This is a genomic window from Marisediminitalea lipolytica (assembly GCF_001758465.1).
GTDB lineage: Bacteria > Pseudomonadota > Gammaproteobacteria > Enterobacterales > Alteromonadaceae > Alteromonas > Alteromonas lipolytica.
Genome location: NZ_MJIC01000015.1, coordinates 634,386 through 692,056, shown reverse-complemented (window position 1 = coordinate 692,056; position 57,671 = coordinate 634,386). Strand labels below are relative to the sequence as shown.

Genomic DNA, 57,671 nt, shown 5'->3' with positions numbered 1-57,671 from the left:
CGGTGCACTTTGCACGCTCTGCGCTTTGCGCTGGGCGGTAACCGTAATATTTTCGATTGCGAGTTCGTCCTCTTCCGTTGCCTGAGCATGCGAAGTTAACGGCATCAGGCCAAGTAGGGAGGTAGAAATCAGAAAAGCTAGCCTGGTTTGTTTCATGGTCTTGTTTCCTCAGTAAGTCAACGCGTTATCGCTGTCTTTGCATGAACCGAACGACTTTTGAGGCTTTATACTGCGTGCCAGCTACGACACTAAAAGCAACGTTTATTATTTGAATTGGGGTTCGGTGCGGTGCCGTTTTGACATCCGTTAAACAGACATTAAGGGCTGAGACAGAGGATTGACCATGACAAATGTCAAGAGATTCTAAGGCGGGGAACAGACACAAAAAGAGGCCTGAACGGTTGACAAAACGCATCAACCGCGCAGACCTCTTTAAACACTAAAGGCTATTCAGCTACGGCTAAATACTGCTGAATGCCGCCTCTATGAGTGCCAAAACTGACGTTGCAACCACAACGCTATACGCATTTTGATCCCGGCATAAGGATTTTAGCCATTTGCAAAACGCCACCGATTTCCCGGCTCTTAACATCATCACCATATCATTCTCCACAAACTGTATTTATTTATCTTTTTTATTGTTGATAAGAGTGGTCCTTAACCCACGGATTATCTCCACTGGCTGGCACTCTCATAATCCATCATAGAAATCACCAAAGGACTCATCCTTGATAATTATCAATGCGATTAAAAATTGGCCTATCTACTCTGATTAGCACAGGCTCACAGTGAAATTCGCCCCGGCGAGGCATTTCCGGTCTGCAACGAATAACTGATTAATAACAAAAATAATCAACGTATTGATTGAAAACACAAGTGAACGAAAGTTCGGAGGAAGCATTATGTCTGGCAAAAGTTTAAAAACTGTTTTGCTCGCAACAGGTGTAGCATTTGCACTGTCTCCTATTGCTGCGTCAGTAGCCGCAGAGGTGAATAAAAACAATGATTTCGAAAAAATTACGGTTAAAGCCCGTAAGCGTGACGAAAGCATTATCGAAGTACCACTGTCGGTTAAAGCGTTTACCGCAGACGATTTGGAAGAAGCCGGACTGGCCGAACTTGAGTCACTGGCCGACTTTACCCCTAACCTTGATTTCCAGAACATGGGTAACTCCCAGCCAGGCCGTTTAAACTCTGTTATTCGTTTCCGTGGTATGGATATGACTATCAGTACTCCGGCTAACCAAACCGGTGGCTTTTTTGTTGATGCAGTAAACATTCTGGGTGGTGCAAGCTCAGTGTCTTTTACTGACATTGCCCAGGTAGAAGTTATTCGTGGTCCGCAGCCAGTTTACTTTGGTCGTGGTACTTTTGGTGGTGCAATCAACTACACCACTGTTACACCACAAGACGAATTTTCCGGTCAGATTTCTGCATCGTACAGCCCGACTTTCGGTAGCAACGACATGAACGTGTACGTTGAAGGTGCACTGACTGATTCAATCAATGCCCGTTTAACCGCATTCACCCGCACTCAGGGTGCACCATTTACCGCTAACGATGGCGGCGCTTTAGGTGAAGAAACCACTGATGGTCTGTCGTTAATCCTGGCGATTAACCCGAATGACAAACTGTCTATTAAAACCCGTTTAGCCTACTCTGAAGACGACGACGGCGCGCCTTCTGCTATGGCGCTTTCTTACGCCAATATCGGTAACGTGCCAGTAGGTTCAGCCATTACACTGCCTACCAATGCCGGCGATTTTACTACTGCATTCAGCCACGCCTGGTTGCAGGGTGACGTGCCTTACTTCAGCCCAAGCACCAACACTGGCTTTTACGATATCAGCATTGCTAATGCCTATTTCTTTGAAGATCAATCAGCAAACGGTATTGGCGATGGCACTTATCACCTGAGCGATTTACTGGCTGAACGCCCGGAGTCTGGTGATACCCCGTCGCTAAACCGCATTGGTCTGCGTTCTGATTTGTTAGCATTTTCAACGGATGTAACTTACTACATTAGCGACGACCTGACTTTCAGTGGCCTGCTGGGTTACAACAAAAAAGACTCTACGCAAATTCGTGACGCTGACCAAACTGATATCCAGGCCTGGACACTGTCTACTTACCTGGAGCTTGAATCATGGTCTGCCGAAGCGCGTTTAAACTTTGATAACGCGGGTCCGTTACGCTGGATGATCGGCGCCAACTTCTCTGAAATCGATCAGATGGGTGACGTTGACGGTGGTTGGAACGTTTGGGATGGCCTGTACAGTGCCTATGCACCATTCTACGGTGCCGATCAAACCTTCCTGCTGGGTTACGGTTTATCAACCGGCGGTAATGGTCTGGATGTGACCAACGTGAAAACAGCCGCGGTATTCGGCTCGGTAGAATACGACATTACTGACATGGTTACCGTGGTTGCGGAAGGCCGTTATCAGCGTGATGAATCCTACTCTCAACAGGGTGCAACCACTTCTACACTGGGTGAAAAAGTTGAGCTTAGCTACAACGACTTCCTGCCTCGTGTAAGCGTAATTGTAAGCCCGGATGACAACACTAATGTATTCCTGTCATACTCAGAAGCCGTACTGCCTGGTTTCTTCAACGATACCCTGGCAAGCCTTGACGCTGCTGACTTAGCTTACGCACAAAGCCTGTATCCAGAACTTGAAGTTGAAGTGGATCAGGAAAAACTGAAAGCCTACGAATTAGGCTTTAAGCAATCAGCACTGGACGGCGCTCTGTGGTACTCAGTTGTTGCTTTTTATCAGGAATGGGATAACCAGAAATCTTCGGGTCAGTTCCCGCAGTTTACTAACCCTGAAACAGGTTATACTTCACCAATCTTCCTGATAGCCACTACCACAGGTTCGAGCACCCAGACCGGTATCGAAACTGAAGGCCGCTGGATGATCACCGATAACCTGAACGTGCAGTTTGCCTATGGTTATGTTGAAAGTGAATACGACAACTACACCTCTAATGCCCTGCGCAGCGCATTAGGTTTACCTCGCGGTACCTTCCTGCTGGCTAACGGTAACACGCTGCCTCGTTCACCTAAGCACAGTGCAGCAATTGGTCTGACTTACTCTGATGACCTGACTGCTGAGTGGGGTTACTCTGCGCGTCTGGATACCACTTACCGCAGCGAAACTTTCGCCGATGAGCTGAACCTGACTACCATTGAAGGTTACACGCTGACTAACTTCCGTCTGAGCTTTGAAAACAACGACGGTTTAGCCTTAGAAGTGTTCTGCACTAACTGTCTGGACAAAGATGGCTGGGCGACGGGTCGTCGTTCTACCGACTTTACTCACCCTCTGTTTGCAGCGACCGCAGCAGTTGTTGACCCAATTACACCACGTGAAGTTGGTGTGCGCTTCCGTTACGATTTCTAATTCGTCAACGTAAGTAAAAAAACTTAAAAGCGGCTTATCCTTTGGATAATGCCGCTTTTTGCTTTATTTTATTAGCGTCAGGGAGTTTCCCTGACGTTCACCCTACAAGGAGCGTTTTATGATTAAATCTCTTATTCGTTCAGTTTCGCTATTTTCACTGTTAGCGTGCAGTACTGCGTCGATGGCAGCTATTGAAGTAAGCAGTAAAGCAGCCCCGGATGGCAGCGTGTTAACTCAGTCACAGGTGTTTGCCGGTTTTGGCTGTAGTGGTCAGAACATCTCACCGGATCTTAGCTGGTCAGCCGGGCCGCAAGGCACCAAAAGTTATGCTGTTACCATGTACGACCCCGACGCACCAACCGGTTCCGGATGGTGGCATTGGGTAGTATATAACTTGCCGGCCTCAACGTTGTCGTTGCCAGTGGGTGCTGGTACGCCTGATGGCGCTAAGCTGCCCGCTGGGGCCGTACAGGGTAAAACAGACTTTGGTGGCCCAGGGTTTGGTGGCGCTTGTCCACCACCAGGAGATAAACCCCATCGTTATATCGTAACGGTGTATGCACTGGGCACAGAAAAAATCGAAGTGGCGGCCGACTCAACCGGCGCTATGGTAGGCTTTATGATCCACGCCAATATGCTGGATAAAGGCAGCATTACCACTACCTATTCCCGCTAACGGAAAACCTATGGCTGGTGGTGTATCTTCTTATACACACCACTGGCCGCAACAATAAGCTTGTCATCAGCCAGCACTTCACCACGCACAAACAGTAAATCCCGAGTTTCGCGCAGCACACTGGCCTTGCCGGTAAGGGTATCGCCCGCTCTGGCAGCCGCCAGATACTGCAATTGTAGATCGATAGTCGGACAAACTGCGTTGTCAGGCAGTTGCGCAAGCGCACTGACATAAAACACATAATCGACAAACGCGCTAAGTAGCCCGCCATGCACAAAACCCTCAGGGTTAGTATGCCGCTCATCAACAAACAAATAGCAGTCAGTCCCACTACTAAACACCGGCCCAAACAGAGCCGTAAATCCTTGTTGGGCAGGGCCAGCTTTTAGCCCCTGTTTAGCGGCGCGATCATGTGCCGCAGCTATCAGTACGTCGAAATCGAAGTCGCTCATACCATATCCAGATTAAGGGTAGACAGTTCCTTGCGCGTTTGATCCCGCAAAATCTCCATGGTTTTACCATGGGGAACCGGGCGGCGTGTTGCCGGGTCTACCTGAACAAAGACAATATCATCGGCCAGACAAATCGTGGTTTTGGTGGCCTTGTTACGCACCAGACAGCTCACTGTAATGGATGTTCTGCCTACCGCTTTGGTGGTTAAACCAAATTCCACCACATCCCCTTGCAAAGCAGGACTTTCAAATGCAATGGCGCCCATGTGCTTGGTTACCAGGCTGTTAGTTTCAAGCTGACAAGAAGCATAGATCGCTGCCTCTTCGTCAATCCATTCTAACGCACGGCCACCAAATAACGCATTGGCATAATTTAAATCATTGGGCATGACTAATCGGCGAGTTAAAAACCGCATAATTAAAACTCCTATTTTGTTTAATTGTTATAACTATATATCATATTAGATTAAATAGGGTATGCAACGGTTTTTTTCTTGTCTAAGCACAAGTATAAATCATGAACGGAAAGTGCACTCCATTAAAACATCCGCTGCTCCAATGTGGGGCAAACGCCCCAAATAAATACATTGACATATCATTATAACTTTAACATTATAATAACAAACCATTGTGAAGAAGGCGGTTTATCTGGATCGGCGCAAAAGATCTGGATCTGGCGCAAATATTGCTATTTTATTCTTGAGTAAACTGTAGCAGGCCTGGTAGTAAGGGTTGCCACAAAACAGAGGTAATACGGCTATGTCGACTATTTTTATCCCTAAACATATTCGCCCGATGCATGGACGCCTCGCGTATAACGACTGTGCACTCTTTCACGATATGACCAACGTTGAGTTGGATACCCTGGAGAGCTGTGCGGACCAAACTAAATGTAATGCCGGTGATTACCTGTTCCGCCAAAATGCGCCTTCTGATCACGTCTACAATGTGATTAGCGGTACTGTCGCCATTGAGCGCGTTTCTAACAATGGCCGCCGTCAGGTTCTGGGCTTTTTATTTCCTGGTGACTTTTTAGGTATCACCAACTCAGCCCACTACGACTACGCCGTGCGTAGCCTGACCAAAACAGAGCTGTACAAATTTAACCGCAAACGCCTGTACACGCTGGCCGATGAATTACCGCACCTGAAAACCAATATTGCCGAGATTAGCTCGCGTATTTTTAACCGGATCCTCGACCAACTGTATATTCTTGGACAAAAGAAAGCACACGAGCGTTTATGCTTTTTGTTTATGCAGTTATTAGAACGTTTACCCGGTGCCCGCCCGGATCGGGTCGAGTTATATATGACCCGTCAGGATATGGCTGATTACCTGGGCCTGACCATTGAAACAGTAAGCCGCTCTCTGGCCAAGTTAAAAGCCGATGGATTAATCGCTTTTCCTCAGCTTAACGTGCTGCAAATACTTGATATCGCAAAAGTCAGTGAACTTGCTGATACCTGATGGTCTAATTATTTAACAGCCAAAAAGGAGTCTGCGTGACTCCTTTTTCGTTCCATCTTAGCTAACTTGACAATAATCAATGCTGCACCGATTTCATGCCCATAGGATGCAGTAATGGGAATTCTGGCGCTAAGCCGCCACAGCAAAGAGATGCCTGCATTATGAGCAAATCGAACCAATTTAACCGACGTCAGTTTTTACAAGCCAGTGGCGCAATTTTAGGGGCCAGCATGCTGTCGCCCATGAGCTGGGCCGCAGCTAAAACCGACGTCATTGTAATCGGCGCGGGCCTGTCTGGCTTGTATGCTGCCGACCTGCTCGAGCAAGCAGGCTTATCGGTAAAAGTCCTGGAAGGACGCGATCGCATTGGTGGTCGTTTGCATACCCTTAACGAAGTCCCCGGCGCGCCCGAAGCGGGCGGCCAAACTATTGGGCCAAACTATGGCCGCATGATTTACGTTGCCGCCAAAAACGGCGTGCCGCTGCATAACGTTAACTTTATGCTGGGCAATGAGCCGGTTCGCCAGATTATTCATGCTGGTGGCCAGCGTATTCTGCCAACCGAATGGGCTACAGCGCCACAAAACCCGTTTCCTGAAGCCTACAAATCAGTTTTACCAGACCGCCTGCTGAACACCGTTATGGGTATGCCGCCCTTCGATGCCAGCAACGCCTGGTTAAATCCTGAATTTGCCAAGCTCGACTACCCGGTTGCCGACTTGTTTAAAGCCAAAGGCATTAATCAGGCGTCTATCGACATTGCCGGCATCAGCAATAACTACGGCCCCAGGCTGGAAGAAGCCTCGTTACTGTTTTTACACCGTAATAATGCCATTGTGATGCAATCTATGCGCACACCAGGCGGACTTAAAATGGCTAATGGCGGTAACCAGCGCGTGCCCGAAGCCATGGCCAGAAACTTAAAAGGTGATGTTCGCTTAAACTCAGTCGTCAGCAAAATTGCTAAAGCCGGCGCAAACTATACCGTGACCTGCGCCGATGGCAGTGAACATTCAGCCAAATATGTAATTGCAGCGGTACCTTTTGCAACTTTACGCAATGTGGATATTCAGGTACCCCTGCCTGCAATCCAGCAAGAAGCTATCCAGCAGCTGGCCTATGGCAAGGTATATCAGGCTCACTTTGCAGTTGAAACACCGTTCTGGGAAGGAAAAGGATTCTTGCCAAATGTGTGGTCTGACTCGGTAATCGAGCGCGTATTTGCCAGCGACCCAAGTAACGTTGGCCGCATAACCAACCTCACTGTCTGGATAAATGGTAAAGGTGCCGACATGATTGCTCAGCTTTCACAAAAAGAAGCCGAGGCAAAAATCATTAAATCGTTCTACGAAGCACTGCCAGAAGCCAAAGGCGCTGTGCGCTTCGTTAAAACCTATACCTGGACCAATCAGGCCATGTCAAAAGGCAGCTTTGCAGTATGGCACCCGGGCCAGTTAGCGCGCTATGCGAATACCATGGCTCTGCCAGCCGATAACCTGCATTTTGCCGGCGAACATACGGCACAATGGGGCTCTGGTATGGAGGGTGCACTGGAGTCGGGTGAACGCGCTGCCAACGAAATAATAGCTAAAATTAGTGCTTAAGCACTAGAGACTGTCTATTTGAGAAAATTGTACGATACTAATTGTGCAGCGTAATGTTTTGGAGTGAATATGAAAATAGTAAAAATAACTGCTCTGGCCGCCTTCCTGGGGCTGTCACTGGGTACTGCTAATGCAGCAGATATCGAAAAAGGTAAAGCGTTGTCTGGTCAGTGTGCCGCTTGTCACGGTGCCGAAGGTATCAGCCATAGTCCAATGTGGCCAAACCTTGCGGGTCAGAAAGCCGCATACCTGGAAAAGCAACTTAAAGATTTTCGCGGCGATGTACGCAAAGATCCCATGATGAGCATGATGGCTAAGCCATTGTCTGACGAAGATATTGCCAACCTGGCTGCCTATTTCTCGTCTTTATAATTATTTTACGGGTCCGGCCAGCCATGGCCGGACTTTCTCAAACGCTGCCTTTATGTTTAATCTGATTTCTTTGATTTTTGTTAAGGCTATTGCCACTACTCACTTCTAAGCTGACAGGACGCTATTACAACGCTTGCTAAATTCAGGCGTACCATGGAGTCCATCATGTTGGTAACATCCTTTTTTCGGGCACAGTGCCTGACCCGTATTTGCACACTCACCGCATCACTTGTGTTGTGCCAGTCAGCTCTGGCTGCATCCCTCGAACAGGAACCTTTCTGGCAAGCTTCCGTAGGCTACTGGTCCAGCGAAAACACCTATATGGACGGTCAGTACAAGCCGAAGATCCCCCATTATCAAACCCTGAACGCCATTGCTACCGAAGGCGACACAGTAACTTCGGAAGAACGCAAGTTCTATCCGCCGGGGGCGTTCGCCGCTAAAGCGCTGGGGCTGGATATCCCTGAGGATAAGGGCGTCCAGTTAGTCCAGGTAACCCGGGGCGTTGCTAAAGAAGATGCCTCGCATGTGGAATTTGCGCCATTAAATCGCTACAGCCATAACCAGCGTACCTGGCTTGACTCGGTCTCTGAGGACTCGGCTATGATGACCGTCGCTTACAAAGACAGCGGCGAAATCGCCTATAAGATGCTTATCACCGTGCCAACAGCAAATTCCAGGATTACCGCCAGTCTGGGGATTAATGGCCATTATGCCGCCAAAGCAGAAGAAACACCGCTACGCGGCGTGTCAGTATTTTCGGCAACCCGAATCACGCAACAGGATTTTGAAGAACTGACTCAGCAACTCCAACAGCAATATCAGGTTGGCAGCATCGTCACCATTGATGAACAAGGTAACTATCAGGCCTCGCCGATAAAGTAATTTCGGGCAGTAACATACTGCCGTGATAAACAGCACCAGCCTGTAAGCCTGACGTGTTTACTTATGTTCCTTTGTTGGTTAGTCTTGCCGCTCTTTTAAAGCACTAAAGTTCATCAGAAACAAGGAATTATATGAGATATTTACAAGGCGCAATGCTGTTGTCGACCTGCGCCCTTGCCAACGCCAGCGAACCAGCCCCACAACCTTTGGATTTCTACATTGGCAGTGATTTGCAAAGGGTTAACCTGAAAATAAATGGGGCAGACGACGATGCTGGCCTGATTAACCTGTCCCTGCGTGGCGGAATTTTTTTATTTGAGGGAATTGCGCTGGAAATACAAACCGGGGTAACTGATAGCGACGATGATTTAGCAGGGGTACCTGTAGAACTAGGCGCGAATCAGGCAGTATTTGTCAGACTTCAAACCCCTCGCCGAGAAGGCTTTCTGTTTGATCTAGGCCTTGGTTTTGCGCATACAGAACTGGAAGCAACCGATCCCATTACAGGCATCACCGAAACTCAAAAAGAAGACGGCTTTGCCTGGTCGGCTCGCGTTGACTACCGTGTGAATTCAAACTGGCATGTGAATTTCGATTATACCGACCGCACCAACAGCAACGAGATAACTTTAAACAGTTATGGCCTTGGGGTCAGTTACCTCTTTTAACCCCCGGTCTGTTTAGCAGGTCTGGCACATTCAGATCTGCTCGCTTTAAGCTTCAAACCAAAGCGGCTATAGTCCTTTCCCACCCAAATGAGAAATATTCGCTTTTATGCCCCAAACATGACAATTCTCAAAGACTGTCTTATTTGTAACGGTCTAAGCTGAGTCTGCATTACACTTATTATTAAATTGAAAAAATCTAGGATGTGGCAATGAATAATTTTTTAACACGGTTCATCCCGCAAAGTGCTAGCCGTAAGACGCTGGCAACAGCGCTGGTTGCAGCGTTTCTAACGACAGCCTGTACTGCGTCAGCCGAAAAACCGACTGCACCACAGGTCAGCGTAAGTAAGGAAACGCCCAGCTTTCTGACCACCATCGATTTTAAAAATCCGGAATGGAACCGTGATACTTATGCCCGCCTGGATGGCGATTTAGACCCAACCAAAGAAAAAGTGGGTTGGTTAAAAGGTAAAGTATTTGGTGTTCGCCCTAACGAACCCGTCCGCGAACTGTTCATTATGGAAGGCTTCAGCTTTACCCGTACGAAAAAATTAGCCGATGGCAGCATTCGTCGTATGCTGCGCGAAGTGGTGTTTTACAAAGATCCAAAAACTGGTGAAATCCTGGAAACCTGGGATAACCCTTATACTGGTGAAACTGTACGCGTAGTGCCTATCGCAAACGACCCGTATAACTTTACCATTAGTGCTTATAAGCAACAGGCTAACGCTTATGCTGGCACCAATATGGGTAAACCAGAAAAAGAGCCTTTCTTACTGGATTGGGAAGAAGGCCCGAACGATACCATTATCCTGAACACCGGTATTAACCTGTTCTACCCTAACCGTTTACAGCCTGCAAAATGGGTTCGTGAGTCAGCGGGTACCTTTAACCGTGTATCAGAACAGTTTATCTATGTATTCAAGAAAGAAGACGTAGAAAACCCGAACATGACACACATTCCGGCAATTGGCTCATGGTCTCGTATTACCCCATGGCTGCCGTGGATGCTAATGGGTCAGGCTGAAGGTCACATCAGCTACTTCAGCACCTTCACTACTCTGCCCGGCGGTCTGGATGAACTGCCAGCTGATATTCGTGAAGCGGCCCGTGCTATCGATCCTAAATTCCTGGCGGCACCGCTGGAAGATTACGGCCCGAACGAGTCAAGCCTGGAAGCTTACGCAACCGAACAAACCCCGGCACCAGTGCCAGAGGGTTGGGAGCCACCGAAAGCGCCGGAAGCGCCGGTATGGCCACCAAAACGCTAAGTTTATTTTACTAAGACCAACGCCGCTTTTTAGCGGCGTTGTTATTTGTACCGCTTAAGGAAAGTTATGGTAATCAAGCGTACGTTTATTGACGGTGACTACGGCCAGATTCATTTGCGAATAGCTGGCCCGGACAGTCATAAAATTCAACAACCTCCGTTGTTATGTCTGCATATGAGTCCCAAGTCCGGCCGGATTTTCGCCCGGTTTATGCAACAGATGGCGGTAGATCGTCTGGTAGTAGCGCCGGATTACCCCGGTTATGGAGAATCAGATTGCCCTCCCGCCTCACCCGCTGTCAGTATCGAAGACTACGCCCGCGGCATGTGGCAGGTAGTCAGCGCGTTAAAGCTTAGCCGGGTAGATATTCTGGGTTATCACACCGGCTCCCTGGTGGCCGCAGAAATGGTTCATCAGTCACCGGATAGTGTTAACCGCATTATTATGATTGGCGCTCCGGTTTTCTCCGCCGAGGTGTTAGCACAGGTAAAAAGCTATTTTCAGCCGGTACCGCTGGATACCGCAGGCACCCGCTTTATCACTATGTGGCAGAGGGTGTTAGAGCATGGGGGTAAAGGAAATACCCTGGAACTCGCAGCCGAATCTTTTGCTGAGAACCTACGCGCCGGAGAAAACTACGAATGGGGGCATCACGCCGCTTTTGCTTATGCACCGGTATTCCCGCAGAGAGTCAGCGAAATTACGCAGCGTATTGATGTGATTAACCCGGATGACGATTTAAAACTGCCTACCCGGGCTATCGAAGGCTGGCTGCAACAAGGTGAAATTCACGAACGCCCTGCATGGGGGCATGGGTTTCTGGACTACGATACGGACAACGCAGTTAAGGATATCAGGGAGTTACTGCTATTACAGTAACCCCCTGGCGTTCAGGCTGTTTTCGAACGGCTAAACCACAATACCAGACCCGCCAGCAAAAATGGGATGGTGCGCTCGGCAATATCGCCGGGCGCATTAGGTAATGCATTAAAGACGATGGCCGCGACAAATCCGCTCAGCATGCCAGCAAATATGCCCGACCCCGTTAAGCGCCAGCCAAGTAGTTTGGCGATTAACAGCGGTCCAAAGGCCGCACCAATGGCTGTCCAGGCAAAGAGAACACGTGAAAAAATGCTGGCAGGCAGAGCAATAGCCAGGGCGATAGCGGCAACAGACACCGTTAGCATAGCAAGGCGTGAAATAAGTAATTCACGGCCTTTAACAAACTTCTCTACCCCTAAATCGTGAGCCACGCAGGCCGCCGCCACCAGCAACATACTGTCTGCGGTAGACATAATGGCCGATAGCACTGCCGCCACCATCACTGCACCAAATACCGATGGAAACAACGACGTAGTTATCTCAAAAAACAGTGTTTCTGGATTGTCCAGCGAGGGCAATAAGGCTCGCCCGGCAATTCCTAAAAAGCACATGCCAAAAAACACCAGGGCAAACCAAGCTGTCGCCATCCAGCGAGCCTGGTTAAGCGCTTTCGTATCGCGCAATGCCATAAACCGGCTCACCAGATGCGGCTGGCCAAACGTACCCAGGCCAACTGCCAGTCCACCAACCACCACACCAACAGCAGTCAGGCCTGCTGCGGTGCCACTGTAGGAAAGTAGCGCCGGTTCGCCCGCTGCGTGAAGCGCTGCGCTGATCCCCTGCCAGCCATCGGCGGCATGCCAGGCACTTAAGGGCAACAGCACGGCAGCAATCAGCATCAGTATGCCTTGTAAGGTATCGGTCACACTAACCGCCCAAAACCCGCCGAGCAGGGTGTAAATCAGAATAATAGTGCCGCCAAGAATAATGCTTTCGCTGGCATCCATATCAAAAGTACTGGCAAAGGTGTTACCCGCCCCCTGAAACTGCGACGATATGTACAACACAAAGCAAAACAGGATCATGCCACTGGCCAGCACTTTTATCCGCTGGGCCTGAGTGGAGGTGGTATTTTCGGTAATAAACTCGGTGAGTGTCAGTTGGCCACCGGCATGACTTCGTTGTAACAAGCGCGGTGCAATCCAGAACCAGGCAAAAATCGCTCCGGCTACTGCACCGCCTGCCATCCAGAACGCCACCAGTCCGTAACTGTAGGCCATGCCTGACATGCCCAGTAACGTCCATGCCGATGCTGAGCTGGCTCCATAGCTAATGGAGGCGACCACGGGGCCAAGCTGCCGACCACCCAAAAAGTAGTCGGCCGTGTCGCTGGTGCGTCGCTGAGCCCAAAAGCCCACGGCCAGTAACAGCAGCTTATAAACAATCAGTGTGTAAAGGATGGTCGTTGTCATGCTGCTACCTGCTACATGTTAGGGTAATTCGGACCACCCGCGCCTTCAGGGGTTACCCACTGAATATTCTGGCTGGGATCTTTAATATCACAGGTTTTACAGTGCACACAGTTCTGACTGTTAATCTGAAAATGCTGATGCTCCCCTTGCGTCACCACTTCATACACACCCGCCGGACAGTACCGTTGGGCCGGTTCATCAAACCGTGTCAGATTCACTTTAACTGGGATTTCTGGATCGGCTAAACGCAAATGACAGGGCTGGTCTTCCTCATGATTGGTATTAGACAGATATACCGATGACAGCTTGTCGAAACTCAGCACGCCATCCGGCTTGGGATACTCAATTTTTTTCGCGTCTCTTGCCAGAGTCAGTGTGGCGTAATCGGCAACCGGGTCAGACAGTGTCCAGGGTAGCTTGCCATTAAAAATATTGATGTCGATAAAAGCATAGGCCGAGCCGACAATATTGCCCCATTTATGCTGGGCCGGACCGAAGTTACGCTGCATCCACAACTCCTGATAAGCCCAGCTTTGCTGGTACGCCTGGTTGTAGTCCACCGCAATCGCTTTATCGGCGCTGCTGTCGAGGGCTTTCGCCACGCATTCAGCTGCTACCATGCCAGATTTCATGGCAGTGTGACTGCCTTTTATTTTGGCGAAGTTCAATGTCCCCGCATCATCACCAATTAGCAGACCACCGGGAAATTCCATATTTGGCTGAGCCTGAATGCCGCCTTTAGTAATTGCTCGTGCGCCGTAAACCAACCGCGTCCCGCCCTGCAAATGTCTGGCAATTTGCGGGTGATGTTTATATCGCTGAAATTCATCAAACGGGCTGAGGAAAGGATTGCTGTAAGACAAATCGGTGATCAATCCACACACCACCTGATTATCTTCAATGTGATACAGGAAACCACCGCCAGCAGCACCGTTCTCGCTTAATGGCCAGCCTGCGGTGTGCACTACCAGTCCCGGCTGATGCTGTTCGGGCGGCACACTCCAAATTTCTTTAATGCCCAGGCCATAATGTTGTGATTCTTTGCCTTCATCCAGTTTGAACCGGGTGATCAGTTCTTTGCCCAGATGCCCCCGGCAACCTTCGGCAAACAGGGTATAAGTAGCCCGTAACTCCATGCCTGGCATGTAGCTGTCCTTGGGATTGCCCTGGCTGTCAACGCCCATGTCGCCGGTAATCACACCGCCAACACTGCCATCTTCATTAAACAGGGTTTCAGCGCCACTAAAACCGGGGTAAATTTCTACGCCAAGGGCTTCTGCCTGTTCTGCCAGCCAACGGCACACATTGGCCAGGCTCACGATATAATTGCCCTCGTTATGCATGGTTTTGGGTACCAGCATGCCGGGAATTTTACGCGCACCCTGAGCGTCTTTCAGAATGTAAATCTCATCCCGCTGCACTGCTACACTGACCGGTGCCCCTTCGCTTTGCCACTGAGGAAACAGTTCGTCCAGCGCGCGGGTTTCAAATACCGCACCAGAAACGATGTGTGCGCCAACTTCACTGCCTTTTTCCACTACGCAGACGCTGCTGTCCGGGCGGATCTGCTTTAACCGACAGGCCGCCGACAGACCGGCAGGGCCGGCACCAACGATGACCACATCGTAATTCATGAATTCGCGTTCCATAGTGCCTTCCTTTTGTACGCATGTATCTTCGCCAGACAAGCGAAAACAGCCCGCCTGAAAAATTAATCAAAAAAACCACATTGCACTATATGATATATTGTTATAGCATTTATTCAATATCTAATTATTTGTACATTTTTGCTGCGCATTCCTACAGCAAAAATCAGTCAGGCAATTGACTTGGAGCTAACATGAAAATTCTCGTCGCTATAAAACGCGTTGTTGATTACAACGTCAAAGTGCGCCCCACGTCGGATGGCAAGGGTGTGGATATTGCTAACGCAAAAAAATCAATTAACCCTTTTTGTGAGATTGCGGTAGAAGAAGCCGTGCGCTTAAAAGAAGCTAAGCAAGCCGATGAAGTGATTGTCGTGTCTGTGGGTGCTGATGCTGTTCAGGAACAGCTGCGCACAGCAATGGCGCTGGGCGCTGATCGCGCTATTCAGGTAAAAACAGACGCCGAGCTGGAGCCGCTGGCAATAGCTAAAGCCCTGGCGGCAATTGTTGAACAAGAGCAACCTGGCCTGGTGATTCTGGGTAAACAGTCCATCGATGGCGACAATAATCAGACCGGCCAGATGCTGGCCGCCCTGACTAACCGCCCACAAGGCACCTTTGCTTCTGAGCTGGTAGTGAATGACAACGACGTTCAGGTTACCCGCGAAGTGGATGGCGGCTTGCAGACCCTGTCATTAAGCCTGCCGGCCATTATCACTACCGATCTGCGTCTGAACGAGCCGCGCTATGCCTCACTGCCTAACATTATGAAAGCCAAACGCAAACCGCTGGCGGTCACTGAGCTGAGTGAGCTGGGTATTGATGCCGAACCCAAAGTGGTTATTACTGCGGTTGAAGCGCCGGCTCAACGTAAAGCCGGTATTAAAGTAGAGAGCGTTGCAGAACTGGTCGACAAATTAAAAAATGAAGCAAAGGTGATCGCATGAGTGTATTAGTTATAGCCGAACACGACAACAAGTCGCTCAAAGGCGCAACCCTTAATACCATTACCGCTGCCACCCAATTGAGTGAGCAGGTAGACGTGCTGGTAGCGGGCACACAATGTGCCGATGTAGCCGCCGCGGTAGCTAAGGTTGCTGGTGTCAGCAATGTACTGGTATTTGATAGCCCGGCTTACGAACACCAGCTGGCCGAGAGCCTTGCCCCGCTGCTGAAAGAAATCGCCTCTGATTATAAGTATGTGCTGGCCCCGGCCACCACCTTTGGTAAAAACCTGTTACCACGCGCTGCTGCGCTGCTGGATTGCCAGCCCATTTCTGACATTATCGAAGTGGTGGACGGTACTACATTTAAACGCCCGATTTACGCGGGCAATGCCATAGCAACCGTTACGTCTCAGCAAAGTAAGTTATTACTTACTGTTCGTAGTACTGCTTTTGATCCTGCACCTTCACAGGATAGTTCGGCCCCAATTCAAAATCAGGATATCGCTATCACTAACGAACTGAGTCACTTTGTAGGTGAGCAGGTTGCCGAAAGCGACCGTCCGGAATTAACCGCAGCTAACATCGTGATCTCCGGCGGCCGTGGTATGCAAAACGGCGACAACTTCTCATTGCTGTACGGCATTGCAGACAAACTGGGCGCGGCCGTTGGCGCGTCCCGTGCAGCCGTCGACTCTGGCTTTGTGCCTAACGACATGCAGGTTGGCCAAACCGGTAAAATTGTTGCACCAGACCTCTACATTGCCGTTGGTATTTCCGGTGCTATCCAGCACCTTGCCGGTATGAAAGACAGTAAGGTCATTGTGGCTATTAACAAAGATGAAGACGCGCCTATTTTCCAGGTTGCCGATTATGGCCTGGTGGCGGATCTCTTTACTGCACTGCCTGAATTAAACGAATTACTTTAAAACGTCTGGCGTTTAGCCGGTTGAGGATGAATACGCCCTGAAATGTCATATTGATATTTCATTATTCATCAAGAAAGAATACTGATTGAAGGATAGACCTATGCAAACTAGCGCAACCAAACCGTTGCAGGACCTCAAGGTAATCGAGTTTACCCACATGGTAATGGGACCCACCGCGGGTGTCATTCTTGCCGATCTGGGGGCTACCGTCACTAAGGTTGAGCCACTTGATGGTGATAAGACCCGCCGTCTGAAAGGTTCTGGTGCTGGCTATTTCCCTATGTATAACCGCAACAAGCGCAGTTTGTGTATTGATCTGAAATCAGACGAAGGTAAGGAAATTGCCCTCAAGCTGATTGCGGATGCGGATATCCTGATCGAAAACTTTCGTCCCGGCGCCATGGAAAAACTGGGCTTTGGTTACGAAGCGCTGAGCAAACTCAACCCCGGGTTAGTGTATTGCTCGTTAAAAGGCTTTTTAACCGGCCCGTACGAAAACCGCACCGCGCTGGACGAAGTAACCCAAATGATGGGCGGCCTCGCCTACATGACCGGTTTACCAGACCGTCCAATGCGCGCCGGCTCATCGGTTATTGATATTACCGGCGGTATGTTTGGCGTAATCGGTATTCTGTCGGCCGTTCACGAACGCCAGCAAACCGGTAAAGGCCGTCATATCACCAGTTCGCTGTTTGAAACCACCGCTTATATGGTTGGTCAGCACATGGCCCAGGAAACCGTGCTGGGAGAAGCGCCACCGCCAATGTCTGTGCGTCGCAGTGCCTGGTCTATTTACGATATCTTCCACTGCCAGGATGACGAACGTGTATTTGTTGGTGTGGTAAGTGACACCCTGTGGAAAAAGTTCTGCGCCGAATTTGAGCTAACCGACTTCCTTAACGATGAGAGTCTGGCGGCTAATAACGACCGCGTCCTTCAACGTGACCGTCTGATCCCTGCCATTAACGAATTGTTTGCCACCATGGACAAGCAAACCCTGATGGACCGATTAGAACGCGCCGGTATTCCGTTTGCGCCAATTAACACGCCTTCTGATTTGTTTAACGATCCGCACCTGAACGCGGGCGGTTTAATTGAAGTCACCACACCACAGGGTAAAGCTAAATTACCTTCACTACCTATCGAAATTGATGGTGAGCGCACGACCTTATTCCATGATTTGCCCCTTGAAGGCGAAGACAGCGATATCGTGCTTAAAGACATTGGTTACAGTGATGAACAAGTAGCCGCGCTGTCAGCGCGTTCGGTTATCCGTAAAAGTGTTGCCACAAACTGATTCCTACCCTGGAAACAGTATCACACAACAGTTTTTTGTTGTGTTCTCCGTTGGGGCTCAAATTTGAGCCCCGTTTTTTATCTCTGATTTTAGGCCGTTGAACGCTTTTTCGACGCCTTTGCCGACAGGCATAATTGCCTGATTCTACGACATCTATCGCCGGGCTAACGGCGAAGTAGCAATACATACGCGAATAGTGGTTAAAAGCATGGCAATCACCTGTTTGGTTTAAGCCAGCCAACTTACTGATTTAATCGTCTAAATTACCCTATTGCATCCATATTAAATACGCTTTAATGTGGAGACTCCGTATACTTTATATATTGAAGACAGAGTGACCTGACCTATGAAATCTGATATCCAAAACATTCCTCCAGTGGATTCATCCCGCCGTAAATGGTTGAAAGCAGTTGGACTTGGCGCCGGCGCAACCGCCTTAGCCGCCTGTGTAGATTCCGGGGTTAATGAGCTTAGCGCGGCAGGAATGAAAACAGACCATTTCCCGTCTGCCACGCCAAATCTGAATGACGGATTAATCAGATTATCGTCGAATGAAAATGCATTCGGCCCATCCGCAAAAGCGGTAGAAGCCATGAAAGGCGAATTATTTAACCTGTGTCGTTATGCCGATCCGACTACCTCAGTACTGAAAAAGAAAATTGCTGAGCAGGAAGGCGTTTCTGAAGACCAGATCGTAGTGACCAACGGCTCGTCCCCCATCCTGTTTGGTTATGCAGACTGGATCACTAAAAATGGCAACAAGCTGGTGACCTCTATGGCCACTTACGAAGGCGTTCCTCGTGGCGCTGAGTTTATGGGTGCCGACGTAACTTATGTGCCACTGGATGCCAACATGGACTTCGACCTGGACGCCATTGAAGCTGCCGTTACCGAAGAAACCACCGCGGTTTATATTTGTAACCCTAACAACCCGGTTGGTCGTGCACTGGATCCAGCTAAGCTGAATGCCTTTGCCAAACGCGTTTCGCAAAAAACCCAGGTATTTATCGACGAAGCTTATATCGAAATGTCTGACGGCTATCCAGGCAACGTGCAATCCAGCCTGGCTGCCGAAGGTTACAACGTGGTTATTTGCCGTACCTTCTCTAAAATTCACGCCATGGCGGGACAACGCCTTGGTTACGCCATTATGCCAGCTGCACAAGCCAAGGAAATTGGCGGTAAGTTACGCATGGGCGGTGTGAACTACCTAGGTCTGGTAGCCGGTATGGCCAGTATGGACGACCACGCCAACCTGAATAAAATGCGCGACATGGTTAAGGTAGAACGGTCTAAGTTAACCGCTGCGGCTGAAGAGCTTGGCCGTCCTTATGCTAAAAACCCACAAGGTAACTTTATCTACATGGATACCGGCATGCCACACGACCAGTTTGCTGAGAAGATGCGTGCGCAGGGCATTAAGGTAGTAGGCAGAACCTGGCCTGGTTACGACTCATGGTCACGTATCAGTGTAGGTACGCCAGAAGAAACAGATGCCTGTGTTAAGGCACTGAAAACCGTTCTGGCCTAAAACGCTAGTCATCGGCACTGCACACCGGCAGTGCCGTATTCCCCCGCCGATAAAATCCCCGCGAACACATTTCAGTTGTTGCATTATGCTTTTCTCATGCCTACTATTTGAACAACCTGTTTTTTATCCAGCGCTCGTTGCTGTATCGTTGTAAAAGCCTCGCAGCTCACACGAAACCGCGATAAACGCCTCTTTACTTTCTGACATTGCTGACCCAAAAGGATTTGATCTTATGGAAAAGAGATTCGCGTTTCTCCTTTGTTCTTTGTTAAGCACCCCGGCTTTCGCCAAAATGGAAATCGCACCAACAGAGCAAACCAAACCCGGCGAAGTGTCGCAATACGGTTCGTTTGTTATTCAGGCCATCCTCGACGATATGGGCTTAAGCCTGAGCGACGAAGAAAAAGAAGCGGTGGTCAACGACGATAAAAAAACGGTCCCCAAAAAAGAAGATGCCGCGCCAGAGCCGAAAAAGAAAGGCTACGCCAACGACATGTATTCGGGCATGAACTCCATGATGAAGAACTTCAAAAAGGAGTATCGCGCCACCGTAGATACCTGGACGGAAGAATACAATAATGTGCTGGCCCAGTGGGCCATTGCCAAAAAACAATACAAAAAAGAAGAGCAGGCTCTGTCTGATGCCACCTTTGATATGGATGAAGTGGTGGAAGAGCCCCAGGTGCCCCCCGCTAAACCCATTACCTTTGCCGAAGACCCGCTGGCCAGCATGAAACCCGGCGACTTTTATGTGATCCCCAACGCCATGGATGTGGAAATTCGCAATCAGAAAATGCGCGGCACCTGCGCCGCATTTACCGGCATTCGTGCGGTAGAAACCGTGCTGGCGCAGCACCCGCAGTTTGGCCCGTTACAGCTGGATTTATCTGAGCAGCATTTTTACTGGCTGAGTAAGCCCGACTGTTTCGATAAGCAATGCAATGCCAGTGAACACTCGGAAGGCTCATACTTTGACACCGGCTTTATTAACTCCAATAAACTGAATACTGCCGGACCACTGCGGCAGGAACAGTACTGCCCTTACGTGCCCTTTCCGAATAAAAAGAACCTGACCTACAGCCCTCTGGCCAATCAATGCATGAACGACTCTGTGGGCCTGTTCCAGGTTAGTGAGTTTAACCCGGTACTGCCCTTCGATTCGATTGTAAGTGAGTTAGCCCAAAACCGCCCCATCGCGGCCGGTTTTACCCTGACCAACAGCTATAAGAAAACCACCGGCGTGGTGCGAGCGAATGATCCGCTTAACGCTACCGAAGCTAAAGGCGAACACGTAGCCGGGCATGCCATGTTACTCATTGGCTTTATTAAACTACCAGAATCCATGCAAGCCGAGGAAGGCCGTTATTGCGCCATTATGGCTAATAGCTGGGGGGCCGGTTACGGTGTGGGCGGCTACGCTTGCCTTACCGAAAGCTGGATGGAGCAAAACCGCTTTAAATTTCAGAAAGACCCGTCGCGCAGCCTGATGTCATCCGTCAGTAAGGTCACATTATTAAAGGGCTAACAAGCAAAACCCGTTGCTAATAAAAGGAAGTACTATGCATAACGTTTTAAGTGGCGCCCGACATTTCCTGCTGGCCTGCCTGCTACTCGCAATACCGGCCCTGGCACAAGCGGAGCCCCTCAAAAATGGGGGCTATGTTGAAGGCAAAATTGCCACTGCCGGTGAAAGCGCGATTTGGACGTTTGAGGCAAAGGCTGGCGATATTATCAATATCAACGTAGCCGACATCGACGACCGGGACCTCGCCCCGCAACTGGTTATTTACGCGCCTGATGGCTCTGTGCTGATTGATTACACAGAGAATGATGTCATTCTGGTACATAATGTCCTGATTAATATACCAGGCACCTACACGGTTGAAGTTAAGGACGGACATACCGGCAACAGCCGGGGCAACAATCAAACCGGCAATTACCGGATTTATTATTTAAATCAAAAAATAGCAGAACATGGTGAGCTAAAAGAGAAAGGCTTTGTCAGCGAGACCATCGAACGGGGCGATATCGACTCCTGGCAGTTTAACGTTACCGCTGGTGAGTTTTTCTCAATTAACCTTACTGATACCGATGACAAGGATCTGGCAGTTCAAGGCACGATATTCAATCCCGATGGTACGGTGCTAGAAGACAGCGTTAATAACGACGTACAGATCTTCCACAACCTTCAGGCCAGGCAAACGGGCACCTACACGCTGATAGTAAAAGATGGGCATACTGGTAACAGCCGAGGACATGCACAAACCGGTAATTATCAGGTGTTTTTTAACAAACCCGGTAACGCTGAACATGGCCAGCTTACGCCCAACGGCTATGTTGAGGAAACCATAACCAGAGGCGATATCGACTCCTGGTCATTTACCGCCCAATCCGGTGAGTTGTTTATGCTTTCGCTGGTTGATGTCGCGAACAAAGATCTGGCTGTGCATGGCACCATTTTTAATCCGGATGGCTCAATTTTAGTGGATGATGGTCGCAATGATGTGATGGTTTACTACAACGTACAGGCAAAACAATCCGGTACATATACGTTTGTGGTAAAGGATGGTCATACCGGCAACAGCCGCGGTAACGCACAAACCGGCCCTTACCGGATATATCTTAACCAACAAACCGAGAGCGAACATGGCCCGCTGAAAAACACCGGCATGGTGGAGGAAACCATTGAATTTGGCGACCTGGACAGCTGGCATTTTGATGCAGTGGAAGGGCAAACCTTATCACTCACCTTTACCGACGTAGCTGGCAAAGACCTGGCTTTAAGCGCGTTAGTCTATGCACCGGATGGCTCGACCTTTTTAGAAGGGACAGACAATAACGTCCTTAGATTTAATACGGTAAAAATCAAACAGTCGGGCCGTTATTACGTTCAGCTTTTTGATGGCAATACCGGCAACAGCAGGGGAAACGGGCAAACAGGCACCTATCAAATCCGTATGACACTTATTCCGATATTAAAGCCCGAGACAAAACCATTAGTGCAAATTGAAGGGCCGGCCAGCGGCAAGCTTAATCAGGAAATGGTGTTGGCCGCCAAAACAACTAACCTCACCGAGTCGGCCACCTATAGCTGGAAGCTACTTTCGTCGGATGCAGCGATGCAAAACCCGCTTATTCTGATGTATAAAAAAACGGCCCCAGTGGTGATTTTTACGCCGCCAGCCCTGGGTACCCATGATCTGGAAGTTACGGTAACGACAGCAAATACAAGCTATACAGCTAAACATACGATTACTGTAGTAAATCACAAACCGGTAATCTCTTTGGCGGCAAAAAAGGATGAAAATGACCCCAATGCTGTTTTGATAAAAGCGACGGTGAGCGACGAAGATAAACAAGAGCTGACAGCGTCATGGGGGCTGGTTGGCAGACCGGCCGACAGTAGTGCCGAGCTGAGTAGGGCGGGAGAACTCCTGATCCGCTTTATTCCTGACAAGAGCGGGGTGTACAGTGTTACTTTAAGCGTATCAGACTCAGTAGTTAAAGTATCTGAAAGGATAGACATTACGATAGCGTTAGATGAGCCTGCTCCACCAGCCCCGGAACCTGAGCCGACGCCTACTCCTCAGCCAGAACCCGAGCCAACGGAGCCTAAATCCTGCGATATCAACAACGATTACTTTGTTGATAAGTACGATATTGAGCAAATACAAAAAGCGCTAAACAGTAACGCAACCGCTGCCAGTAACAAGCTGGATATTAATAATGACAAAACCATCGACGCGGCAGATGTCGCCTACTGCGAAAAGGAATGTACTTACGAAGGCTGTAACTCAGCGCTGTTTCAATAACAGCGCAAAGACGTACTTAATAAGAAGTTATATATGACGCACGCCGCCCGCAAAACATTTACATTAGCGGCTGGATCGTAATTAAATTAAGTGAAGTGTTTTTCGACTGAAAATAAGCAACTATTGTTTGCTTCTGCCACCTGAACAGCGGTATCCCATAGCCAATCGTTTCTTTTCTCACAAAAAAGCCTGCACGATGCAGGCTTTTGGTTATCAGTTTAAACGACTATTGTTTCTCGTCGTTTAATTCCATGCTCATCTGGTACTGGAAGATAGCCGGGTTATAACGGCAATGCAGCATATCCACCAGCTTTCCGTCGGTGTCGAATGAACGACGAGCCAGTACCAATAACGGCGAATTTTCGCGCAAATTCAACTCTCTGGCTACTTCTGCCGAGGCGGGTTCGGCGCTGATAAGCTGGTCGATACGAGAAAGCACAATACCATTGCGGCGTAAAAGCTCGACACGCGTATTGTCTGCTAACGCTTCTTCGCTAAAGGTACTGATTGGCGTTAACGTCCAGCTAAAATAGTACGCAAACGGGATTTGTTCGTCTTCGGTTAACCGTACCCGCACTAATCGGCATGCAGTTTCGCCATCGGCTAAGCCCAGCTCTTCACGGATCTCAGCCGGAGGGATGGCTTCAGCAATGTCCAGAATGCGGGTATGCGTATGTCGCCCCATGGTTTCAATGCTCTCAAGCATGCCCACTAGCGGCGCTTTAACCGGCTTAGGTTTGTACTTATAAGTCACCGTCGTGCCGCGGCCCCGGCGACGCTCTACCAGATTTTCAGCAGAGAGCTCATCCATAGCACGCTTAACAGTAATACGAGACAAACCAAAAGTTTCGCCCAGCTCTTGCTCGGTTGGCAACTGCGAACCATAACTGATAGTACCATCAATAATTTGTTCTTTTAGCAGGCTGTACAACTGGTGATATAACGGTGTTGGACCATCCCAGGTCAAGCCGTTTTGACTCCCATATTGTTTAAGCGTGGCGATGATGGACGATTTAGTCAAAACGTTCTCCTATACGACTGCTCGTTTTACTTATTATTTACTACACCAGGACACAGGCGATGACACTCATTGCTACATTAATAGGTGATTATACCTTTTATCCTGATAATCACCTAATTTTGCGCATAAATACCGTGTATTAGTCGGCTAACGGCGCACAACCTTCAGGCGGATTGCTGTTCAGTTTCATAAAAAACTGTTTTGCCGCAGCCACGGTTTCGTACGGGCGTTCAAGGTTAATGTAGTGACCGCCATCATTAAATGTTACCAGTTCCTTACTGCAGGCATGGGTTAATGCATTCATAAAGGCGGTTGCGGTTTCGGTATCCAGCGCCTGATTAGCAGTGCCCCACATAATCAGGCTTGGCGCTTTAACATGGGCCAGCACCCGTTGTGGATTACCCGCTTCATAAAACCCATAAGATATTTTGGCCAGCTTATCGCGGTTTTCAATATTCAGTAGATCCAGTTTACGCTGTATAAGTGCCGGAGTGCGACGCTCAGGGTCATTAATGTAACCGTTGTAAAACGCTTCAACGTCTTCACGCAGTACAACCGGATCGGTAAACATGTTCTTGCGCGGTTTTGCCGGTTTGTTGGTTGGTTTCTTCAGGTTTTTCGCCGCTTTACCGCGTTGAATTCCAGCAGAATTAATTAGCACCATGGCAGTAACCCTGTCAGTACGGGTAGCCGCATAGCGAAACATCAGCATGCCGCCATAAGAAATCCCCACCACCGCAAATTTATCCGCACCCAGATGATCCATAAGGCCATCAATTAACACGTGGGAGCGGGAAGCAGAATAATTGCCATTAGGAATATCACCGGTAAGGCCAAATCCGGGTAAATCAAAACGTACCACACGGAAGTTTTCTTTTAGTACTTCGGCCCATTCATCCCAGTCAGATAAGTCACCCAGGGTGCCATGCATAAGCAGAATGACCGGCCCCTTGCCTTCATCCCGGTAATGCACATTAATGCCTTCGATATCAGCAAACTGTGACGTTGGCCCCGCGTATTTTGCTCTGGCCTGTTCCAGCGTCAGCGTGCGGGTAGTTTCTTCTGCATTGGCAACACTGGCCAATCCCATCGTACAAACCACCCATAAGGCTGCTGTAATTAATTGTTTTTTCATTTTTTACTACCTTTTAGCTATTTGTTTGTGGCGCGGTCTGGCTACCTTTGGCCGGAAAAACCCATTTGGCGATAAGCGCGAAAATAAAATACACCAGCATCGACACCAATAATCCATATAATGACGGGAAAAGCGCTGCGGCTCCAGGCAGTTCAACGCCCGCACCGGCGGCATAGGCGCTTATTGCGCCAACCAGATAAGCCACAATGGCCAGCGCATTCCAGCCGGGCAGGTGTGCCAGGGTATCCGGGTTATAACGCTTTTTATTCACTATGTAATAATCCACGATAACCGGGCCTATAATAGGTGGCACTAACGCCGCCAGCAGGTTAATCCAGTCAAGGAAATACTCATAAACACCAAGGCCCAGAATTGTTCCTGCAATACCGCAAATCAGCGTAGTTACTCGTTTGGGCTTACGGAATACACTGGCGGTTTGCACAGCGGGTAAATATAAATTGGTATCACCGGTGGTCCATAACGCCAGACTCATGGCAATTACACCAAGAAAACCAATCACCGCCCCCTGCTCCAGCATGTAGGTGGTGAATTCATAGGTGCCCGATACGATACCGCCCATGGAACCGATAATTTGCAGGAACCACTGAGAAATAATCAGTACCACAAACGGGATAGCAATGGCTACCCAGGCTTTTTTGGCAAAACGGGTGTAATCGGCCATAACAATGGCACCCACAATCCATGAGCCCACGACCATATTAATGGCTTCACGCATGCTGATTGGCGAAGCCGCCGCCTGCTTGGCAGACATATCAAAAAAGGCGTCCCAACCGCCAACAGTATCAATATTTAACCAGGTGGCGTAGATTCCCACTGCCACCAGCATCAGTACCGATGGCATACTGACTTTCTCCAGCGCGTCAACGCCAAGATAGGTCGTAGCAGTAAACAGCACACCAGCGCCAATAGCGACAATGTAGAACGTGGTGGAGTCAAAAGACTGCGCCCAGGCGTAACCAAATGCCCCGACTGTAATACCCTGCCAGCCAATGGTTAGCAACGCGACAAACAGTACTGGTATATAGGCCCCGATGTTGCCGTAGGTAAAGCGATACAATAAACCGCTGTTACACGCTGTTTTGTAGCCAATGTAACCCACCAGCGCACCGATAATAAAATTCATACCGTTGCCTAAAAATGAAGCCGTCAGCAAGTCCGGCATAAAGGGCAGGCCTTTACCCAACGCGCCACCGGTAAGTAGCCCGGTAACCAAAAATCCCCAGCCAAATGCCAGGGCGAGTAACGGCAAGGCGTTACGGCGTTGAGACTCGGTTAATGGCGAGAGCGGATTATCTGCACTTTCTGCTTCTTCTGCCGCATCAAGCGTCCACCACTGTTTTATTTTATTCAGCATATGAAGCTCCTTCTGTCTGTCTTAAACCCAAACACCAAAGGTTGAACATAGGAAAGGGGCCCCGGCAAGGCATTAACAAATGTCAATAAAATTGAAATTCGCCTGATTAGGCATCAGTCACATCATGACGATACGACCAACCCACAAAGGGAATTGATAAAAGTCATAGGACCGCCGTCATATCCCGGTAAGATGTCAGTTAAAGCCAGACAAGCAGTAAAAATAACTGGCATCGACACAGGAGATAAGCAGTGCGAACTTTAGCAATTCTAACCAAGGCAGTGTGGCTGCGTTTGGCAAGTATAACCCTGACCTTGTTTATGCTGGGCTGTTCCCATGCCAGCGAGCTGACAGTGGAACAACTCACCGTGGCTGACCGTCAGGTTAAAGTCTGGCACTGGCAGCCCGATGGCAAGCCTGCCGCAACATTAATTTTTTCGCACGGCGCCGCCTCTGCACCACTTAAATATACCGCTCTGATTGAACCCTGGGTTGCCGCAGGCTACGAGGTGGTAGCGCCACTCCACGTGGATTCTACGGACCATCCGGATATGGAAAAATACCAAGGCATGGCTTCGTGGACAGCCCGGTTGCAGGATATGCAACTGCTCGCCGACACCTATGGTAAAAACGGCTATGTCGCTGCTGGCCACAGTTACGGCGCACTGATAGCGTTAGTTAAAGGCGGTGCCACCGGGATTGTTCCACCGGGGCTTGCTGCACCACTTAGCGATTCCAGAGTTTCCGCCGTGCTGGCGTTTTCGCCTCCGGGAGCCATTCCCGGCTTTGTCTCTAAAGACAACTACGCGACACTGGCAGTCCCTGCTTTAATTCAGACTGGCACTAAAGATGTCCCCCCGGGCACCAACCTGAGCTGGGAAGGCCATCTTGATGCTTACTCGGCTGTGGCTTCCGGCGGCGACCGTTATGCGCTTATCCTGGATGATGTGGACCATTACTTTGGCGGTGCCATTTGTCGTCTGGATTTACCGGGCCCAAAACAGCAAGCACAGCTAGACCAGGCAATAGAATATTCCCTGCTGATGCTTCAGGCCTACGCCAACAAAGAGACCAGCGCTAAACAACAGTTAACTCAAAAACTGGGGAAAACCAAGTTTGCTGATTTACAGTACAAATAACGAGACACCTTTTTTTTCGTCTTAAATACAACAGGGACACCTACTATGACACTGAATGATATCGACATTTTTAAACAAGCCTGCCTCGTTAACGGAGAGTGGGTGACGACATCGGACAGTCTGGATGTCACCAACCCGGCGACAGGTGAAGTTATTGCAAGTATCCCGCAACTGGATGCTGACGCGGTAAATCAGGCCGTTGATGCGGCCAACGAAGCATTTAAAAGCTGGCGTAAAAAGACCCCGTCAGAACGCGGCGAACTAGTGCGTAAATGGTATGACCTAATGGTGGAGAATACCGATAAACTGGCCACCATTATGACCACTGAACAAGGCAAACCGCTGGCCGAAGCCAAAGGCGAAATCGCCTATGCGGCCAGCTATGTAAAATGGTTTGCCGAAGAAGCCATGCGTATTAATGGCGAGATTTTGCCAGCCGCCACAGCGGATACCCACATTCGCGTGTCCCGCGATCCGGTTGGCGTTTGCGCCGCTATCACGCCGTGGAATTTCCCGGCGGCTATGATCACCCGCAAAGTTGCGCCAGCTTTAGCGGCAGGCTGCACCATCATTGTTAAGCCAGCAAGCCAAACACCACTTACTGCTTTAGCTTTAGGTGAACTGGCTATTCAGGCAGGCATCCCTAAAGGCGTGATACAAGTGATTACCGGTAAAGCCAGCGTGATTGGTGATACCCTGTGCGCCAACAGTACTGTGCGTAAGCTCACATTTACCGGCTCTACTGAGATTGGCTCACAGCTGATGGCCAAATGTGCCCCGGATGTGAAAAAGCTGTCGCTGGAATTAGGCGGCAACGCACCGCTTATCGTGTTTGACGATGCTGACATCGACCTCGCCGTTGAAGGCGTAATGAAAGCCAAGTTCCGTAACGCTGGGCAAACCTGCATCTCGCCTAACCGTGTCTATGTTCACAAGGCAGTTCAGGAAGAGTTCCAAAGCAAGCTGGTAGCAAAAGTTGAAGCCCTCAAGGTAGGTAACGGACTGGAAGACGGCATCGAAATTGGTCCGCTGATTGACACTGCGGGTGCCGATAAGGTAGCAGAGCACGTTGACAACGCCATCAGCAATGGCGCAACGTTGCTAACCGGCGGCAAACGCCTGGATAAGGGTGATAACTGGTATGCTCCAACGGTATTAACCAATGTTCCTTCAACAGCGCAATGTGCCAAAGAAGAAACTTTCGGTCCATTAGTGCCGATTATTGCTTTTGATACCGAAGAAGAAGTGATTGAGTATGCCAATGACACACCATTTGGACTGGCTGCGTATTTCTTTACCGATAACCTGCACCGCGCACAGCGTGTAGTTGACGCCATTGAGTCAGGCATGGTGGGCATCAATACCGGCGCTATTTCTGCTGCCAACGCTCCGTTTGGTGGCGTGAAAGCAAGCGGCATCGGTCGCGAAGGCGCCCACGCTGGTATCGAAGAATACCTGGAAATGAAATACCAGTGTTATGCGATAAAACAAGCCTAAGCTTTTTTATCGTCCCGGAAAGTTCGAAGAACTTATCCGGGACCTCCATAACAGTCTGACCGACTAAATTCAGGCCTAAGCCTGTTTAATTGTCCCGGAAAGTTCGAAGGACTTATCCGGGACCTCCATAACAGTCTGACTGACCAAAAAATTCCCCGTCGTCCCGGAATTGCATCGCAATATTCGGGACCTCCATAACTCCCTGATTACCTAAATACATCCCGGATATCCCGGAAAGTCTGAAGGACTTATCCGGGAACTTTGTAACTCCTGATTATGCAAATACCAAGCTTTAGAACATATACCTATAACATGATTTATAGTATCCCGACCAGTTTCGGCAGTTTCTTTAAGGTGTACTATATAGTTAATTTATAGTTTAAATCAGACGCTTCATCGCCGGTCATACCGCGGAAGCCCCACTGGTAAGCCTCCTGTTCTTTGATGGTAATCTCGATATCAACAGGTGCGATAGCTAAATGGGCGCTAATATCAGCAAATAAGGCTTTGATTAATGCCTTTTGAGTCTCGGGCTTACGGCCTTTCATCATGTTAATTTCTATTACTGTGTAAGCATCAGATCTGCCATCTGGGTAATAAAAATTTTGCTTTGCCAAGGGCACAAAGCGATGGGCTCTCTTGTCCTCGGGCATCCCCAAAACTGATTGCATACATGCATGAATCACATCAGATAGCTGCCCTTTGATAGGGTTAAGATGTGTATCTATTCCATAGATGACGATCACAGGCCTCTCCTTTTGCGATACCACCTTAAGTTTAAACGCTCACAATAACACGCGCAGCGACCACGATTCAAAATTCGCTGTGTTATCTTTGTGTGTTTACAACGCTGGGGTCAGCGCTCTGGTCTATCGCTATGCAGATAACGTAGATCTGATCTTATGGCCGACCTGGGCGTAGCAATTAATATCACAATCAATTGCTGTGAGACGTCGCTGACAGCAACAAAAAAGGTATTAATTGTATGGCCAATACCCGTATTGAATCAGATAGCATGGGCGAACTTGAAGTCCCCTCTGATGCTCTGTATGGAGCTCAAACACAGCGCGCTATCAACAATTTCTCCGTTAGTGGTCAGCAAATGCCAGGGGCATTTATTCATGCTTTGCTAAGGGTTAAAAAAGCGGCTGCGACCGCCAATGCCAACCTGGGCAAACTAGAGAAACACATCGCTGATGCGATTATCTCGGCATGTGATTCCCTGCTTGCCGATAGCAAATTAATGCAGCATTTTCCGGTAGACGTATACCAAACGGGCTCAGGCACCAGCACCAACATGAATGCCAACGAAGTTATTGCAAATGTGGCCAGCCGGGATTCAGCTTGTGACATTCATCCCAACGATCATGTCAATTTCGGGCAAAGCAGCAACGATATCATTCCAACCACCATTCATGTCAGTGCTGCGATTGCCCTGGAGAAAAAACTATTACCAGCACTTGTACATCTGACAGACACCATTGGTGAGAAGGCCGAATCGGTCAGTAAATTCTGTAAAACCGGTCGCACTCACCTGATGGATGCCATGCCAGTACGAATGGACCAAAGTTTATCTGGCTGGCAAGCACAAATTATACAACAAACTAACACGTTAGAAGGCTTGCAGCCGGCACTTCAAACTCTTGCTCTAGGCGGCACGGCGGTAGGCACCGGCATCAATGCAGACCCGGCCTTCGCAGATGAGTTTAACAAGGTATTATCAAACCAGCTAGGCATTAGCTTTCATCCCGGCGCTAACTTTTTTGCCCTCATCGCATCCCAGGATACAGCGGTTACCTTATCTGGTGCACTAAAGTCGGTAGCGGTGAGTCTGATGAAAATCGCTAATGATCTGCGCTGGATGAATTCCGGCCCACTTGCCGGTCTTGGGGAAATTGCACTACCGGAATTACAGCCAGGCTCGTCCATTATGCCGGGTAAAGTTAACCCGGTTATTCCAGAAGCCGTAGCTATGGCTGCGGCACAGGTAATCGGCAACGACACTGCGATCACAGTTGGAGGTCAGTCAGGTAATTTTGAATTAAATGTGATGCTACCGCTTATCGCCCACAACTTACTAAGCAGTTTGCATTTACTGACTAACAGTGCGCAGTTGTTAGCCGACAAAGCCATAAGGGGGTTCAGTGTAAATCAGGAAAACCTGCAAAAGGCCCTACACAAAAATCCTATTCTGGTAACCGCTCTCAATCCGGTAATTGGCTATAGCAAGGCAGCTGAAATCGCTAAGCGGGCATATAAAGAACAGCGTCCCGTGATTGATGTAGCAGAGGAGATGACACAGTTAAGCCGGGAAGAACTGCAAGAGTTACTCGACCCGATTAAGCTAACCCGCTAGGCGAAAGAATAAATGTAGTTCGTCGAATTTGCTCAGGCTCAATTGCAACGACATATGGACAAGTACTTATCTTTAAGCTGCAGATTTTCTGCGCCCACTGTAACCAGTCCTTGATTAAAGTAGGTTTATCACTCTATCAGACACAGTTAGCAACACTCTCAGTCATGCATTTTAACTAAACTCGTATATGATAATTGTGAAACCCTACACAAGGAGAAGCGTTATGCGTTGTCACGAAATAGACTATGAAATTCTGGGTAGTTCCATGCAAATGGTGGAGGTGGAACTGGATCCTAACGAAACCGTGATTGCTGAAGCCGGTGCCATGAACTACATGGAAGAAGGCATTAGTTTTGAAGCCAGAATGGGCGATGGTTCGGAGGTGAATCAAAGCTTTATGGGCAAGCTGTTTTCGGCGGGCAAACGCGTTATCAGCGGCGAATCCTTGTTTATGACGCATTTCACTAACGAAGGTTATGGCAAACGACGGGTGGCTTTTGCAGCACCATTTCCGGGCTCAATTATCCCGCTGGATATGGCTAAACTGGGTCAGCAGGTCATCTGCCAAAAGGACTCATTTTTGTGCGCGGCCCTCGGCACCAAGGTCGACATTACCTTTAACCGCCGGATTGGCAGCGGCTTTTTTGGTGGCGAAGGCTTTATTCTGGAAAAACTCCAGGGTGACGGCATGGCCTTTGTGCATGCCGGCGGTACCGTTATCGAGAAGGAGCTGAAAGGCGAAACCTTACGCCTGGATACCGGCTGTCTGGTCGCATTTTGTGGTGACATCGACTACGGCATCGAAATGGTTCGAGGTCTCAAGAGTATGTTCTTCGGTGGCGAAGGGTTATTTATGGCTACCTTACGCGGGCACGGCAAAGTGTGGATCCAAAGCCTGCCATTCTCCCGCCTGGCTGACAGGGTGCTACAAAACGCGCCTGCAGTGGGCGGCAAACGTCAGGGCGAAGGCTCCATCCTGGGCGGTATTGGCGACCTTATCGACGGCGATTAATATCAAGGTGTTTGCTCTCTTCACAAACTCCACACTGTCTTCCTGACAGACACCAACCTGCCCACACCCGGGAACGTCAGACTTTTTATATAGGTTTCCGGGTGTCTTTGTTTAGTTGGTCAGCAGCGCTGTATCAACAAATCACGCGGGCAAACGGGCGTATACAGCAGGATAACTTCCCTGACTACGAAATGGTGCGCCTGGCCAGCGCGCCAGCCATACACGTTGAGTTTCTGCATACCGATGCGCCGTTGGGTGGTTTAGGAGAACCCGGCGTTCCGCCCATCGCACCGGCAGTAGCCAATGCGGTGTTTGCTTTATCAGGCCAACGCCTGCGTGAACTGCCGCTTAAGCTAAGTGAAACGCAGGCATAAAAAAACCACCTTCCCGTAAGGAAAGGTGGTAAACGGACACACTTAGAAAAGCGGTAGTGGATTGCTTAGCGGCAACCTAAGCAAGCCAGGGAGAAATTAGCCTTTCGCTATTTCATCAATGGTGCTGTTGAAGGACTCTTTGGTTTCACCAATCTGTGCTTCTTCAGCTTCTTTGCGGGCAAGGTAGAACAGGCGGGCCATAAAGCCCTGACGCCATGCTTCACGTTCTTCCAGCGCCGCATCATCCAGCTCCAGCGCATCAATGCCAGCAGCCAGGTCGATACCATGTTGTTTGGCAACGCGTTCCTGTGCGTCCATACGGTCACGCATCACGTTAAGTTCGCTGGCCAGTACCATTACCATCGACATCAGCTGATCAGTGCCGGCATCTTCGTAAAACTTAGGGCGTTTGCCTTTCGCGTTATGATTTAAAGAAACAGACATTATGCAACCTCCTGCTTAACTAATGGTTTCTGTGCGATCAGCACTTCCCAGCCACCGCCTGGCGCAAATTCACCGGCAGTAAACTCACGGTCAGCAACCGCTTCTTTCGACTCATCGCTGTAACCTTTAGAGCCTTCAGTAGTTTCCATAATCGCCATTGGTGCAGTATCAAAACGTACAGCATCACGCGGGAAGCCAGCGTCTTCAGCAAGCTTGATTTGATCAAGGTCGCGCATGGCGCCCCAGAACGGCTCGTTGTTGTACCAGGTTTCGTTATCCAGAATGAACTGAGTGAACGGATCCATTAAATCAAACGGCGGTAAGTCAGCGTGGATCATCAGGCCACCCGGGGCCAGTACGCGCTCACTTTCCTTAAAAATTTTCGGCATGGCTTTACCGCTGGTTTCGTGCAGCAGAATGTGGCTTACCACTAAGTCAAAATAGCCATCTTCGAAGGTAGTTTCTTCGGCGTTCATCTGCGCAAAGTTCACTTCTTTACCCAGTGCTACACCGCGAGCATGTGCATAGCGCACGCAACCGCCGCCCACATCGATACCCCAGATTTCAGCATCAGGGAAGGCTTCTTTATAAGGCAGGGTAGAGTGCCCCACAGTACAGCCCATATCCAGAATGCGGCGGGGTTTAAAATCAGGGTTATTGCGTTTTAAGTAGTTACATACCGAGCGACCCATATCGTCGTTGTCAGGGCCGGTGTAACCCATGGTGTAAAGGTACACACCACGGTCGTAAATCACGCCTGCTGACACATCGTCTTCGGTGACTTCGGTGCAGTAACCACCCGGCATACAGTGAATATCAATGGCGCTGACATACTTAGGCGGCACAAAACCTTCAGGGATTACCAGTTTGGTATCGGTTTTCGCCGACAGCGCTTTGGCTTTTTCAATCATTTCAGGTAGCTGGCGCTCTACGCACATTACAGTGGATTCCCACAGCAGTTCCTGGGCGATACGGTTGGTAGAAGCGTACAGCTGAAAATAGCTGTTTTTTACCATCGCTTTGCGGATGTCCTGGCGGTTTTGCGGCTCATGGCCATTTTCACGCTTAAACTTTGGTACCACGCGCTTTTGATAAATGGGTTCCAGTCCCGGTAGCGTCGAGTGCTGGATAAAGCCTCTTAAGCTTTTTGCGAATTCCTGTCGCGAGGCCTCGTCGTGCGTGGTCTCTGGCAACATCTCATGATGCCCTTGTTGAAAACAGTTAAGCATGTCACACCTCAATATTTAATTTATGGTGATTGAACACTGTTACCGGATTACTGCACGGTAACGGCTGAATACCGATTCACTATAAAAATCCGTACCGTCTCACGCATTGACAATTGTCATGGCAGGAACCTTTCATCCCGATAGGCTAAATCAGGAAAATTACCGTGCTCATCCGGGTGCGGCTAACGCAGCGGTGACCACCTGCACTGGCACACCAGACAGGGGCACCAGGCCACGGCTAACACGAAGCAAGCAGTGCAATGCAGCTTTATGGAACAGCCTCAACCATCCTGGATTTGGCAAAATTGAGGGGAATGAATTATGAGTTATCGTCTTGGCGTTGATGTCGGCGGAACCTTTACTGACCTGTTGTTGATTAACGAAGAAAATGGTCAAACTTTTACGGCGAAAGTACCTTCTACGCCGCACGACTCTTCAGAAGGTGTATTAAACGGTATCGCGCGAATTTGTGAAGAATCAGGCGTTGATCCCACCCAGATTCACCGCGTGATGCACGGTACTACCGTAGCCACCAACGCGGTACTTACCGGTAAAGGCGCTAAAGTAGGTTTGGTAACCACCAAGGGTTATGAGCACACCCTGCAGGTAGCCCGTTCATTCTGCCCCGGCGGTTTAGGCGGCTGGGTAAGCTATGTGAAAAACCCGCTGTTAGCCCCACTGGAACTGACCATTGGCGCGATTGAACGGATGGATGCTCAGGGCAATGTGGTTACCGAACTCAACGAAGGCGCACTGCGTGCAGAGCTGGAAAAACTATACGCCAAAGGCGAAGTTGAAGCGCTGACCATCTGCTTTATTAACGCTTATGTGAATGATGCGCACGAGAAGCAAGCGAAGAAGATTGCCCAGGAAGTGTTTGGCGATATCGCTATTTCACTGTCGAGCGAAGTGGTTCCTGAAATGCAGGAATACGAGCGTACCGAAACTACCGTAGTTAACTCTTATGTTCGTCCGGAAGTGGCTAAGTATGTTAACAACCTGCAAAACGCCTTAAAAGATCGCATGGGCGAAAATGTGCAGCTGTCTATCCTGCGTTCAGACGGTGGTCTGGCGTCAGGCCGTGCTTCTGCCGAATCACCGGTTAACCTGCTGATGTCTGGTCCTGCAGGTGGTGTAACGGGTGCGATTTACTTCTGTAGCCGCGCCGGTTACGACGACATTCTGACCTTCGATATGGGCGGTACCTCTACCGACGTAGCGCTGATTCAGGGCTCTAAAGCCAAGGTTCGCCGCGAAACTATCGTGGGTGACGTACGCGTACGTGCGCCATCGGTAGACGTACGTACCGTAGGTGCCGGTGGTGGTTCAATTGCCTTTGTACCAGAACTCACCAAAGCACTGCGTGTTGGCCCTGAGTCTGCCGGTGCCGTACCCGGCCCTGCGGCATACATGAAAGGCGGCGTTGAGCCAACAGTATGTGACGCTAACGTGGTACTGGGCTACCTGCCTTCAGATGTACAACTCGGTGGCGCTATGGCCATCAACCGTGATGCAGCCGTAACTGCGGTACAAAAAGTGGCAGACGCCATGGGTATCGACATCATGGAAGCAGCCGAAGGGATCATCAAAATTGCCAACGAAGCCATGTTTGGTGCGCTGCGTCTGGTATCGGTTGAACAAGGTTACGACCCGCGTGATTTCGCGCTGGTTGGTTTTGGTGGTGCAGGCCCGCTGCATGCTAACGCACTGGGTATTCTGACCGAAGCCTGGCCGGTAATTGTTCCACCGGGCCCGGGCGTACTCTGTGCCTATGGTGATGCCACTACCGAAGTACAGGACGAAGCGGCCCGTACCTACCTGACGCTGGCACAAAACACCACGTCAGAAGCCTTACTGGCTGACCTTACCGAGTTACGCGCTAAAGCGTCTGAGTCGTTGATTGCTGATGGTCTGGCGCCAGAGTCACTGGAAGTCACCTATCAGGCCGACCTGCGTTACACCGGTCAGGCCTTTGAAATCTCCGTGGACTTCACCGAAGCCGACCTTGAGGAAAAAGGTCTGGCTGTGCTGACCGATTACTTCGATCAGGAGCACGAAAAACTGTTCACCTTTAAGCTGGGCGACGGTCACGAAATTCTGATGATCCGCGCTGTTGTTAAAGCTAAAGGCGGCGACATTGCCGAGCGCAAACTGGGCGAAGATAGCCTGACCCTGGCCGACTGTAAAGTGCAGGATACCCGTTTCTTCTATGACGGCGCATGGCATGAAGGCGCGATTTATAACCGTAGCAAACTACACCCGGCTATTGTGGTACCAGGCCCGGCTATTGTTAGCGAAATGGACTCAACCACCGTGGTACTGCCTGGCTATCAGGCCAATATCGACCACGTGGGCAACCTGTTAATCAATCCAGTGAAGTAATCGGGGGAATATCATGACTGCACAGATTATCCAAACCAACTCAACCCCGCTACAACGCGTGGATGTAGACGGTGTAACCGTAGATATTATTGAAAACGCACTGCGTAATGCCCGAGAAGAAATGGACGCGGTGCTGTTTCGTACTGCCATGTCACCGGGTATTCGTGAACAGGGCGACTGCTTCCCGCTGATCGCCGACCGTCACGGTAAAATGGTGGTGGGCCAGATGGGCTCATTCATTACCGGTTTTACCAACGCTTACGAAGGCACGCTGGAAGAAGGTGACATCATCCTCACCAACGACCCGTACATGTGTAACGCGGCGATTTCGCACTTAAACGACTGGCTGGTACTGGTACCGGTATTTAAAGACGGTCGCCACATTGCGTGGTCTGCCATGTTTGGTCATATGTCGGATAACGGCGGTATGGTGCCGGGTTCAATGCCTATTCAGGCCTCCACCATCTTCCAGGAAGGTGTGCGTATTCCACCGGTAAAACTGTACAAAAAAGGCGTGCTGCAAGAAGAAGTATTAGAGCTGATTCTGCACAACGTACGTACCCCGCAATGGAACCGCTTCGACTTAAACGCGCTGGTAGCAGCCTGTAAAACAGCGGCTAAGCGTTGTAACGAACTGGCCGAGCGCTTTGGTGATGACGTGTTCGACTCAACCATGGAAATCATGCTTGAGCGTAACAAAATGGCCATGGCCGAAATCATCAAGATGTTTATCCCGGAAGAGCCGCGCGAATTTGCCGACTACATCTGTGACGACGGTAAAGGCATGGGCCCTTACAAGATTAACTGTAAGATGTGGCGTGAAGGTGAGAAAGTCATTTTTGATTTTGACGGCACCGATCCACAGGCGCAAAGCTCAATCAACTTCTACCTGAACGAAGAAATGTTCAAGATGTTCTTCGGCTCGTTCACCATTAACGTGGTAGACCCGCAAATCATCTTTAACGACGGTTTCTACGACTTAGTTGACGTACGTATTCCGGAAGGCACACTGCTTAAGCCTAAATACCCTGCGGCGCTTTCAGGCCGTACTCACGCCCTTGGCCGTATCTTCGATATCCTGGGCGCACTGTTAGGTATGGGCGCACCAGAGCAGCTGCTGAATGCCGCCGGTTTCTCTGACTCACCGCACTTGTTCTACTCGGGCTACGACGACAAAGGCGAATGGTTCCAGCTGTTCCAGATTGGCTTTGGTGGTATCCCTGGTCGTCCGGTTGGCGACGGTCCGGATGGTCACTCACTGTGGCCGGGCTTTACCAACGTGCCTAACGAGTTTATCGAGTCGTATTTCCCAATGCGTATCGAAACCTATGAAGTTATCCCAGATTCAGGCGGCGCGGGCTTACACCGTGGTGGTCACGGCCTGAGCGTAGCCTATCGCTTCTTATGTGATGGCCAGATCGCGATCCACGATGACCGCTGGTTAGTCTACCCATGGGGCGTTAACGGTGGTGAGCCGGGCATGCGTTCTACCAAACGTATGGTTCGCGCCGACGGCAGCGAAGAATGGTTACCGTCTAAGTGTGAAGACATCAAGGTTAAAGCTGGTGACCTGCTGTACTTCAACACCTGGGGTGGTGGCGGCTGGGGCGACCCGTACAAGCGCGATCCACAACTGGTATTAACCGACTTTAATCGTGGACTGGTCACTCTTGAAGGCGCGAAAGCCTACGGTGTGGTTATCGAAAACGGTGCCGTTAACGAAGCTGCAACCACTGAGCTGCGTGCAACCCTGAGCGAACAGCGCGGCGAAGTCAGTCTGTTCAATCGCGGTGGCACCATCGAAGAGATTAAAGCCAAATGCCTGGAAGAAACCCATATTCCGGCTCCGGTTACACCAACGTTCCAGAACGTTAAATAATAAGTCGCCAGGCAGACTGGCGACTCTGACAAAACCCCGGCCCCGGCGTCTGGCCTGGCATCAGGCTGGCTCCAACCCGGGGTTTTGCGTTTTTTACCCTACGCCCCAAAAAGATGGAGTCCGTATGACATCACCAAGAACACTGTACGACAAACTCTGGGACCGACGCTGCGTTAAACAAAACGAAGACGGTACATCACTGATTTATATCGACCGCCACATTGTGCATGAAGTCTCCTCGGCACAGGCCTTTGAAGGCTTAAAAGCGGCCGGGCGCAAGCCCTGGCGCACCAGCGCCATTATTGCCACGCCGGATCACAACGTGCCCACCACCGAGCGCGAAAAAGGCATTGATGGCATTACCGATGATACCTCACGCATTCAGGTTAAAACCCTGGATGATAACTGTAATGCCTTCGAGGTGCCGCAGTTTGCACTAAAAGATAAACGTCAGGGCATTGTACATGTTATCGCACCGGAACAAGGGCTGACCCTACCCGGTATGACAGTGGTTTGTGGTGATTCCCATACAGCGACCCATGGTGCCTTTGCGGCCCTTGGTGTAGGCATTGGTACTTCAGAAGTTGAACACGTCCTGGCCACCCAGTGCTTAATTCAGCGTAAAGCGAAAAACCTGCGCATTGATGTTTCAGGCCAGCTTGGCCGTGGTGTTACCGCTAAAGACGTGGTGCTGTACATCATTAGTCAAATCGGCACCGCAGCAGGTACCGGTTGTACTATCGAATTTACCGGTGATGCCATTTACAGCCTGTCGATGGAAGGGCGTATGACCTTGTGCAACATGGCTATTGAAGCCGGTGCCAGAGCGGGTCTTGTCGCCTATGACGCCACCACCGAAGCCTATGTTAAAGACCGCCCACTGGCGCCCAAAGGGGCAGACTGGGATAAAGCTGTTGCAATGTGGCGTAAGCTCAAAAGTGACGACGGCGCCAAATTTGATATCGATTATTTCTTTAAGGCCGAAGATATTCGCCCGCAGGTAAGCTGGGGAACGTCACCGGAGATGGTGGTGGCGGTAGATGCCACTGTACCTACCGTGGCAAGCCTACCGGAAAACAAATCCGCCGATTATCAAAAAGCTATGCAGTACATGGGCCTGGAGCCTGGCCAGCCTATTACCAGTATCCAGCTGGACCGCGTGTTTGTAGGCTCATGCACCAACTCGCGTATTGAAGATATTCGTGCTGTGGCAGAGGTTGTAAAAGGCAAACATATCGCCCCAACCATTAAACAGGCCCTGGTGGTGCCCGGCTCGGGTTTGGTTAAACAGCAGGCCGAAGATGAAGGGCTGGATAAAGTCATCACTGCCGCCGGGTTTGAATGGCGCTCACCGGGCTGTTCTATGTGTCTGGCCATGAATGCGGATCGCTTGTACGAAGGCGAGCACTGCGCCTCTACCTCTAACCGTAACTTTGAAAGCCGTCAGGGCAGTGGCGGGCGCACGCATTTAGTTAGCCCGGCTATGGCTGCAGCCGCCGCCATTAACGGTCACTTTGTGGATATTTCTAAGGAGGCTGCACTATGAAGCCGTTTACGCAACACACCGGACAGGTGTATCCCTTTGACCGCGCCAACATCGATACTGATGCCATTTTGCCCAAGCAGTACTTAAAGTCTATTCGCAAGTTTGGTTACGGCGACTGGCTGTTTGACGATTTGCGCTATCTTGATGGTGGCGATGTCACCACCCCGGTTAGCGAACGTCGTAAAAATCCGGATTTTTTACTTAATCATGCCGATTATGCCGCCAGCAGCGTATTACTGGCACGGGATAACTTTGGCTGTGGTTCCAGCCGGGAACACGCTGTATGGGCGCTACGCGATTATGGTTTTGCCGTAGTACTGGCCCCCAGTTTTGCTGACATTTTTTACAATAACTGTTTTAAAAACGGTTTATTGCCCATTGCTTTACCAAACGAAACTATCGACGAACTGTTTGCGATGAGCCAATCCGAGAAACTCTTTGTTACGGTGGATCTGCAAACCCAGTCTATCTTTACCGAAACGCACCAGTGGCATTTTGACATCGATGAATCGAGACGGCAAAACCTCCTGGAAGGTTTAGATGAAATCTCGGTCACCCTGAAAGATGCAGATACCATCCATGCCTTTGAAGATAAGCTAAAGCAAGCCGAACCCTGGGTGTTTCAAAATATCCTCTGATACGACAAAGCCCGACTGACAGCGGTAAGTCGGGCTTTTTTCTATACCTGTTTAAGCTATACTACTGCAGCTCTGTTGCGTGTACTGCCAGCTTTTCTTTTTCACGTCAGAGCCCGGCCATTCTTCGCCTGCCCTAACCAGCAAACGCCGACACACTTTGCAGCAATAGTATAATATATATGTCATTTCTTTTACCGTAGAATATATCCAAACAGTGATAAACCAACGCGGTTTTTGACAATTATCATATTGCAAATAAGCTATCAGTGATTTGATGATTTCGTAGCAAAATCTTAGTGAAGCACTTTCACTTTATCTCATAGTTGCGCGCCGTATGCGTAAACAGGTAATAAAATGAATCAAGCCAATTCCAGTCGTACTATTAAGCTTAGTCTTATCGCGTCTTTGGTTGCCAGCACATGTCAGCCACTTTTAGCACAGCAAACCACCGCTAACGAAGATCAGTTAGTTATCGAAAAAATCGAAGTGACCGCGCGAAAGCGTTCTGAAAACTTGCAGGAAGTCCCCGTAGCGGTATCTGCGCTCACCAGTGGTGACATTGAAAAACAAGGCATCGTAGCCGTCATGGACATTGCCGACAACACGCCGGGTCTGGTGGTAAGTAATAACTTTTCCGGTAAAACAGACCGTTCTGTGCAGAGTTTTACCCTGCGTGGATTCTCGCCAAGTAGTGGCGCAGAAGCTACTACATCCGTGTTTATCGACGGTGTTCCGGTTTCATCAACCACTGCGGTTTCATCTATTGGTTCACCCGAGCGTATCGAAGTGCTGCGCGGCCCGCAAAGCGCTTACTTTGGCCGTAATACCTTTGCCGGCGCCATTAACGTAGTCAATAAAACGCCCAATCAGGAATGGGCCGGTTCAGTTACCGCTACGGCGGGCAACTATGGCTATACCCGGTTGCGCGGTGATGTGGAAGGCACGCTAATCGACGATAAGCTGTCTTTCCGTTTATCCGGCGAAACCTACGAAAAAGACGGTTTCTGGGATAACCACTACCAGGACGGTGGTCGTCTGGGCGATCAAAAGACCACCATGACTAACCTGTTTGTTCAGGCCAATCCTACTGATAATCTTACGCTGAAAGCCTTTGGTTTTTATTCCAAGGACGAAGATGGTCCGGCCGCGTCAGCGTTTATTTCGGCTGTGGACATTCTTGATTACGCGACCTTTGATGTCGCCGTTCAGGGTCAGTCAAACTGCGTTATTAACGGCAACCCTTATTTTTGCAGCATCCCGACTAAAGCCGATCCGCTGTCTTATAACACCAAAGCTTCGCCCGAACTGAAAGCGTTAATGGCTAACCCGGATGGACGGGTTGCCGATACCGGCTTACTGAACGATTACGGTATGGGGCGCGAGTTCTACCATGCTCACTTTATTGCCGACTGGGACATTACTGATGACGTGACTCTGTCATCTTTAACCGGCATGAATAACGAAGAATGGGTACTGCTAAACGATATTGCACATTATGGTAACGAATACTTCCAGTATCCGTTTTTGGTTGATCGTAAAAACGAAGATGTTTCCCAGGAGTTTCGTGTAAGTTACGCCGGTGACGGCCCGCTTACCGGTTCCTTTGGCGTAAGCTATCTGGATGCCAAACGTAATGGCAGCCAGACCACCGCGATTTCTTTTTATCCGGTACCACAGCGCGTTTCTCAAACCGGCGAGTCCAAAGCAAAAACGCTGGGGGTGTTCTTTGGTTTGAGTTACGAGCTTAACGACAAAACCACCCTGAGTGTGGAAGGCCGCTATCAGCAAGACGAAATCAGCGCCATTAGTGCCGAAGGTGTACTGCTGGCAAAAGAAAAATTCAGCAACTTTTTACCGCGTCTGATCCTCGACTATAAAGTCAACGATGAGTTAATGGTATTTGGTACCATTTCTAAAGGCGTGAACCCTTCTGCCTTTAATACCAACTTACTGGCAGTTGAGGACTATGTGCGCGAAGCCGCAGAAGCGGCCGGCGTAGCCCTGACCGTTGACCCGGAAGAGGTTAACAACTACGAAATCGGCATGAAAGGCAGCCTGATGGGCGGTGCGATGAACTACTCGCTGGGTGCCTATTACGCTCAATGGAACAAGCAAATTAACCGTATCAATCTGGTCATCAACGACCCACAGAACCCAACTGCCGCCACCAGCTATACCGGTGTTGCCAATGCTGGTGATGTGGATTTATGGGGGCTGGAGTTAGAAACTCACTGGATGCTTACCGCCAACCTGCGCCTGAACGCGTCGGCAGCCTACATTGGCTCTGAAATTAATCAGCACAGCAATGCGGCACTCAGCGCATTGTCGGGTGTGACGGATTTTAGTGGTAAGGAACAACCGGGTACCTCCAAATACTCAGGTAATCTGGGACTGGAATATTCCGGCACCATCGCCAACGAGTACGACTACTTTGTCCGCGGCGATTATGTGTATAAGTCCGGCCAATGGGTTAACCAGGCTAATTTCTTAAAAACCGAAGATATTCATAAAGTTAATCTGCGTGCAGGACTTTACATTGGCGACCTGGAGTTGCAAGCTTATGTCAAAAACGTATTTGATAACGATGAATACATGACAGGTTATGATTATTATGCCTTTGATGCCTCCTTTGCCTATTTCTCAACAAATTCAGGAATAGTCATGGCGATGCAGGAACCCCGCACCGTTGGTATCCAGGCAAAATATTCGTTTTACTAATTAAAATAATGACTCATCTGCAGGAACAGCTAATGGCTGGGCCTGTCCCCTACACCCGCTAATCAAACCGGCTTGTCCGGTTTGATTTCTTTTAATCCAATAAAGCAATTGCAGGTAGTATGAAGAATCTAAAACACTGGATGATATCCGGCGCCCTGGTCACGCTTGGCGGCTGTATGCAAACACAAGCCCCCGCCCAATTTAAAGACCTCAACAATAACGGCAAACTTGATGGCTACGAAAATACCAGCCTGAGTAGTGAAGAAAGAGCGGCTGATCTACTGGCTCGCCTTACCACCGAGCAAAAAATTAAGCTGGTTAACGGTACCGGCATGTCCATGTCTGGTAATGGCTCACAAAAGGTTGCCGGAGCAGCGGGCTCTACGTATTCGTTAGCGGAATTTGGCATTCCTGAAGTTGTTTTATCAGACGGCCCGGCGGGCGTGCGGATAAAGCCAACTCGCGAGAATGACGACAACACCTACTACGCTACCGCATTTCCTATTGCTACTGCCATTGCCTCAAGCTGGAACACCGAACTGGCAGAACAGGTAGGTGAAGCCATGGGTAACGAAGTAAAAGAATACGGCATTGACGTATTCCTGGCACCAGCGCTGAATATTCAGCTTAACCCTCGCGGTGGCCGTAACTTTGAGTATTATTCTGAAGATCCGCTGATCGGTGGCTTAATGGCAGCCTCGGTAGTCAACGGCGTCGAAAGTCAGGGCGTGGGCGCTACCATCAAACACTTTGTGGCCAACCAGGTGGAAACCAGCCGTATGGTGCTCAACGCCGAAGTCGGCGAGCAAGCCATGCGCGAAATTTACCTCAAAGGGTTTGAAATTGCAGTGAAGCAAAGCCAACCCTGGGCCGTTATGAGCTCCTACAACAAATTAAACGGTACTTATACTTCACAAAGTAAAGCGCTGCTTACCGATATCCTACGCGATGAGTGGGGCTTTGAAGGGATTGTCATGACCGACTGGTTTGCCGGTGATGACTCAGCGGCACAAATGGCCGCCGGTAATGACCTGATTATGCCTGGCACACCAGCCAACCAGAGTCAGATTGCCGCCGCACTGGAAAACGGTACGCTAACAGAGGCTGAGCTTGACCGTAACCTGACCCGCATTTTAGCCATGATTTTCAAATCACCGGCAATGCAGGGTTACGACTATTCAGACCAGCCTGATTTATCCGCTCATGCCCAGGTTGCCCGCCAGGCAGCGGCTGAAGGTGTGGTGCTACTTAAAAACAACGCCTCAGCTTTACCGCTTAAAGGCGTTAAGCGCATTGCCACTTTTGGTAATACGTCTTATGACTTTATTGCGGGCGGCACCGGCAGTGGTGACGTAAACGAAGCCTACACCGTGTCTCTGGTTCAGGCGCTGGGCGAGAACGGTTTTGAAATTAACCAACAGCTGCAACAAACTTACGAAGCCTACGCGGTCGAAGAAAAAGCCAAACAGCCAGAGAAGAAAAGCTTCTTCCAGTTTATTCCGCCCATTGCTGAAATGGCTGTAAGCGCAGAATATGCCCGCGAACTCGCCGCCGAGGAAGACATTGCACTGATTACCCTGGGACGTAACTCAGGCGAGTTTCAGGATCGCCACATCGAAGGCGATTTTAACCTCACTGGCACCGAACAGGCCTTAATCGAGACGGTGTCTACCGCGTTTCATGCAGCCGGTAAAAAAGTGGTAGTGATCCTCAATATCGGTAACACCATCGAAACCGCCAGCTGGAAAGACAAAGTCGATGCTATCGTGCTGCCATGGCAGGGCGGACAAGAAGCAGGGAATGCCGTAGTGGATGTACTCACCGGCTCGGTTAACCCGTCAGGTCATCTGGCAGTAACCTTCCCGGTGTCTTATGCACAGATCCCTTCTGCCGAAACCTTCCCAGGCAAGGTTGTAGACCCGGAAGTTATTCCTAACCCTTACCTGAATGCGCTGCCTAACGGCCAGAAATCGGTGATTGAGTACATCGAAGGCATTTACGTAGGTTACCGCTTCTTTGACAGCTTCAGTCAGGATGTGTCATTCCCGTTTGGTTTTGGCTTGTCCTATGCCAGTTTTGATCGCACCGACGCCACGTTAACCACCACCGAAGAGGGTTATCAGGTGTCAGTCACCGTGACCAATACCAGCAAGGTCGCCGGTAAGGATGTTGTGCAACTTTATGTAAGTGCACCACAGGGCAAACTGCAAAAGGCCGCTCAAACCTTACAAGGGTTTGCAAAAACCAAACTGTTAGCCCCGGGTGAGAGCCAGACTCTCAACCTAAGCCTGACCGCCGAACAGCTGGCCTCTTTTGACGAACGCCGCCATCAGTGGATTGCAGAAGCCGGTGATTATCAGATCACGCTGGCCAAATCATCCCGCGAGCCTTTCTGGAGTGACGTGATTAAGCTTACTTCCGAACAGACTTTATCGGCACAGTTAACGCCGCTGCCAACCAGTCAGCCGGTTAACGCTTTACAACGATAACGTTGATCTTTTGCCCCGGATAACATCGGTGTATCCGGGGTACTTCCTCTGCCCTGCCTTAATCTCGTTTATCGCTCCCCGTTTTAATTGATTAATGTCATGTCTTATGACCACGCCTGCCGGTAATAATCGTTTATTATCCAGTCAATTCAGGTTCAATACATATGAACAGACGACACTTTTTAAAAGCCAGTGCTCTTGCTACTTCGTTGTACAGTGGCCTGTCTCTGGCCAGCGATACCCCGGCGAAAAAAACCAAACCAGTATTTGTGCTGGTGCATGGCAGTTTTCAGGGCGGCTGGGCCTGGCAGGATGTGAAAGCCATATTGCAGGCCCGAGGCTACTGCGTGTATACGCCAACCTGCACCGGCTGTGGTGAACGGGTTCATCTGAGTCAGCCTGACGTGGGTCTTAACACGCATATTGATGACATTGCCAATGTCATCAAATTTGAAGAACTCGATAATATCATTTTGGCTGGCCATTCCTATTCTGGCTTAACCATTACCGGCGTTGCCGACCGCTACCGGGATAAAATAAAACATCTGGTTTATTTTGACGCCTTAATTCCAAGAGAGGGCGTCATGTCCGGGGTGATGCGCGATCCGGTTACCGGCGAACTGCCCGCTTCCTGGCTCAAATACGCCGAAAAGTTTGAAGACGGTTACAAAATGAATTTTTGGGCCAGCTACCCGGCAAAAATGCTGGTACCAGAATCAGAAACCGAGATTATCGCTCGCTTAAAGCGGCTGATTACCACCCACCCGGTACGCCAATGGACCGATGTTCTCACGCTGGAAAACGGCGGCTGGCAGGGTTTACCGCGCAGCTACATTCATTGTGTGGGTCAGACCTACCACAAAAGCAGCGAGCGTATGGTGGCACCAGCCAGAGAGCCCGGCTGGAACTTCCTCGAAATGAATATTCCGCGCAATGGCATGATGACCCACCCCAAACTGCTGGCCGATACCTTTGAGCAAATCGCGTTAAGCTAGCGATTAATGACAATTGTCACATTAAAGTTGTGACACATGATAATTATCGCCAAGCGTGATGCGCTGCATACTGAGCTCCATACAAGGGAGACTCATTATGCAAGCACATCAAGATTTACTGGTAAACGTTAGCCATCTGACCAAAAAATTTGGTCAGCAGATGGCACTGGATGATATCAGTCTGAGCATCCGCGCGAATGAAGTCGTTGCCCTGTTAGGCGAAAACGGCGCGGGAAAAACCACCACCATAAGCCATCTGCTTGGCCAGCTTGAGGCCGATAGTGGTTCTGTGCGGTTACTGGGCCATCCTGCCGGGCATTGGGCCGCTAAACAGCAAATGGGGGTGATGCTACAAGGCGCAGCGCTGCCCGACAATGTAACGGTAATAGAACAGCTACGCCTGTTCGCCAGTTACTATCCTGACAGCCAGTCCCTTGAGCAAGTCCTCAATACGGCTCTGCTGACTGATCTGACACAACGTAAAATACAAACCCTGTCGGGCGGGCAAAAGCAGCGCCTGTTGTTTGCTATGGCCATTATTGGCACCCCTCGTTTAGTTATTCTGGACGAACCCACCGTAGGACTGGATGCCACCGCGCGTCGTGAGTTCTGGGCCTGTATCCGGGCACTGGCTGCACAAGGCACAGCGGTATTGCTAACCACCCATTATCTGGAAGAAGCCGATGCGCTTGCCGATAGCATCGTGGTACTGGCCAAAGGCCGCGTAGTCGCCGAAGGGATCCCTGCCCAAATCAAAGCACAGTTAGGCGGCAAACGTGTGTGCTTTCGCAGCACCGCCACTCCCACTGACCTTAAGACAGTCCTTCCCCATTGCTCGGCCAGCCGTCGTGGTGACTACCTGGAGTTTTACACCACCACACCGGAAGCCCATTTAAAGCAGCTGTTTGCCGCCAACCTGGTTATCCAGGATCTCACCGTCAGTGGCATTTCGCTGGAAGATGCGTTTTTACAGCTTACTCAGCAAGCAGGCGTAGTTAGCCCTTTCCCCCTGCAACAGGAGAAAACAGCATGAATATCTCACAACCTGCTCCATTAAGTTTGGCTCGGCGCTGGACGATTTTGCAGCTGGAAACCAAAACCGAACTTGTTAAAACGTTTCGTACTCCGGCTTTTGTTATACCCGCATTACTGTTTCCGGTTATGTTTTACGTGTTTTTCGGCTTGCTGTTTAATGCCATAGGCGGGCATCCGGGCAATGCGGCAAAATACATGATGGCCACCTATGCGGTGTTTGGTGGCATTGGCCCGGCCCTGTTTTCCTTTGGCGCAGATGTCGCGTCGGATAAAGATAAAGGGATATTAAGTTTAAAGCTGGTTAGCCCGATGCCGGTGAGCAGTTATTTTGCCGCCCGCATTTTTACCGCCATGCTGTTTGCCTTAATCATTATTATGAGTCTGTTTACTCTGGGGGCCGTATTTGGCGAAGTGACCATGACCCACCAGCAATGGTTTTTAACCCTGGTCACCGTGTTATCAGGAACCCTTCCCTTTTGTGCTATGGGGCTCTTTATCGGCTTGTCGGTGTCGGCTAAGGCAGCACCTGCCATAGTGAATATTGTGTACCTGCCCATGGCGTTTTTATCCGGCCTGTGGGTGCCTATTCATTTATTTCCGGCCTCGCTTGAAATGCTGGCCAATGTGTTTCCGGCCTACCATCTTGCTCAGCTAACACTGGCAATCCAGGGTAACGATTCTGGTGCCCCCTGGTATTTGCACGTAGCAGCGCTTGTTGCCTATACCCTGATATTTCTGGGGTTATCAGTAAAACAATTCAAACGTGTCGATAATCGACATTAAGCAAGGACTCAGCCATGCGATTTTCACTTATTATTATTGTTTGCCTGGCGCTGATTAGTGCTTTTATCAGCCTGCTGCCAACACCGGAAGTAACACCACAGCAAGGGAGTGTTACCTCAGCGACAACACAACTGCCAGAGAGCGGCAGCTATCGCCTGACTAACGTTACTGTGTTCGACGGCGAAAGCTGGCATGAAAACACAGAGTTAAGTATTCACGAGGGCAGAATCATCAGCCCCGGTTCGCTTAGCCAGGAAGAAACGCTGCTTGTTGTGGATGGTAAGGGAGGCTACGTTATCCCGGGTTTAATCGATACTCACACTCATTCCTGGAATAACGCCCTGCAGCAATCCTTGCAATACGGGGTAACCACAACGCTGGATATGTTTACCGACAGCCGTTTTTTCCTGTCGAAAAAGCAGCAACGAAATACGCTCTCACCGCAGCAGGAAGCCGATCTGTTTTCTGCTGGCGTCCTGGTTACCAGCAAAGGAGGCCACGGCACCGAATATGGTATTCCAATCCCCACCATTGCAACACCACAAGAAGCGCCTGAATTTGTTGCCGCCAGACTGGCTGAAGGGTCGGACTATATCAAAATTGTTTATGACGCCTCGGCCAGCCATGCCGACCACAAAGGCCGCTTTACCTCCATTGATTACGAGACTTTGCAGGCAGTAGTTACCGCGGCTCATGAACAACGCGTACTGGCTGTTGTGCATGTAATGGATTTAACTTCCGCTGAAGATGCCGCTAAAGCCGGTGCAGATGGGCTGGTACATACTTTTGGTGGTAAAATCGCCAGTGACGAATTGATCAAACTGATGCAAGAACAGCATATATTTGTTATTCCCACCTTATCGATTCTGGCCTCTATTGCCGGTGAAGGCCGTGGCCAGGCGTTAATTGAAAACTCACCGTTCAGTGAATTTATGGCCCCCGGCGCAAAGCACGCTATTGCTACGGATGTGGCAGCTAAGCGGCTCCCCGAAAATTACTTTGCCAATGCACAGGAAAATACCCGCCTTATGCATAAAGCGGGTATTCGTATACTGGCTGGTACCGACGCCCCTAATCAAGGCACCACTCATGGTATAAGTCTGCATGACGAACTGGTTATGCTGGTCGACAGCGGCTTAACCCCAACAGAAGCACTCCAAGCGGCCACCTATTTACCTTATGCTATTTTTCCCATTGGCGAGCGTGGTCATTTGAAAGTGGGAGCGCGGGCCGACTATCTGGTACTGAACAGTGATCCCAGAGAAGACATCAGACATACCCAGCAGATTCGCTGGGTTGTAAAGAATGGCAGCAAAGTACCGGCCTTTTTTGAATTACGAAAAACGTCAGCTGCCACGTCTGAATCAGGTTTGGTCAGCCAGTTTGATAGCGGCCTTACACCGCAACTGGGTAACCAGTTTGTGGTATCCACCGACCAGATGATGCGAGGTAATTCCACTGCAACCATCGAACACATAGCAAAAGGCTGTCACAACAACGGCGCGCTACGGGTACAAGGCACCATTGGCAAGCAATTTCCCTACCCATGGTCCGGCACCTTCCTGATGTTCTCTGATTCTATCGACACCGGCTATAACCTGAGCAATTTCAAACGTATTGTATTTGACATACAAGGCACGCAAGGTCAGTTTAGATTAATGGTTTTAAACCCGCAGACAATGCAGCCCAGTGAAGTAAGCTTTGCCGTGGACAAGCAGTGTAAACAGGTATCCATAGCCCTTAAAGATATCACCGGCGTTGACTGGCAAAATGTCTCCGGGATAGGTTGGGTCGCGGGTGCCACCACACCTGAATTTGAATTTGAACTCGACAATATTTATTTTGAGTAATCATGACGAATAAAACTAATAGCCTGGCCACCTCAATCCATCGCCGCTTATTGCCTCCAGCGCTTGAGCTCGGCGGCATGCCTTATCTCTGGCTGGTGTATCTGGGCTTTTTTGCTATTCATTATTTCCTTTACGATCCGCCCGTCTGGCACATAGGGTTGGGTATCCTCGGCACTGTGGCTTTTTTGGTTTGTTATTTCAGGGCGTACTGGACAACAGGAGCCGCAACATTAATTTATATCATCGCCATTTGTGCTATCGGAACCGGCCTGTCCTGGGTTAATCCGGGCGCTGGCGTGTTCTTTATTTATGCCAGTGCCTTTGCCAGCCTGGTAGGCCCGCCCAGATACAGCATAGCTATTGTTGCCTCTATCCTGCTGTATATCGTTGCCCTGAGCTGGCTGCGTGATTTATCGGCGTACTTTTATGCCCCGGCGTTAATTTTCTCTCTCATCATTGGCACCGCCAACATTTTCCAGCGGGAGATAGATAAAAAGAACGCCGCCTTAAAACTGTCTCAGGAGGAAGTAAAACGACTCGCTACAGTGGCCGAACGCGAGCGCATCGCCCGTGATTTACACGATCTCATAGGTCACTCCTTTGCCATGCTAACGATGAAAGCCCAACTGGCACAAAAGCTGTTTGATCACGATACCGACAAAGCCCGTCAGGAAATCGCCGAGCTGGAGCAAATCAGCCGTAGCGCCCTGGCCGATGTGCGCGAGGCCGTTACCGGTTACCGGCAAAAGGATTTAAATGCTGAACTGGCTAACGCCAAAACCCTGCTAAATTCCGTAGATGTTGCCTTCAGTTACACGATTCCGGATACCCGCTTGCCCAATACTGTCGACATCACCTTTGGCTTTATTGTGCGTGAAGCGGTAACCAATTTGATGAAGCATTCTGATGCCAACAGCTGTCAGATTGAGTTAACCGCAGCTAAGAACAAACTCATGCTGACCATTGCTGACAATGGTAATGCCACGCATGCACCGGAAGGCAACGGACTGAAAGGTATGCGGGAGCGTATTTCGCAGCTAAACGGTGAGATCAGGTTTAATCACAATCACGGATTTTCTATCATGGCAGAGGTGCCACTATGACCAGCCCGATTAAAATTTTACTGGCCGAGGATCAGGGCTTACTGCTGGGCGCGCTCTGTGCGTTACTGGATCTGGAGCCAGACATGCAGGTAGTTGGCAAGGCCAGTGACGGTAAGCAAGCGCTACAAATGGCTAGGGAACTGCGCCCGGATATCCTGTTAACCGATATCGAAATGCCGGTAATGACCGGTATCGAATTAGCCCGGCACATTCAGCAGTCGGACCTATGCTGTAAAGTGATAATTCTGACCACTTTTGCCCGTTCCGGCTATCTGCGCCGCGCCATGGATGCCGGGGTGAAAGGCTATTTGTTAAAAGATGCGCCCAGTGATGAGTTAGCCAATGCTATTCGCAGAGTGATGCAGGGGCGCAAAATGATAGCCCCAGAGCTCATTGTTGATGCCTGGGAAGAAGCCGACCCGCTTAGTGATAAGGAGCGAAGAGCTCTTAAACTGGCTGCCGACGGCCAGCAAACTGAACAAATCGCCAGGGCCATGCACCTGTCGCCGGGTACAGTACGTAATTATCTTTCCAGCGCATCCAGTAAACTTAATGCCAGTAACCGCATAGAAGCCGCCCGGATAGCCCGACAGAAGGGATGGCTGTAGTTGAAACGATCAACAACCTGTTGGCATTTGCTTATCCTGAACACATGAATGCATGCCCTTTTAAATTTCAAAACGACGAAGTTTAAAAGCGTATGCATCTTCAATTTTTAAGCGTTTCACCAGCTTACTTTTACCGGGACGATACTTTCGCCAATTCCACTCATCATCCACAAGAATGATATTTTTCAGACCGAAACGCTTCATGTCATTCAGTGAATAATCCCAACCGGCCTGATTGATACCAAACAACATCAGGAACTTGTCCCACAGTGTTATTTTGGTTTGCCCGTAGACCGTTAAAATATTATCGACTTCCAGGCTTGCCATTAACTGCGTTTCTTTTTTGCGCATAGGGATTAGGTAATCCGTTAGGAACGTTTCAGATAATTCCTCGTTATTCCATCCTTTCTGCCAGGCACTGCCATGCCATATAAGCACAGAATCTTTTCTGAGGTATTTTCTGTTTGCTGCGGTGAAGATGTAGTTGGCGCATGAAGAGGCACAAACAGAGGCAACTTCAACATCAAGATTGTTGTTTTTTATCCATGTCCCAAGCTCCATCCCGGCGCCGATATCCCCACCGGAGCTGGATATCACAAGTCTATCGAATCTTGAAGATGCTTTATTGTAAGCGGCAAAAATAGCATCGTTTGATTCAAAGGTAAGTTCTCCTTCGTAAAGGAGTTGACCGTCATTTACACCAGTATAGACATTTCTATCAGCAGCGGTCTGCTCAGAATACTTTGACGAACAAGCAACGAGTCCGAATAAAGCAATTAACAATAAAACTCGCATCTCATTTCCTTATGAAGCTCTGCGCAATTAACCAGCAATGGATTTTTTGCGTAATAACTCAGATTTACTGTCTGAATCGATTTAAATCAAAGTGGTCGGGAGGAGGAAACAAGATAGCTAAAAAGGTATAAAGAATGACCGCCGAACCTAGAGAGATGAATGTAAGCATAAGCCAGCCTATTCTTGCCCTTTTAGGCTCCCAACCTACAAACTCAGCCATGCCAGCGGCAACACCAGCCAGAATATTATTGTGTGACTTCCTTAAACAACGGTAACCCGACATAAAAACTCCATCTTATTTGCCTGTTCTTAATCAATTTCAACAACGCAGCATAACGTATCTGTATATCGCGGCCAATATTCAAGGCTTCAGCCGTCGCGTTTTCTTACAAGCGTCTGTCCAAAACGCTAAATGTTTACCGTTTGCTTAGAATGTAAATGTTTGGTACATAGCATTCACAGTGATGCAAAATCACCCCAATCATTTAATAAAGGTAGCCTTATGATAGCGAAGTTCCATCGGTTGTTGCGTGTAATGCTCTTGGTCGCCTGCGCGGTGAGTGTTCCGGCAACCGCACAGGATCTAAACAGTACTGAATCAGCAGGTAATACTATCTTGAATAAACATAATAAGCTGTCTGTAAAAGAAAAACAGCAAGGGTGGCAACTGCTTTTTGATGGCAAATCCCTTAATGGCTGGCACGTTTTTCAGTTTCCAGAAGCCACTCCTGCCTGGCATGTTCAAGCGGGGATGTTAACCATCAACCTGGGAGCAAGCGGCGTTCAACACGGCGATTTAGCGACAAATGCAGTATATGAAAACTTTGAATTATCCTTTGAGTGGCAAACACCAGATAACGGTAATAGCGGGCTATTTATCAACGTACAGGAAGTCCCGGAATATCCGGCCTCCTGGCAAACCGGCCCGGAGTATCAATTGCTCGGGCCTGCCCATGCCGATAACGCTGACCCCATAAAACGCTCCGGTGAAATTTTCGGTTTTGCCTCCGCACAAGAAGAGCCAGAAGTACTTGCCAGCCCACACTGGAATCACTCAGTTATCAGGCAGGTTGATGGGAAAGTCGAGTTTTACCTTAATAACAAATTAACCACACAGGTCGACTTTAATAGCCAGCCATGGCTGCACCGGGTATCGAAATCAAGATTTAAAGATCAGCCACACTTTGCCACTTCAACCAAAGGGCACATTGTTTTACAGGAATGGACGTCTTTAATATTTTTCAGAAATATGAAAATTAAACAACTTTAGAGCCAAACAAATCCCCTTGGATTACCAAAGACAGACAAACGTTTTGCCTGGCACAGTTGACAACGAAAAAAGGCCATTGCATCCATTGCAATGGCCTTTCGCTGTACCGGGTTTAACCGGTACGACTGATTACAGTTTCTTATTGCTAGCTTACAGCACCGCGCACACGGTTTTCCATTCCAGATAGTTATCCAGCGCCTGCTTACCGCTGTCACGTCCATAGCCTGACATTTTCATGCCGCCGATTGGCAGTGAAGCATCGAACATTGAGTGGCAGTTGATCCACACTGTGCCCGCTTCCATCTGGCGAGACAGACGATGCGCCGCAGATAAATCCTGAGTCCAGATACTGGCAGCCAGGCCATACTCGTTATCGTTACACCATGCCATGGCTTCATCGATATCATCATAGGGTTCAGCCACTAACACCGGGCCAAACACTTCTTCGCAATGAATCGGCATATCGGTGCTGGTATTGGTTACTACGGTTGGCGCGATAAAGGTACCGTTTGCACCTAAACGCACACCGCCGCACAGCACTTTAGCGCCTTTGGCTTTGGCGTCTTCGATAAACTGTTCAATCTTCTCTGCCTGGGCGGTGGATACCACCGGGCCCATTTGTGTGGCCTGATCCAATCCGTGGCCCATTTGCATGCTTTCAGCGTAAGCGGCAATGCCCTGGACCACTTTGTCGAAGATTGAGCGGTGAATATAAGTACGTGAGTTGGCCACACATACCTGACCACCGTTAAAGAAGATGCCATTGGCAATGCCGGGGATAGCCAGTTCAAGGTCAGCATCCGGCAATACCAACGCCGGCGACTTACCGCCTAACTCAAGGGTGACGCGAGTTAGGTGTTTTTTACTGGCTTCCACAATGGCACGGCCAGTGGCAGTCGAACCTGTGAATGCAATTTTATCGATACCTTTGTGGCTGGTAAGGGCGCTGCCACAGCTGGCGCCGTCACCGGTAACTACATTCACTACGCCTGCCGGTACACCGGCTTCGGTGATTAACTCAGCTAAACGCAATGCACTTAGTGAGGTTAATTCCGCAGGCTTATGTACTACCGTACAACCCGCCGCTAAGGCCGGGGCGATTTTCATGGCAGACAGGATTAGCGGTGAGTTCCACGGCGTTACCGCAGCAACCACACCGACCGGCTCACGCAGCGTCCAGGCCTGAACCTGTTTGCCTTCGGGCTGGTAATTAATAGAGGTATTAACGGTGTTACCATCCAGCGATAACGCCTGGCCAGCAAAGAAACGGAACTGGTTAGCCGTCGCCGGAATTTCTGCCCAGCGCGCCACGTAAAATGGCTTACCCTGTTCCAGTACTTCCAGTTCGCAAAGCTCATCCATATGCGCATCGATTAAATCGGCAATGCGGTTTAGTACCTGACTACGTTCAAGCGGTGTCAGGGTTGCCCAAGGGCCTTTTAATGCTTCGCGCGCTGCGTCGACAGCCTGATCAACATCCTCACTACCGGCATTGGCGATACGCGCCAGTACTTTACCTGTAGCCGGATCGGTGGTGTCCAGATAGGCACCACTTACAGGCGCCTGATACGCGCCATTTATGTACAACTGTTTGTCTTCAACTGAAGCCAGTAACGCTTTTGCCGCGTCGCTTTGCGGGGTTGGCGTTGCGCCGTCGTTCACAATGGAATAAGACATAAAATGCTCCTTGGGTTAACCGGTCAGATTAAATCTGACCCGGAATGTGACTTTCCTGCTGGGTTAAATACCAGTCGGCGATTTCTTCACGGGTTGCCCACCACACGCCAGGCAGTGTCTTGGCGTATTCAACAAATTCGCGGATAGCGCGGATGCGGTAAGCACGGCCGGTCACGTGCGGGTGTAAACCAATGTTCATAATGCGGGCCTGAGTTTCACCTTCTTTGTACAGCTGATTCAGTTCTTCAATCAGGATGTCACGGTACTCATCGGTGGTGTGGCCACGGCGGGTAATAATGGTGAAGTCATTGATTTCGTTGCTGTACGGTACAGAAACAATCGGGCCGGCTTCGGTTCTGATCATAAACGGCTGATCGTCGTTCATGATGTCGCAGTAAAACTTGTAGCCTTCCTCAGCGAGGATTTTTGGCGTGTTCAGGGTGCCGCGCAGTGACGACGACAACCAGCCTTTCGGACGACGACCCACATGTTGCTCGAACATCTCGATAGAGCGAGAAATCACTTCGCGCTCTTTGGCTTCGTCTTTGGCAAAGTTAGTCAGCAGTTCGCCCTGTTCGTAGTTATGAGTAATCAGCTCCCAACCACGATCCAGACAAGCCTGCACCATGGCGTTACGGCGCTCAAAGGTCACCGCGTTAGTGGTACAGCTGGCTTTAATGCCCAGCTCGTCAAACAAATCATATAAACGCCAGATCCCTACGCGCTGGCCGTATTCACGCCAGGTAAAGTTAGGGTAATCCGGAATATTGCCCGGCAGGGTGTCCGGCAATACTGCCGGGCCGCCTGCATAGTAAGGCGCATCGGTATCTTTAATCAGATCCCAGGTTTCCAGATTGAACGTCAGGATAAGCGCAACGCGCTTACCATCGGGCCATTTAAGCTGGCCGCGCTGACTAATCGGAACGTAATCGTACTGCATATTAATACTCCTCGAGCAGTCGGCCGTAGCCGCTGATTTTGTCGGTAATACCGAAGGTGCGCAGCGCGTGCCAGTAAGTGGCGGTGTTAATGGCGATAACCGGCTTACCCATTTCAAGTTCCAGAG

The 57,671-nt window shown here is 49.7% G+C and carries 49 protein-coding genes (2 of these 49 cut by a window edge); 33 read left to right on the top strand and 16 right to left on the bottom strand.

From position 1 onward, the window contains the following. Positions 1–156, bottom strand: the 5' portion of a protein-coding gene (locus tag BFC17_RS17565) for a TonB-dependent receptor (RefSeq protein ID WP_070177779.1). The gene continues 1,995 nt to the left of window position 1, outside the view; 156 of the gene's 2,151 nt are visible here — the first part of the coding sequence; the start codon lies at positions 154–156; the stop codon falls past the left edge of the window. Between the two features lie 746 nt (positions 157–902). Between BFC17_RS17565 and BFC17_RS17560 the strand changes: the two genes are divergently transcribed. Both BFC17_RS17560 and BFC17_RS17555 read left to right on the top strand, forming a co-directional pair. Further along, positions 903–3,407 carry a TonB-dependent receptor gene (locus BFC17_RS17560; RefSeq protein ID WP_070177778.1) on the top strand — a complete coding sequence of 835 codons (2,505 nt, stop codon included), beginning with the start codon at positions 903–905 and terminating at the stop codon, positions 3,405–3,407. 118 nt (positions 3,408–3,525) lie between these two features. Continuing rightward, positions 3,526–4,083, top strand: a complete 558-nt coding sequence (locus BFC17_RS17555) for a YbhB/YbcL family Raf kinase inhibitor-like protein (RefSeq protein ID WP_139142115.1) — start codon at positions 3,526–3,528, stop codon at positions 4,081–4,083. Between the two features lie 8 nt (positions 4,084–4,091). Here the strand turns inward: BFC17_RS17555 and BFC17_RS17550 are convergent, their stop codons facing one another. Continuing rightward, positions 4,092–4,535 carry a PaaI family thioesterase gene (locus BFC17_RS17550; RefSeq protein ID WP_070177777.1) on the bottom strand — a complete coding sequence of 148 codons (444 nt, stop codon included), beginning with the start codon at positions 4,533–4,535 and terminating at the stop codon, positions 4,092–4,094. Further along, positions 4,532–4,951 carry an acyl-CoA thioesterase gene (locus BFC17_RS17545; protein WP_070177776.1) on the bottom strand — a complete coding sequence of 140 codons (420 nt, stop codon included), beginning with the start codon at positions 4,949–4,951 and terminating at the stop codon, positions 4,532–4,534. Before BFC17_RS17545 ends, BFC17_RS17550 begins: the two co-directional genes overlap by 4 nt. 343 nt (positions 4,952–5,294) lie before the next feature. Between BFC17_RS17545 and BFC17_RS17540 the strand changes: the two genes are divergently transcribed. The 7 genes from BFC17_RS17540 to BFC17_RS17510 all read left to right on the top strand — a co-directional run bounded on the left by BFC17_RS17540 (position 5,295) and on the right by BFC17_RS17510 (position 11,681). Beyond that, entirely contained in the window at positions 5,295–6,002 is a 708-nt protein-coding gene (locus BFC17_RS17540) for a Crp/Fnr family transcriptional regulator (protein ID WP_070177775.1), read from the top strand. A 161-nt stretch (positions 6,003–6,163) separates the two neighbouring features. After that, a complete protein-coding gene (locus BFC17_RS17535) occupies positions 6,164–7,606 on the top strand; it encodes a flavin monoamine oxidase family protein (RefSeq protein ID WP_070177774.1) in 1,443 nt (480 codons plus the stop codon). A 69-nt stretch (positions 7,607–7,675) separates the two neighbouring features. Beyond that, a complete protein-coding gene (locus BFC17_RS17530) occupies positions 7,676–7,978 on the top strand; it encodes a c-type cytochrome (protein WP_070177773.1) in 303 nt (100 codons plus the stop codon). A gap of 165 nt (positions 7,979–8,143) precedes the next feature. Then, positions 8,144–8,863: a hypothetical protein gene (locus tag BFC17_RS17525; RefSeq protein ID WP_139142114.1), complete on the top strand. Its 720-nt coding sequence runs from the start codon at positions 8,144–8,146 to the stop codon at positions 8,861–8,863. A gap of 131 nt (positions 8,864–8,994) precedes the next feature. Beyond that, the gene (locus BFC17_RS17520) at positions 8,995–9,531 is read left to right on the top strand and encodes a porin family protein (RefSeq protein ID WP_070177771.1); all 537 of its coding nucleotides are present in this window, start codon (positions 8,995–8,997) and stop codon (positions 9,529–9,531) included. Positions 9,532–9,740: 209 nt separating this feature from the next. Next, positions 9,741–10,802, top strand: a complete 1,062-nt coding sequence (locus tag BFC17_RS17515; RefSeq protein ID WP_070177770.1) for a DUF1838 family protein — start codon at positions 9,741–9,743, stop codon at positions 10,800–10,802. 66 nt (positions 10,803–10,868) lie between these two features. Continuing rightward, positions 10,869–11,681, top strand: a complete 813-nt coding sequence (locus BFC17_RS17510) for an alpha/beta fold hydrolase (RefSeq protein WP_070177769.1) — start codon at positions 10,869–10,871, stop codon at positions 11,679–11,681. An 11-nt stretch (positions 11,682–11,692) separates the two neighbouring features. Here BFC17_RS17510 and BFC17_RS17505 read toward each other — a convergent pair whose 3' ends face one another. Further along, positions 11,693–13,096, bottom strand: coding sequence for a sodium/proline symporter (locus tag BFC17_RS17505; RefSeq protein ID WP_070177768.1), 1,404 nt, complete (start codon positions 13,094–13,096; stop codon positions 11,693–11,695). Positions 13,097–13,107: 11 nt separating this feature from the next. Further along, complete coding sequence (locus BFC17_RS17500) at positions 13,108–14,745, bottom strand: electron transfer flavoprotein-ubiquinone oxidoreductase (RefSeq protein ID WP_070177767.1); 1,638 nt, start codon at positions 14,743–14,745, stop codon at positions 13,108–13,110. A 191-nt stretch (positions 14,746–14,936) separates the two neighbouring features. On the opposite strand from BFC17_RS17500, the gene BFC17_RS17495 reads away from it, so the two are divergent. The 6 genes from BFC17_RS17495 (at position 14,937) to BFC17_RS17470 (ending at position 23,255) form a co-directional block, all read left to right on the top strand. Further along, positions 14,937–15,689 carry an electron transfer flavoprotein subunit beta/FixA family protein gene (locus tag BFC17_RS17495; protein WP_070177766.1) on the top strand — a complete coding sequence of 251 codons (753 nt, stop codon included), beginning with the start codon at positions 14,937–14,939 and terminating at the stop codon, positions 15,687–15,689. Next, positions 15,686–16,615: an electron transfer flavoprotein subunit alpha/FixB family protein gene (locus BFC17_RS17490; protein WP_070177765.1), complete on the top strand. Its 930-nt coding sequence runs from the start codon at positions 15,686–15,688 to the stop codon at positions 16,613–16,615. Before BFC17_RS17495 ends, BFC17_RS17490 begins: the two co-directional genes overlap by 4 nt. Before the next feature lie 100 nt (positions 16,616–16,715). Next, positions 16,716–17,912 carry a CaiB/BaiF CoA transferase family protein gene (locus tag BFC17_RS17485; protein WP_070177764.1) on the top strand — a complete coding sequence of 399 codons (1,197 nt, stop codon included), beginning with the start codon at positions 16,716–16,718 and terminating at the stop codon, positions 17,910–17,912. Positions 17,913–18,258: 346 nt separating this feature from the next. After that, positions 18,259–19,443 (top strand): pyridoxal phosphate-dependent aminotransferase, encoded by a 1,185-nt coding sequence (locus BFC17_RS17480; protein ID WP_070177763.1) that lies wholly within the window; start codon positions 18,259–18,261, stop codon positions 19,441–19,443. A 232-nt stretch (positions 19,444–19,675) separates the two neighbouring features. After that, positions 19,676–20,968, top strand: coding sequence for a C1 family peptidase (locus BFC17_RS17475; protein ID WP_083271803.1), 1,293 nt, complete (start codon positions 19,676–19,678; stop codon positions 20,966–20,968). Between the two features lie 34 nt (positions 20,969–21,002). After that, on the top strand, positions 21,003–23,255 hold the full coding sequence (locus BFC17_RS17470; protein ID WP_070177761.1) for a dockerin type I domain-containing protein: 2,253 nt from the start codon (positions 21,003–21,005) through the stop codon (positions 23,253–23,255). Between the two features lie 226 nt (positions 23,256–23,481). Here BFC17_RS17470 and BFC17_RS17465 read toward each other — a convergent pair whose 3' ends face one another. The 3 genes from BFC17_RS17465 to BFC17_RS17455 all read right to left on the bottom strand — a co-directional run bounded on the left by BFC17_RS17465 (position 23,482) and on the right by BFC17_RS17455 (position 26,786). Continuing rightward, the gene (locus tag BFC17_RS17465; protein ID WP_229680916.1) at positions 23,482–24,276 is read right to left on the bottom strand and encodes a GntR family transcriptional regulator; all 795 of its coding nucleotides are present in this window, start codon (positions 24,274–24,276) and stop codon (positions 23,482–23,484) included. A 139-nt stretch (positions 24,277–24,415) separates the two neighbouring features. Further along, entirely contained in the window at positions 24,416–25,411 is a 996-nt protein-coding gene (locus BFC17_RS17460) for an alpha/beta fold hydrolase (protein WP_070177760.1), read from the bottom strand. 13 nt (positions 25,412–25,424) lie between these two features. Then, positions 25,425–26,786: a cytosine permease gene (locus BFC17_RS17455; protein WP_070177759.1), complete on the bottom strand. Its 1,362-nt coding sequence runs from the start codon at positions 26,784–26,786 to the stop codon at positions 25,425–25,427. 251 nt (positions 26,787–27,037) lie between these two features. On the opposite strand from BFC17_RS17455, the gene BFC17_RS17450 reads away from it, so the two are divergent. Then, positions 27,038–27,925 carry an alpha/beta hydrolase family protein gene (locus BFC17_RS17450; protein ID WP_070177758.1) on the top strand — a complete coding sequence of 296 codons (888 nt, stop codon included), beginning with the start codon at positions 27,038–27,040 and terminating at the stop codon, positions 27,923–27,925. A 45-nt stretch (positions 27,926–27,970) separates the two neighbouring features. Further along, the gene (locus BFC17_RS17445; RefSeq protein WP_070177757.1) at positions 27,971–29,422 is read left to right on the top strand and encodes an NAD-dependent succinate-semialdehyde dehydrogenase; all 1,452 of its coding nucleotides are present in this window, start codon (positions 27,971–27,973) and stop codon (positions 29,420–29,422) included. Between the two features lie 359 nt (positions 29,423–29,781). Here the strand turns inward: BFC17_RS17445 and BFC17_RS17440 are convergent, their stop codons facing one another. Continuing rightward, positions 29,782–30,168, bottom strand: a complete 387-nt coding sequence (locus BFC17_RS17440; protein ID WP_070177756.1) for a tautomerase family protein — start codon at positions 30,166–30,168, stop codon at positions 29,782–29,784. Positions 30,169–30,407: 239 nt separating this feature from the next. On the opposite strand from BFC17_RS17440, the gene BFC17_RS17435 reads away from it, so the two are divergent. From BFC17_RS17435 to BFC17_RS17425, 3 genes are all read left to right on the top strand, one after another. Continuing rightward, positions 30,408–31,778, top strand: a complete 1,371-nt coding sequence (locus tag BFC17_RS17435; protein ID WP_070177755.1) for a class II fumarate hydratase — start codon at positions 30,408–30,410, stop codon at positions 31,776–31,778. 223 nt (positions 31,779–32,001) lie between these two features. After that, positions 32,002–32,790 (top strand): TIGR00266 family protein, encoded by a 789-nt coding sequence (locus tag BFC17_RS17430; RefSeq protein ID WP_070177754.1) that lies wholly within the window; start codon positions 32,002–32,004, stop codon positions 32,788–32,790. Positions 32,791–32,891: 101 nt separating this feature from the next. Continuing rightward, a complete protein-coding gene (locus BFC17_RS17425; protein WP_070177753.1) occupies positions 32,892–33,164 on the top strand; it encodes a xanthine dehydrogenase family protein molybdopterin-binding subunit in 273 nt (90 codons plus the stop codon). A 96-nt stretch (positions 33,165–33,260) separates the two neighbouring features. Here the strand turns inward: BFC17_RS17425 and BFC17_RS17420 are convergent, their stop codons facing one another. Both BFC17_RS17420 and BFC17_RS17415 read right to left on the bottom strand, forming a co-directional pair. Then, a complete protein-coding gene (locus BFC17_RS17420; RefSeq protein ID WP_070177752.1) occupies positions 33,261–33,608 on the bottom strand; it encodes a hypothetical protein in 348 nt (115 codons plus the stop codon). Further along, positions 33,608–34,837 (bottom strand): class I SAM-dependent methyltransferase, encoded by a 1,230-nt coding sequence (locus BFC17_RS17415; RefSeq protein WP_070177751.1) that lies wholly within the window; start codon positions 34,835–34,837, stop codon positions 33,608–33,610. Before BFC17_RS17415 ends, BFC17_RS17420 begins: the two co-directional genes overlap by 1 nt. A gap of 321 nt (positions 34,838–35,158) precedes the next feature. Here BFC17_RS17415 and BFC17_RS17410 point away from each other — a divergent pair, with 321 nt between their 5' ends. The 12 genes from BFC17_RS17410 (at position 35,159) to BFC17_RS17355 (ending at position 52,863) form a co-directional block, all read left to right on the top strand. After that, positions 35,159–37,219: a hydantoinase/oxoprolinase family protein gene (locus BFC17_RS17410; RefSeq protein WP_070177750.1), complete on the top strand. Its 2,061-nt coding sequence runs from the start codon at positions 35,159–35,161 to the stop codon at positions 37,217–37,219. 13 nt (positions 37,220–37,232) lie between these two features. Continuing rightward, positions 37,233–39,098, top strand: a complete 1,866-nt coding sequence (locus BFC17_RS17405; protein ID WP_070177749.1) for a hydantoinase B/oxoprolinase family protein — start codon at positions 37,233–37,235, stop codon at positions 39,096–39,098. Positions 39,099–39,222: 124 nt separating this feature from the next. Then, on the top strand, positions 39,223–40,644 hold the full coding sequence (leuC, locus tag BFC17_RS17400) for a 3-isopropylmalate dehydratase large subunit (protein ID WP_070177748.1): 1,422 nt from the start codon (positions 39,223–39,225) through the stop codon (positions 40,642–40,644). Continuing rightward, a complete protein-coding gene (gene leuD, locus BFC17_RS17395; RefSeq protein ID WP_070177747.1) occupies positions 40,641–41,282 on the top strand; it encodes a 3-isopropylmalate dehydratase small subunit in 642 nt (213 codons plus the stop codon). Before leuC ends, leuD begins: the two co-directional genes overlap by 4 nt. A gap of 354 nt (positions 41,283–41,636) precedes the next feature. Then, on the top strand, positions 41,637–44,000 hold the full coding sequence (locus BFC17_RS17390) for a TonB-dependent receptor (protein WP_070177746.1): 2,364 nt from the start codon (positions 41,637–41,639) through the stop codon (positions 43,998–44,000). Between the two features lie 119 nt (positions 44,001–44,119). Continuing rightward, complete coding sequence (locus BFC17_RS17385) at positions 44,120–46,489, top strand: beta-glucosidase (RefSeq protein ID WP_083271802.1); 2,370 nt, start codon at positions 44,120–44,122, stop codon at positions 46,487–46,489. A 164-nt stretch (positions 46,490–46,653) separates the two neighbouring features. Continuing rightward, positions 46,654–47,484 carry an alpha/beta fold hydrolase gene (locus BFC17_RS17380; protein ID WP_070177745.1) on the top strand — a complete coding sequence of 277 codons (831 nt, stop codon included), beginning with the start codon at positions 46,654–46,656 and terminating at the stop codon, positions 47,482–47,484. Between the two features lie 97 nt (positions 47,485–47,581). Next, positions 47,582–48,517 (top strand): ABC transporter ATP-binding protein, encoded by a 936-nt coding sequence (locus BFC17_RS17375; protein ID WP_070177744.1) that lies wholly within the window; start codon positions 47,582–47,584, stop codon positions 48,515–48,517. Next, on the top strand, positions 48,514–49,302 hold the full coding sequence (locus BFC17_RS17370; RefSeq protein ID WP_070177743.1) for an ABC transporter permease: 789 nt from the start codon (positions 48,514–48,516) through the stop codon (positions 49,300–49,302). Before BFC17_RS17375 ends, BFC17_RS17370 begins: the two co-directional genes overlap by 4 nt. Positions 49,303–49,316: 14 nt before the next feature. Then, on the top strand, positions 49,317–51,152 hold the full coding sequence (locus BFC17_RS17365) for an amidohydrolase family protein (protein WP_070177742.1): 1,836 nt from the start codon (positions 49,317–49,319) through the stop codon (positions 51,150–51,152). Between the two features lie 2 nt (positions 51,153–51,154). After that, positions 51,155–52,255, top strand: coding sequence for a sensor histidine kinase (locus tag BFC17_RS17360; RefSeq protein WP_070177741.1), 1,101 nt, complete (start codon positions 51,155–51,157; stop codon positions 52,253–52,255). Continuing rightward, positions 52,252–52,863: a response regulator transcription factor gene (locus tag BFC17_RS17355; protein ID WP_070177740.1), complete on the top strand. Its 612-nt coding sequence runs from the start codon at positions 52,252–52,254 to the stop codon at positions 52,861–52,863. The genes BFC17_RS17360 and BFC17_RS17355 overlap by 4 nt, the downstream gene beginning before the upstream one ends. Before the next feature lie 60 nt (positions 52,864–52,923). Here BFC17_RS17355 and BFC17_RS17350 read toward each other — a convergent pair whose 3' ends face one another. Next, complete coding sequence (locus tag BFC17_RS17350) at positions 52,924–53,658, bottom strand: hypothetical protein (RefSeq protein ID WP_070177739.1); 735 nt, start codon at positions 53,656–53,658, stop codon at positions 52,924–52,926. 64 nt (positions 53,659–53,722) lie between these two features. Next, entirely contained in the window at positions 53,723–53,941 is a 219-nt protein-coding gene (locus tag BFC17_RS23030) for a PspC domain-containing protein (RefSeq protein ID WP_070177738.1), read from the bottom strand. A gap of 129 nt (positions 53,942–54,070) precedes the next feature. Here BFC17_RS23030 and BFC17_RS17340 point away from each other — a divergent pair, with 129 nt between their 5' ends. Next, positions 54,071–54,928, top strand: coding sequence for a 3-keto-disaccharide hydrolase (locus tag BFC17_RS17340; RefSeq protein ID WP_083271800.1), 858 nt, complete (start codon positions 54,071–54,073; stop codon positions 54,926–54,928). Between the two features lie 150 nt (positions 54,929–55,078). Here BFC17_RS17340 and BFC17_RS17335 read toward each other — a convergent pair whose 3' ends face one another. The 3 genes in view from BFC17_RS17335 to BFC17_RS17325 are tightly spaced (at most 28 nt apart) and all read right to left on the bottom strand, a layout consistent with a single transcriptional unit that may run on beyond the window. Next, positions 55,079–56,605 carry an aldehyde dehydrogenase family protein gene (locus tag BFC17_RS17335; RefSeq protein ID WP_070177736.1) on the bottom strand — a complete coding sequence of 509 codons (1,527 nt, stop codon included), beginning with the start codon at positions 56,603–56,605 and terminating at the stop codon, positions 55,079–55,081. Between the two features lie 28 nt (positions 56,606–56,633). Further along, positions 56,634–57,545 (bottom strand): polysaccharide deacetylase family protein, encoded by a 912-nt coding sequence (locus tag BFC17_RS17330; RefSeq protein ID WP_070177735.1) that lies wholly within the window; start codon positions 57,543–57,545, stop codon positions 56,634–56,636. A 1-nt stretch (position 57,546) separates the two neighbouring features. Beyond that, positions 57,547–57,671, bottom strand: the 3' end of a protein-coding gene (locus BFC17_RS17325) for a maleate cis-trans isomerase family protein (protein ID WP_070177734.1). The gene runs 622 nt beyond the window's last position; 125 of the gene's 747 nt are visible here — the last part of the coding sequence; its start codon lies beyond the right edge, outside the window; its stop codon occupies positions 57,547–57,549.

What these genes read in the sequence shown, in the direction of transcription:
- BFC17_RS17560 (WP_070177778.1), top strand. Translation starts at nt 903, where the DNA reads ATGTCTGGCAAAAGTTTAAAAACTGTTTTGCTCGCAACAGGTGTAGCA.
- BFC17_RS17555 (WP_139142115.1), top strand. Translation starts at nt 3,526, where the DNA reads ATGATTAAATCTCTTATTCGTTCAGTTTCGCTATTTTCACTGTTAGCG.
- BFC17_RS17550 (WP_070177777.1), bottom strand. Translation starts at nt 4,535, where the DNA reads ATGAGCGACTTCGATTTCGACGTACTGATAGCTGCGGCACATGATCGC.
- BFC17_RS17545 (WP_070177776.1), bottom strand. Translation starts at nt 4,951, where the DNA reads ATGCGGTTTTTAACTCGCCGATTAGTCATGCCCAATGATTTAAATTAT.
- BFC17_RS17540 (WP_070177775.1), top strand. Translation starts at nt 5,295, where the DNA reads ATGTCGACTATTTTTATCCCTAAACATATTCGCCCGATGCATGGACGC.
- BFC17_RS17535 (WP_070177774.1), top strand. Translation starts at nt 6,164, where the DNA reads ATGAGCAAATCGAACCAATTTAACCGACGTCAGTTTTTACAAGCCAGT.
- BFC17_RS17530 (WP_070177773.1), top strand. Translation starts at nt 7,676, where the DNA reads ATGAAAATAGTAAAAATAACTGCTCTGGCCGCCTTCCTGGGGCTGTCA.
- BFC17_RS17525 (WP_139142114.1), top strand. Translation starts at nt 8,144, where the DNA reads ATGTTGGTAACATCCTTTTTTCGGGCACAGTGCCTGACCCGTATTTGC.
- BFC17_RS17520 (WP_070177771.1), top strand. Translation starts at nt 8,995, where the DNA reads ATGAGATATTTACAAGGCGCAATGCTGTTGTCGACCTGCGCCCTTGCC.
- BFC17_RS17515 (WP_070177770.1), top strand. Translation starts at nt 9,741, where the DNA reads ATGAATAATTTTTTAACACGGTTCATCCCGCAAAGTGCTAGCCGTAAG.
- BFC17_RS17510 (WP_070177769.1), top strand. Translation starts at nt 10,869, where the DNA reads ATGGTAATCAAGCGTACGTTTATTGACGGTGACTACGGCCAGATTCAT.
- BFC17_RS17505 (WP_070177768.1), bottom strand. Translation starts at nt 13,096, where the DNA reads ATGACAACGACCATCCTTTACACACTGATTGTTTATAAGCTGCTGTTA.
- BFC17_RS17500 (WP_070177767.1), bottom strand. Translation starts at nt 14,745, where the DNA reads ATGGAACGCGAATTCATGAATTACGATGTGGTCATCGTTGGTGCCGGC.
- BFC17_RS17495 (WP_070177766.1), top strand. Translation starts at nt 14,937, where the DNA reads ATGAAAATTCTCGTCGCTATAAAACGCGTTGTTGATTACAACGTCAAA.
- BFC17_RS17490 (WP_070177765.1), top strand. Translation starts at nt 15,686, where the DNA reads ATGAGTGTATTAGTTATAGCCGAACACGACAACAAGTCGCTCAAAGGC.
- BFC17_RS17485 (WP_070177764.1), top strand. Translation starts at nt 16,716, where the DNA reads ATGCAAACTAGCGCAACCAAACCGTTGCAGGACCTCAAGGTAATCGAG.
- BFC17_RS17480 (WP_070177763.1), top strand. Translation starts at nt 18,259, where the DNA reads ATGAAATCTGATATCCAAAACATTCCTCCAGTGGATTCATCCCGCCGT.
- BFC17_RS17475 (WP_083271803.1), top strand. Translation starts at nt 19,676, where the DNA reads ATGGAAAAGAGATTCGCGTTTCTCCTTTGTTCTTTGTTAAGCACCCCG.
- BFC17_RS17470 (WP_070177761.1), top strand. Translation starts at nt 21,003, where the DNA reads ATGCATAACGTTTTAAGTGGCGCCCGACATTTCCTGCTGGCCTGCCTG.
- BFC17_RS17460 (WP_070177760.1), bottom strand. Translation starts at nt 25,411, where the DNA reads ATGAAAAAACAATTAATTACAGCAGCCTTATGGGTGGTTTGTACGATG.
- BFC17_RS17455 (WP_070177759.1), bottom strand. Translation starts at nt 26,786, where the DNA reads ATGCTGAATAAAATAAAACAGTGGTGGACGCTTGATGCGGCAGAAGAA.
- BFC17_RS17445 (WP_070177757.1), top strand. Translation starts at nt 27,971, where the DNA reads ATGACACTGAATGATATCGACATTTTTAAACAAGCCTGCCTCGTTAAC.
- BFC17_RS17435 (WP_070177755.1), top strand. Translation starts at nt 30,408, where the DNA reads ATGGCCAATACCCGTATTGAATCAGATAGCATGGGCGAACTTGAAGTC.
- BFC17_RS17430 (WP_070177754.1), top strand. Translation starts at nt 32,002, where the DNA reads ATGCGTTGTCACGAAATAGACTATGAAATTCTGGGTAGTTCCATGCAA.
- BFC17_RS17420 (WP_070177752.1), bottom strand. Translation starts at nt 33,608, where the DNA reads ATGTCTGTTTCTTTAAATCATAACGCGAAAGGCAAACGCCCTAAGTTT.
- BFC17_RS17415 (WP_070177751.1), bottom strand. Translation starts at nt 34,837, where the DNA reads ATGCTTAACTGTTTTCAACAAGGGCATCATGAGATGTTGCCAGAGACC.
- BFC17_RS17410 (WP_070177750.1), top strand. Translation starts at nt 35,159, where the DNA reads ATGAGTTATCGTCTTGGCGTTGATGTCGGCGGAACCTTTACTGACCTG.
- BFC17_RS17405 (WP_070177749.1), top strand. Translation starts at nt 37,233, where the DNA reads ATGACTGCACAGATTATCCAAACCAACTCAACCCCGCTACAACGCGTG.
- leuC (WP_070177748.1), top strand. Translation starts at nt 39,223, where the DNA reads ATGACATCACCAAGAACACTGTACGACAAACTCTGGGACCGACGCTGC.
- leuD (WP_070177747.1), top strand. Translation starts at nt 40,641, where the DNA reads ATGAAGCCGTTTACGCAACACACCGGACAGGTGTATCCCTTTGACCGC.
- BFC17_RS17390 (WP_070177746.1), top strand. Translation starts at nt 41,637, where the DNA reads ATGAATCAAGCCAATTCCAGTCGTACTATTAAGCTTAGTCTTATCGCG.
- BFC17_RS17385 (WP_083271802.1), top strand. Translation starts at nt 44,120, where the DNA reads ATGAAGAATCTAAAACACTGGATGATATCCGGCGCCCTGGTCACGCTT.
- BFC17_RS17380 (WP_070177745.1), top strand. Translation starts at nt 46,654, where the DNA reads ATGAACAGACGACACTTTTTAAAAGCCAGTGCTCTTGCTACTTCGTTG.
- BFC17_RS17375 (WP_070177744.1), top strand. Translation starts at nt 47,582, where the DNA reads ATGCAAGCACATCAAGATTTACTGGTAAACGTTAGCCATCTGACCAAA.
- BFC17_RS17370 (WP_070177743.1), top strand. Translation starts at nt 48,514, where the DNA reads ATGAATATCTCACAACCTGCTCCATTAAGTTTGGCTCGGCGCTGGACG.
- BFC17_RS17365 (WP_070177742.1), top strand. Translation starts at nt 49,317, where the DNA reads ATGCGATTTTCACTTATTATTATTGTTTGCCTGGCGCTGATTAGTGCT.
- BFC17_RS17360 (WP_070177741.1), top strand. Translation starts at nt 51,155, where the DNA reads ATGACGAATAAAACTAATAGCCTGGCCACCTCAATCCATCGCCGCTTA.
- BFC17_RS17355 (WP_070177740.1), top strand. Translation starts at nt 52,252, where the DNA reads ATGACCAGCCCGATTAAAATTTTACTGGCCGAGGATCAGGGCTTACTG.
- BFC17_RS17350 (WP_070177739.1), bottom strand. Translation starts at nt 53,658, where the DNA reads ATGCGAGTTTTATTGTTAATTGCTTTATTCGGACTCGTTGCTTGTTCG.
- BFC17_RS23030 (WP_070177738.1), bottom strand. Translation starts at nt 53,941, where the DNA reads ATGTCGGGTTACCGTTGTTTAAGGAAGTCACACAATAATATTCTGGCT.
- BFC17_RS17340 (WP_083271800.1), top strand. Translation starts at nt 54,071, where the DNA reads ATGTTTACCGTTTGCTTAGAATGTAAATGTTTGGTACATAGCATTCAC.
- BFC17_RS17335 (WP_070177736.1), bottom strand. Translation starts at nt 56,605, where the DNA reads ATGTCTTATTCCATTGTGAACGACGGCGCAACGCCAACCCCGCAAAGC.
- BFC17_RS17330 (WP_070177735.1), bottom strand. Translation starts at nt 57,545, where the DNA reads ATGCAGTACGATTACGTTCCGATTAGTCAGCGCGGCCAGCTTAAATGG.